The sequence below is a fragment of the Marinospirillum alkaliphilum DSM 21637 genome (assembly GCF_900119735.1).
GTDB lineage: Bacteria > Pseudomonadota > Gammaproteobacteria > Pseudomonadales > Halomonadaceae > Marinospirillum > Marinospirillum alkaliphilum.
Genome location: NZ_FPJW01000006.1, coordinates 1 through 54,880 on the forward strand (window position 1 = coordinate 1; position 54,880 = coordinate 54,880).

At 54.4% G+C, this 54,880-nt stretch carries 61 protein-coding genes (1 of these 61 cut by a window edge); 42 read left to right on the forward strand and 19 right to left on the reverse strand.

Annotated elements, in window-relative coordinates; genetic code table 11:
- From BT114_RS08790 to BT114_RS08810, 5 genes are all read left to right on the forward strand, one after another.
- Positions 1-277, forward strand: a 277-nt coding sequence (locus tag BT114_RS08790; RefSeq protein WP_177247068.1) for an ATP-binding protein, incomplete at its 5' end; no start/stop codon positions are given.
- A gap of 182 nt (positions 278-459) precedes the next feature.
- Entirely contained in the window at positions 460-825 is a 366-nt protein-coding gene (locus tag BT114_RS08795) for a nuclear transport factor 2 family protein (protein ID WP_143142803.1), read from the forward strand.
- Complete coding sequence (locus BT114_RS08800; protein ID WP_072326043.1) at positions 809-1,108, forward strand: HigA family addiction module antitoxin; 300 nt, start codon at positions 809-811, stop codon at positions 1,106-1,108. The genes BT114_RS08795 and BT114_RS08800 overlap by 17 nt, the downstream gene beginning before the upstream one ends.
- Positions 1,109-1,184: 76 nt before the next feature.
- Complete coding sequence (locus BT114_RS08805) at positions 1,185-1,454, forward strand: type II toxin-antitoxin system Phd/YefM family antitoxin (protein WP_072326045.1); 270 nt, start codon at positions 1,185-1,187, stop codon at positions 1,452-1,454.
- Positions 1,455-1,754, forward strand: coding sequence for a type II toxin-antitoxin system RelE/ParE family toxin (locus BT114_RS08810; protein ID WP_072326047.1), 300 nt, complete (start codon positions 1,455-1,457; stop codon positions 1,752-1,754).
- A gap of 66 nt (positions 1,755-1,820) precedes the next feature.
- Here the strand turns inward: BT114_RS08810 and BT114_RS08815 are convergent, their stop codons facing one another.
- The gene (locus tag BT114_RS08815; RefSeq protein WP_072326049.1) at positions 1,821-2,138 is read right to left on the reverse strand and encodes a CcdB family protein; all 318 of its coding nucleotides are present in this window, start codon (positions 2,136-2,138) and stop codon (positions 1,821-1,823) included.
- A complete protein-coding gene (locus BT114_RS08820) occupies positions 2,138-2,383 on the reverse strand; it encodes a type II toxin-antitoxin system CcdA family antitoxin (RefSeq protein ID WP_072326285.1) in 246 nt (81 codons plus the stop codon). Before BT114_RS08820 ends, BT114_RS08815 begins: the two co-directional genes overlap by 1 nt.
- A 199-nt stretch (positions 2,384-2,582) precedes the next feature.
- Between BT114_RS08820 and BT114_RS08825 the strand changes: the two genes are divergently transcribed.
- Positions 2,583-3,182, forward strand: a complete 600-nt coding sequence (locus BT114_RS08825; RefSeq protein WP_072326051.1) for a GNAT family N-acetyltransferase — start codon at positions 2,583-2,585, stop codon at positions 3,180-3,182.
- Between the two features lie 181 nt (positions 3,183-3,363).
- Here the strand turns inward: BT114_RS08825 and BT114_RS08830 are convergent, their stop codons facing one another.
- On the reverse strand, positions 3,364-4,518 hold the full coding sequence (locus BT114_RS08830) for an alpha/beta hydrolase (RefSeq protein ID WP_084662072.1): 1,155 nt from the start codon (positions 4,516-4,518) through the stop codon (positions 3,364-3,366).
- A gap of 81 nt (positions 4,519-4,599) precedes the next feature.
- A complete protein-coding gene (locus BT114_RS08835; protein ID WP_084662074.1) occupies positions 4,600-5,031 on the reverse strand; it encodes a MarR family winged helix-turn-helix transcriptional regulator in 432 nt (143 codons plus the stop codon).
- Between the two features lie 177 nt (positions 5,032-5,208).
- Here BT114_RS08835 and BT114_RS08840 point away from each other — a divergent pair, with 177 nt between their 5' ends.
- Together BT114_RS08840 and BT114_RS08845 are read left to right on the forward strand one after the other, a co-directional pair.
- A complete protein-coding gene (locus tag BT114_RS08840) occupies positions 5,209-6,327 on the forward strand; it encodes an efflux RND transporter periplasmic adaptor subunit (RefSeq protein ID WP_072326287.1) in 1,119 nt (372 codons plus the stop codon).
- A 10-nt stretch (positions 6,328-6,337) separates the two neighbouring features.
- Positions 6,338-9,376 carry an efflux RND transporter permease subunit gene (locus BT114_RS08845; RefSeq protein WP_072326055.1) on the forward strand — a complete coding sequence of 1,013 codons (3,039 nt, stop codon included), beginning with the start codon at positions 6,338-6,340 and terminating at the stop codon, positions 9,374-9,376.
- A 71-nt stretch (positions 9,377-9,447) separates the two neighbouring features.
- Here the strand turns inward: BT114_RS08845 and BT114_RS08850 are convergent, their stop codons facing one another.
- Entirely contained in the window at positions 9,448-10,110 is a 663-nt protein-coding gene (locus BT114_RS08850) for a DUF938 domain-containing protein (RefSeq protein ID WP_342715790.1), read from the reverse strand.
- 147 nt (positions 10,111-10,257) lie between these two features.
- Here BT114_RS08850 and BT114_RS08855 point away from each other — a divergent pair, with 147 nt between their 5' ends.
- Both BT114_RS08855 and BT114_RS08860 read left to right on the forward strand, forming a co-directional pair.
- On the forward strand, positions 10,258-10,848 hold the full coding sequence (locus BT114_RS08855; RefSeq protein WP_072326058.1) for a PAS domain-containing protein: 591 nt from the start codon (positions 10,258-10,260) through the stop codon (positions 10,846-10,848).
- Complete coding sequence (locus BT114_RS08860) at positions 10,838-13,390, forward strand: chemotaxis protein CheB (protein ID WP_218163486.1); 2,553 nt, start codon at positions 10,838-10,840, stop codon at positions 13,388-13,390. The genes BT114_RS08855 and BT114_RS08860 overlap by 11 nt, the downstream gene beginning before the upstream one ends.
- A gap of 97 nt (positions 13,391-13,487) precedes the next feature.
- On the opposite strand, the gene BT114_RS08865 is transcribed toward BT114_RS08860, so the two are convergent.
- Together BT114_RS08865 and BT114_RS08870 are read right to left on the reverse strand one after the other, a co-directional pair.
- Positions 13,488-14,195, reverse strand: a complete 708-nt coding sequence (locus BT114_RS08865; protein ID WP_218163487.1) for a Crp/Fnr family transcriptional regulator — start codon at positions 14,193-14,195, stop codon at positions 13,488-13,490.
- 148 nt (positions 14,196-14,343) lie between these two features.
- Positions 14,344-15,117 carry a Crp/Fnr family transcriptional regulator gene (locus tag BT114_RS08870; protein WP_072326060.1) on the reverse strand — a complete coding sequence of 258 codons (774 nt, stop codon included), beginning with the start codon at positions 15,115-15,117 and terminating at the stop codon, positions 14,344-14,346.
- A gap of 216 nt (positions 15,118-15,333) precedes the next feature.
- Here BT114_RS08870 and BT114_RS08875 point away from each other — a divergent pair, with 216 nt between their 5' ends.
- The 5 genes from BT114_RS08875 (at position 15,334) to BT114_RS08890 (ending at position 18,089) form a co-directional block, all read left to right on the forward strand.
- Positions 15,334-15,534 carry a DUF3185 family protein gene (locus BT114_RS08875; RefSeq protein WP_072326062.1) on the forward strand — a complete coding sequence of 67 codons (201 nt, stop codon included), beginning with the start codon at positions 15,334-15,336 and terminating at the stop codon, positions 15,532-15,534.
- Positions 15,535-15,589: 55 nt separating this feature from the next.
- Positions 15,590-15,736 (forward strand): lmo0937 family membrane protein, encoded by a 147-nt coding sequence (locus tag BT114_RS14895; RefSeq protein WP_143142804.1) that lies wholly within the window; start codon positions 15,590-15,592, stop codon positions 15,734-15,736.
- Positions 15,737-15,855: 119 nt separating this feature from the next.
- On the forward strand, positions 15,856-16,257 hold the full coding sequence (locus BT114_RS08880; protein ID WP_084662080.1) for a DUF4398 domain-containing protein: 402 nt from the start codon (positions 15,856-15,858) through the stop codon (positions 16,255-16,257).
- The gene (locus BT114_RS08885) at positions 16,254-17,072 is read left to right on the forward strand and encodes an OmpA family protein (RefSeq protein ID WP_218163488.1); all 819 of its coding nucleotides are present in this window, start codon (positions 16,254-16,256) and stop codon (positions 17,070-17,072) included. The genes BT114_RS08880 and BT114_RS08885 overlap by 4 nt, the downstream gene beginning before the upstream one ends.
- Before the next feature lie 57 nt (positions 17,073-17,129).
- Positions 17,130-18,089, forward strand: coding sequence for a sensor domain-containing diguanylate cyclase (locus BT114_RS08890; protein WP_072326064.1), 960 nt, complete (start codon positions 17,130-17,132; stop codon positions 18,087-18,089).
- Between the two features lie 15 nt (positions 18,090-18,104).
- On the opposite strand, the gene BT114_RS08895 is transcribed toward BT114_RS08890, so the two are convergent.
- On the reverse strand, positions 18,105-18,488 hold the full coding sequence (locus BT114_RS08895) for a YchJ family protein (protein ID WP_072326066.1): 384 nt from the start codon (positions 18,486-18,488) through the stop codon (positions 18,105-18,107).
- 96 nt (positions 18,489-18,584) lie between these two features.
- On the opposite strand from BT114_RS08895, the gene BT114_RS08900 reads away from it, so the two are divergent.
- The gene (locus BT114_RS08900) at positions 18,585-18,956 is read left to right on the forward strand and encodes a diacylglycerol kinase (RefSeq protein ID WP_072326292.1); all 372 of its coding nucleotides are present in this window, start codon (positions 18,585-18,587) and stop codon (positions 18,954-18,956) included.
- Between the two features lie 98 nt (positions 18,957-19,054).
- Positions 19,055-20,269, forward strand: coding sequence for an HD-GYP domain-containing protein (locus BT114_RS08905; RefSeq protein WP_072326068.1), 1,215 nt, complete (start codon positions 19,055-19,057; stop codon positions 20,267-20,269).
- A gap of 19 nt (positions 20,270-20,288) precedes the next feature.
- Here the strand turns inward: BT114_RS08905 and BT114_RS08910 are convergent, their stop codons facing one another.
- The 4 genes from BT114_RS08910 to BT114_RS08925 form a co-directional block, all read right to left on the reverse strand.
- Entirely contained in the window at positions 20,289-20,756 is a 468-nt protein-coding gene (locus BT114_RS08910; RefSeq protein ID WP_072326070.1) for a flavodoxin family protein, read from the reverse strand.
- Positions 20,746-21,585 (reverse strand): bifunctional nuclease domain-containing protein, encoded by an 840-nt coding sequence (locus BT114_RS08915; protein ID WP_177247069.1) that lies wholly within the window; start codon positions 21,583-21,585, stop codon positions 20,746-20,748. Before BT114_RS08915 ends, BT114_RS08910 begins: the two co-directional genes overlap by 11 nt.
- 94 nt (positions 21,586-21,679) lie before the next feature.
- Complete coding sequence (locus BT114_RS08920; RefSeq protein WP_072326074.1) at positions 21,680-23,209, reverse strand: diguanylate cyclase domain-containing protein; 1,530 nt, start codon at positions 23,207-23,209, stop codon at positions 21,680-21,682.
- Between the two features lie 120 nt (positions 23,210-23,329).
- Positions 23,330-24,253 (reverse strand): DMT family transporter, encoded by a 924-nt coding sequence (locus tag BT114_RS08925; RefSeq protein WP_245770415.1) that lies wholly within the window; start codon positions 24,251-24,253, stop codon positions 23,330-23,332.
- Between the two features lie 143 nt (positions 24,254-24,396).
- Between BT114_RS08925 and BT114_RS08930 the strand changes: the two genes are divergently transcribed.
- From BT114_RS08930 to BT114_RS08955, 6 genes are read left to right on the forward strand one after another with little or no spacing between them, the layout of a single operon-like run.
- Positions 24,397-25,161 (forward strand): outer membrane lipoprotein-sorting protein, encoded by a 765-nt coding sequence (locus BT114_RS08930; RefSeq protein WP_072326077.1) that lies wholly within the window; start codon positions 24,397-24,399, stop codon positions 25,159-25,161.
- Position 25,162: 1 nt separating this feature from the next.
- A complete protein-coding gene (locus BT114_RS08935; protein WP_072326079.1) occupies positions 25,163-26,389 on the forward strand; it encodes an ABC transporter permease in 1,227 nt (408 codons plus the stop codon).
- Positions 26,390-26,392: 3 nt separating this feature from the next.
- Complete coding sequence (locus tag BT114_RS08940) at positions 26,393-27,613, forward strand: ABC transporter permease (protein ID WP_072326081.1); 1,221 nt, start codon at positions 26,393-26,395, stop codon at positions 27,611-27,613.
- 11 nt (positions 27,614-27,624) lie between these two features.
- Complete coding sequence (locus BT114_RS08945) at positions 27,625-28,329, forward strand: ABC transporter ATP-binding protein (protein WP_072326082.1); 705 nt, start codon at positions 27,625-27,627, stop codon at positions 28,327-28,329.
- Positions 28,326-29,477 carry a hypothetical protein gene (locus tag BT114_RS08950; protein WP_072326084.1) on the forward strand — a complete coding sequence of 384 codons (1,152 nt, stop codon included), beginning with the start codon at positions 28,326-28,328 and terminating at the stop codon, positions 29,475-29,477. Before BT114_RS08945 ends, BT114_RS08950 begins: the two co-directional genes overlap by 4 nt.
- 16 nt (positions 29,478-29,493) lie before the next feature.
- A complete protein-coding gene (locus BT114_RS08955) occupies positions 29,494-30,036 on the forward strand; it encodes a YaeQ family protein (RefSeq protein WP_072326086.1) in 543 nt (180 codons plus the stop codon).
- Here BT114_RS08955 and BT114_RS08960 read toward each other — a convergent pair whose 3' ends face one another.
- From BT114_RS08960 to BT114_RS08970, 3 genes are read right to left on the reverse strand one after another with little or no spacing between them, the layout of a single operon-like run.
- Positions 30,037-30,411, reverse strand: coding sequence for a DUF2237 family protein (locus tag BT114_RS08960; RefSeq protein WP_177247070.1), 375 nt, complete (start codon positions 30,409-30,411; stop codon positions 30,037-30,039).
- Positions 30,412-30,422: 11 nt separating this feature from the next.
- Positions 30,423-30,791, reverse strand: coding sequence for a DUF1801 domain-containing protein (locus tag BT114_RS08965; protein ID WP_072326088.1), 369 nt, complete (start codon positions 30,789-30,791; stop codon positions 30,423-30,425).
- Entirely contained in the window at positions 30,784-31,323 is a 540-nt protein-coding gene (locus BT114_RS08970; RefSeq protein ID WP_072326090.1) for a DNA-deoxyinosine glycosylase, read from the reverse strand. The genes BT114_RS08965 and BT114_RS08970 overlap by 8 nt, the downstream gene beginning before the upstream one ends.
- 183 nt (positions 31,324-31,506) lie before the next feature.
- On the opposite strand from BT114_RS08970, the gene BT114_RS08975 reads away from it, so the two are divergent.
- The 3 genes from BT114_RS08975 (at position 31,507) to BT114_RS08985 (ending at position 33,161) form a co-directional block, all read left to right on the forward strand.
- Positions 31,507-31,974 (forward strand): YaiI/YqxD family protein, encoded by a 468-nt coding sequence (locus tag BT114_RS08975; RefSeq protein ID WP_072326092.1) that lies wholly within the window; start codon positions 31,507-31,509, stop codon positions 31,972-31,974.
- A gap of 163 nt (positions 31,975-32,137) precedes the next feature.
- Positions 32,138-32,734, forward strand: a complete 597-nt coding sequence (locus BT114_RS08980; protein ID WP_072326094.1) for a DUF6198 family protein — start codon at positions 32,138-32,140, stop codon at positions 32,732-32,734.
- A gap of 223 nt (positions 32,735-32,957) precedes the next feature.
- Positions 32,958-33,161: a cold-shock protein gene (locus tag BT114_RS08985; protein ID WP_072326096.1), complete on the forward strand. Its 204-nt coding sequence runs from the start codon at positions 32,958-32,960 to the stop codon at positions 33,159-33,161.
- Between the two features lie 81 nt (positions 33,162-33,242).
- On the opposite strand, the gene BT114_RS08990 is transcribed toward BT114_RS08985, so the two are convergent.
- Together BT114_RS08990 and metG are read right to left on the reverse strand one after the other, a co-directional pair.
- On the reverse strand, positions 33,243-34,619 hold the full coding sequence (locus BT114_RS08990) for a class II fumarate hydratase (protein WP_072326098.1): 1,377 nt from the start codon (positions 34,617-34,619) through the stop codon (positions 33,243-33,245).
- Between the two features lie 83 nt (positions 34,620-34,702).
- Entirely contained in the window at positions 34,703-36,751 is a 2,049-nt protein-coding gene (gene metG, locus BT114_RS08995) for a methionine--tRNA ligase (RefSeq protein WP_425434786.1), read from the reverse strand.
- Between the two features lie 263 nt (positions 36,752-37,014).
- Here metG and BT114_RS09000 point away from each other — a divergent pair, with 263 nt between their 5' ends.
- The 5 genes from BT114_RS09000 (at position 37,015) to BT114_RS09020 (ending at position 42,198) form a co-directional block, all read left to right on the forward strand.
- On the forward strand, positions 37,015-38,220 hold the full coding sequence (locus tag BT114_RS09000) for a thiamine pyrophosphate-dependent dehydrogenase E1 component subunit alpha (RefSeq protein WP_072326102.1): 1,206 nt from the start codon (positions 37,015-37,017) through the stop codon (positions 38,218-38,220).
- On the forward strand, positions 38,217-39,194 hold the full coding sequence (locus BT114_RS09005) for an alpha-ketoacid dehydrogenase subunit beta (protein WP_072326104.1): 978 nt from the start codon (positions 38,217-38,219) through the stop codon (positions 39,192-39,194). The genes BT114_RS09000 and BT114_RS09005 overlap by 4 nt, the downstream gene beginning before the upstream one ends.
- A 10-nt stretch (positions 39,195-39,204) precedes the next feature.
- A complete protein-coding gene (locus BT114_RS09010; RefSeq protein ID WP_072326106.1) occupies positions 39,205-40,443 on the forward strand; it encodes a 2-oxo acid dehydrogenase subunit E2 in 1,239 nt (412 codons plus the stop codon).
- Between the two features lie 209 nt (positions 40,444-40,652).
- On the forward strand, positions 40,653-41,474 hold the full coding sequence (locus BT114_RS09015) for a glutaminyl-peptide cyclotransferase (RefSeq protein ID WP_072326108.1): 822 nt from the start codon (positions 40,653-40,655) through the stop codon (positions 41,472-41,474).
- A 25-nt stretch (positions 41,475-41,499) separates the two neighbouring features.
- Entirely contained in the window at positions 41,500-42,198 is a 699-nt protein-coding gene (locus BT114_RS09020) for an aspartate/glutamate racemase family protein (protein WP_072326110.1), read from the forward strand.
- Positions 42,199-42,244: 46 nt separating this feature from the next.
- Here BT114_RS09020 and BT114_RS09025 read toward each other — a convergent pair whose 3' ends face one another.
- Positions 42,245-43,219, reverse strand: a complete 975-nt coding sequence (locus BT114_RS09025; protein WP_072326112.1) for an NAD(P)H-binding protein — start codon at positions 43,217-43,219, stop codon at positions 42,245-42,247.
- A gap of 91 nt (positions 43,220-43,310) precedes the next feature.
- On the opposite strand from BT114_RS09025, the gene BT114_RS09030 reads away from it, so the two are divergent.
- The 5 genes from BT114_RS09030 (at position 43,311) to BT114_RS09050 (ending at position 49,127) form a co-directional block, all read left to right on the forward strand.
- The gene (locus BT114_RS09030; protein WP_072326113.1) at positions 43,311-44,204 is read left to right on the forward strand and encodes a LysR family transcriptional regulator; all 894 of its coding nucleotides are present in this window, start codon (positions 43,311-43,313) and stop codon (positions 44,202-44,204) included.
- Between the two features lie 58 nt (positions 44,205-44,262).
- The gene (gene bla / locus BT114_RS09035) at positions 44,263-45,120 is read left to right on the forward strand and encodes a class A beta-lactamase (RefSeq protein ID WP_245770427.1); all 858 of its coding nucleotides are present in this window, start codon (positions 44,263-44,265) and stop codon (positions 45,118-45,120) included.
- A gap of 85 nt (positions 45,121-45,205) precedes the next feature.
- Positions 45,206-47,923: an aconitate hydratase AcnA gene (gene acnA, locus BT114_RS09040; RefSeq protein ID WP_072326117.1), complete on the forward strand. Its 2,718-nt coding sequence runs from the start codon at positions 45,206-45,208 to the stop codon at positions 47,921-47,923.
- 47 nt (positions 47,924-47,970) lie between these two features.
- On the forward strand, positions 47,971-48,630 hold the full coding sequence (locus BT114_RS09045) for a DsbA family oxidoreductase (protein WP_072326119.1): 660 nt from the start codon (positions 47,971-47,973) through the stop codon (positions 48,628-48,630).
- Positions 48,627-49,127: a HugZ family pyridoxamine 5'-phosphate oxidase gene (locus tag BT114_RS09050; protein WP_072326121.1), complete on the forward strand. Its 501-nt coding sequence runs from the start codon at positions 48,627-48,629 to the stop codon at positions 49,125-49,127. The genes BT114_RS09045 and BT114_RS09050 overlap by 4 nt, the downstream gene beginning before the upstream one ends.
- An 18-nt stretch (positions 49,128-49,145) precedes the next feature.
- Here the strand turns inward: BT114_RS09050 and BT114_RS09055 are convergent, their stop codons facing one another.
- Positions 49,146-50,330, reverse strand: coding sequence for a sugar transporter (locus BT114_RS09055; RefSeq protein WP_072326123.1), 1,185 nt, complete (start codon positions 50,328-50,330; stop codon positions 49,146-49,148).
- A gap of 102 nt (positions 50,331-50,432) precedes the next feature.
- Between BT114_RS09055 and BT114_RS09060 the strand changes: the two genes are divergently transcribed.
- From BT114_RS09060 to BT114_RS09085, 6 genes are all read left to right on the forward strand, one after another.
- Positions 50,433-51,182, forward strand: a complete 750-nt coding sequence (locus BT114_RS09060; RefSeq protein WP_072326124.1) for a class I SAM-dependent methyltransferase — start codon at positions 50,433-50,435, stop codon at positions 51,180-51,182.
- Between the two features lie 13 nt (positions 51,183-51,195).
- Positions 51,196-51,507 (forward strand): 4a-hydroxytetrahydrobiopterin dehydratase, encoded by a 312-nt coding sequence (locus BT114_RS09065; protein WP_072326126.1) that lies wholly within the window; start codon positions 51,196-51,198, stop codon positions 51,505-51,507.
- A 129-nt stretch (positions 51,508-51,636) separates the two neighbouring features.
- Positions 51,637-51,918, forward strand: a complete 282-nt coding sequence (locus BT114_RS09070) for a hypothetical protein (protein WP_072326128.1) — start codon at positions 51,637-51,639, stop codon at positions 51,916-51,918.
- A 39-nt stretch (positions 51,919-51,957) separates the two neighbouring features.
- Positions 51,958-52,965, forward strand: coding sequence for a serine hydrolase domain-containing protein (locus BT114_RS09075; protein WP_072326130.1), 1,008 nt, complete (start codon positions 51,958-51,960; stop codon positions 52,963-52,965).
- A gap of 80 nt (positions 52,966-53,045) precedes the next feature.
- Positions 53,046-54,503 carry a 23S rRNA (uracil(1939)-C(5))-methyltransferase RlmD gene (gene rlmD / locus BT114_RS09080; protein WP_084662090.1) on the forward strand — a complete coding sequence of 486 codons (1,458 nt, stop codon included), beginning with the start codon at positions 53,046-53,048 and terminating at the stop codon, positions 54,501-54,503.
- A 122-nt stretch (positions 54,504-54,625) separates the two neighbouring features.
- Positions 54,626-54,880, forward strand: partial view of a bacteriohemerythrin gene (locus BT114_RS09085; protein ID WP_072326132.1) — the 5' portion only. Its footprint extends 111 nt past the window's final position; the window shows 255 of its 366 coding nt (coding positions 1-255); it begins with the start codon at positions 54,626-54,628; its stop codon lies beyond the right edge, outside the window.

The following is a 54,880-nucleotide window of genomic DNA, read 5'->3' on the forward strand; positions in this document are numbered from 1 at the left end:
GATCAGCCTACTGGCCAAAAATGACCTGCTGATCATTGATGAGCTGGGCTACCTGCCCATGAGCCGCCAGTCTCGCTACAACCTCTTCCAGTTGGTGAACAGCCTGTATGAATACCGCTCCATCATCCTGACCACCAACAAGGACTTTACCGACTGGGGAGAGTTCTTCCACAACGACAATGTGGCCATCCCGATTGTGGACCGGATCATCCATCATTCACACATCTTCATGCTGGGAGGAGAAAGCTATCGACTGAAAGAAAAGTTAACCAACTAACGCATCAGGTGGGTCAATTTTATTGGCCAAAGGTGGGTCAAAATAAATGGCCATTGACAAAACTCAAGCAGAAAATTGCTAGATCTCGCGGTGTTGCTGAGTCGGAAGCCTATTTCGCTCAAAATTTACTCGCTGACGCTCCTAAATTTCCGCAGAGCGCGGCGTTAGGCCTGGAGACTCCGATGATCAAAGTAACGAAATCCGGTTCCTGCGGTAACTCACCGAAGGCTGCGCTCGTGGAAGATTTAGCAATCGCACTGGAGACGAGAGACACTGATGCGTTATGCAGCGTGATCGACGAGGCCACCGAGTGGATCACCACTACACGTGAAATTGTGAAGGGGAAGGAAATTACTGATTACCTTGGCAAGCTTAAGAAACCCTCTGCTCTGCAGATAGATGCTGTCGTAACACACGGCAAGTTCGGCAGCGTTTCGGGAACGTCTCACTTTGGCGGCACAGAGCATGGGTTCAACCACACCTTCGAGTTTACAAAAACCACTTTTCGCACATTCAAGCGCGTGCATTCCTATGCTTCAGGAAGCTGAAGTCGCGCCTAACTACGCATTTCAGTTTTTGCATCCGATGCAGATTACGCAGCGCGAGCTGGCGGATGCTATTCATGTTCCTTACCAAAGGGTGAATGAGCAGGTTAATCAGAAGCGTGGTATCACGCCCAGTACTGCACTTCGTTTGGGCTTGTTCTTTGGTGTTTCAGCCGACTTCTGGCTTAACCTGCAAATCAGATGGAATCTTTACAAGACACAACAAGCAGAGCAGGACGATTTAGCCGAGATTCAAGATGTTACTCATTGGCGGCAGATGGCTTAACAAAATGTTATGTTTCTTGACGGAACCTGTTAACCGGTGCTATTGGTAGGACCAAGTCGTTAGCTGGGTAATCAATATGCAAGTGAAATTTTCCGAGGATGTCATTCCTCTATCAGACCTGAAGATCAATCCCGGCAAGGTGGTTGGTCGAGCGCAGGATACGCATCGCCCGATCCTGCTTACCAGTCGTGGCCGTGGTGTAGCTGTTGTGCAGGGGCTCGAGGATTATGAGAGAACTGCCGAGGAATTACGGTTTGTAAAGGCGGTGGCGCTGGGGCTTATGGATGTTCGCGAGGGCAACACCGTATCGTTGGAGGACGCCAGGAAATCGTTGGGTATCAAGTAAATGGAATTACGCATCGCACAGTCTGCTCTTGAGGACTTACAGGCTATTCAGGGCTATTACAAAGAGCAGGATGTACCACACATCGGTGATGATTTCGTGACTGCTATCCTGGAGCACTGTGAATTGCTTCAAATTCACCCTGATGCTGGCCGAGTTGTTCCTGAGTTCAACATGGATCATATTCGCGAATTGATTCACGCGCCGTTTCGAGTTGTCTATCTCAGGCAAGCTAAAGAGGTTGTGCTCATACGAATCTGGCGTAGTGAGAGGCAGCTCGAATTACCAGCAAACGAAACATAACCAAACCATGCACCGGATGCCAAATCCTCCGCTTCGCTGAGGTTTTGTCACCGGTGATGGCGGGCGTTAAATGCCGGTGATCGCCAGGTCCAGAGCCGCAACAATCTGGTCTCTGAAATGAGAGAGGGAACCGATGGGGCTCTTGAGGTGTTTTTCGGGCACGGAGGAAATTTGCGGAGTTAATAGCAACAACTCCTGATCGGCAAAGCTGATTTCAGGAGTGAGTCCTTGCATGGCTTCGCCGCCAAAGGCAGAGCGTTTGCCCAAGGGAATAACGATTCGAGTTGCCAGATCGTTCAGGAGGCTGCTCTGAATATCGACAAGATAAGGGTAGTGCGCTTTGCTGGTTTTACTTGGGTTGGGGTACACATCGAACTGTGCCATCAGAACTCCCTGAATTCGTCGCCGAAGCATCCATGTTGTTCGACGAAGTCGTTGTAGCTTCTTATCGCAGCGCAATTTTCTTCAACCCACTGGGCGGCTTCGCGTTTTGAGAGCTCTTCTTTCAGAGCTCGTTCCAGGGTGGCAGACAAGTTAATTTTCAGTTCCCTGGTTTTACGCAGAAGATCGCTATTGATTGAGAGATTTGCTGCTTTTTTGGGGGCGGCTGAGTTATACAGTTGGGCCATGAGGGCCTCCCAGAAGATATAGAATACAAAGTCTGATTTTATGCGCATAGTTATGCGCATGCAAATATTTAACCGATAGCTGGTGATGTGATGGAGGGTACAGGTGGAATTCGTAAACTTCGTTAGGGTAGGGGGAGCAAGGGAAAAAGTGGTGGTGTGCGAGTGTAGTGGTTCAATGAAACTCGATGAGTAATGAACGATGACTTTTATCCAACCGGTTACGCTGGCTGACAGGGGCATCAGATTGGTCCCGCTTGATCTGGAGCACGAGGCGGGGCTTGGTGCTGCTGCGGCAGATGGTGAGCTGTGGAGGCTGCGTGTCACTTCGGTGCCTGAACCGGATGAAACGCGTGCTTATATCGAGGCGGCCTTGAAGGGGCGTGATGAAGGCCATCGGTTTGCTTTTGCTGTTCTGGATGATGCCAGTGGCAAGGTGCTGGGTTCAACCAGTTACCATGATGTGTTGCCTGCCGTTAAACGTGTGGAAATCGGTTACACCTGGTACGCCCGTTCTGTGCAGCGAACGCATGTCAACACCACTTGCAAGCTGTTGCTTCTGGAGCATGCCTTTGATGTGCTGGGGTGTCATGTGGTCGGTTGGCGCACGGATAATTTCAACTTTGCAAGTCAGCGTGCAATTGAGCGATTGGGTGCCAGAAAGGATGGTGTGATCCGTGGTCATGCCCTGCGTCGGGATGGCACAATTCGCGATACGGTGATGTACAGTCTGCATCGGGGTGAGTGGCCGGAGGTGCAGGCCCACCTCCGGTATCTGCTGAGTTGTTATCCTCAAGGCTGACGCCGGTCACTTAATCTTCCATTATCAGGCCGCTGTGGTAATACCAGCGGCCTTTTTGTTTGATGAAGCCGGATTTTTCTTCCAGGCAGCGTGGGCCCTTGGGTGCCAGATGCTCAGGTTTGGTAGGGGTTGCCTTGTGCTCCGTAATCATCGGACTTCTGCAGCAGTTGTTTGGTATCTCTCAATCGCTGACACTTTCCAGTACTTCCTGAATGACCTGTGATTGCCAGTCGAAATAGGGGTTAAAGGTGAGGCGTGCATGAATTTTTCCTCGCTCACGATAGTCCCAGTCGGAGTACCAGACCGGCTCACCCGCTTGGCAGCGGGCGGTATCCTCGTCCGTTTGTCCATTGAAGCAGATGCGTTCACTGCCATTCCGCCCATACAGCGGATTCTGAGGTGAAAACAGGATGCCCATGTGTGAAAACTGGCTGATGCGTTCCTGAGGCAATGCATCGGTACGCACCAGCACGCGTTCCGAGGAGGCTGATCTGGGCAGAGGGTTTCCATACCAGATCAAGCGGCTGGAGGCATGGGTGAAATGACGCTCAAAGATGTGCCGAACATAACGCACATCAACGACTGAATCATGCTGGGCCAGCACAATGACGGCTGGGCGATCGAAGGTCCGACTTTTCAGGTTTTTGCGCACCGCCACGCTGCTGCGGTAGAACTGAGCCAGGCCATTGGTGGGTACGATGTGGTAACGAAGCGGTGATTGTAACGGGTTTCGCTCGGGAGAAAGCAGCCAGGGCCTGATATGTGTGAGCCAGGGTGTTGCCCAGTCAAACAGCTCGTTCGAACGCAATGCCGGGGAGAATAATACCAGGCCATGAATCCGAGGGTCGTCCAGGGCGTATTCGAGCACCAGGTTGGCACCGGTTGAAAAGCCACCCAGCCAGACATCCGGGAATTCCTGTTGTAACAAGCTGATCTGTTCGTGTACCAGTTGCTGCCAGTCTTCCAGCCGAATGCCAATCAGGTCGGCGGGCTGGGTGCCGTGTCCCGGCAGCAGCAGTGTTCGCACCACATAGCCTTGCTCAGCAAGACTATTCGCGACATCGGTGAATGACCAGGGTGAATCGCCCAGGCCATGCACCAGCAGGATGGCCTTGGTGGTTGGCGCGGGTGGCTGGAGCTCAAAGGGAGCATTCCACTTGATTTCATGGAGCGGATTTTCAGTCTGAAAACTGCGCTGTGCTTCAAGTAATTGCCGTGTTGTTTCTGTATAAGCCTGAAAGGCCGAAACATCCACTTGTGCAGAGTGCCCCGTTACCGGCAGCCCAATGACTGCAAAGATGAACATGGCAACAAGGCGGCGGATCGGCTGACTCATGTACTTGATCTCCATGGTGACACCGTGTCTTGAATGAGCGTGGCAAATGAGAGCGCTCTGTGAGTAATGCCTGATCTTCCATCAGCCTTTGCGGTTTTCTAACATGCGTACAAGTAACTGCTGAAGCTGGTGCTGATCCTGTGTGTTGAGCCCCGCGATGAGCGGTGCCAGTGCCTGTTGGCCTTGAGCACGCACCTGCCTGACAAGTTCGATGCCGTTGCTTGTCAAAAACACATCTGTTGCTCTCTTGTCTTCTTTATTCGGCGCACGTGCCACTAACCCCCGCTTTTCTGCTCGCGCAATCAGCCCCGACATCGTCTGTTTCTCCAGACCAAGGTAGGCGGCAAGCTCAGTCATGCGTGGGCGCCGATCCCACAGTATCCCCAGGACACGAATCAGAGAGAGGGATAGGTCTTTTTCGGCACCGATCTTGTTAATGACGGCCATCGTGACAAAGGCGCTTACTACAAGAGCATCGGCCAGCTCCTCGCTGGATGGAGGGGCTTGCTTCATGGATTTCTCCTTACTCATTACGGTTGATATTGACATGGTTCGTATTACGAATCAATAATAGGTTCGTAATGCGAACTATATGGTCGTGTGTCCATTGAAGGAGAAGCCTGTGAATGCTGCAGAGAGCTGCGAATGTATCCCTGTCATGCCAGTTTCATCGATCAATGGGCATTGGTCATGAGGTGGCGCCTTGTCTTTATCTTTACTGTTGTCCTTTTCATTGCCTGTGCTGCCCTGTTCATCACTCTGCGCAGCAGCATTCCTTCTGCTCCTCTGCCCACCACAACCACACCGGTGCTGACGGTCCGGCACACTTTTGCCAGCATACAGCAGTGGCCAGAAATATTGCATGCCGTTGGCAGCATTGCTGCCTGGCAGGAGGTCATCATTGGTGCTGAAATCGGCGGAAAGCGGTTGTCACGTCTGCTGGTCAATGTTGGTGATCGAGTGGAAAAGGGGCAACTGCTGGCACAACTCAGCACCGGTACACTTGAAGCAGATTTGATGGCTAGTCGTGCAGTGCTTCAGGAAGCCGAAGTTGATGCTGCTCAGGCAAGGCGTGCCGCTGATCGTGCTCGCATGTTGCAGGGCACTGAGGCACTCTCGGAGCAATCCCTTGATCAGGCCCTGGCGGTGGCTGATACGGCACATGCACGTCTGGTTGCGGCTCGCGCACGGGTACAGGCGGACTTGCTGCGTCTGACATATACCGAAGTGCGTGCTCCTGACGAAGGACTGATCAGCTCCATTTCTGCTGTTGAAGGCGCGCTGCTGCAAACCGGAGAGGAACTCATGCGGCTGCAACGCCAGAGTCGTTTGGAGTGGCGTGCTGAGTTGCCCGGGTCGGAGCTGGTGCAGGTGGTGCCCGGTCAGGTCGTTCACCTTGCTCTTGGTGATTCGCAGATTGTTGAAGGTCGTGTGCGCAGGGTCTCGCCGCAGGTTGATCCGCATACTCGCACCGGTATTGTTTATGTGGATCTTGAGTCTTCAGCACAGGTGCGTGCGGGGCTGTTTGCACGCGGTGAATTGCTGCTGGCAGAACACAGGGTGCTGACCTTGCCAGAAACTGCCGTTCTGCTGCGTGATGGATTCAGCTATGTCTTCGTTCTGGATGGCAACCAGGTGCGGCAGCAGAAGGTGAGGGTTGGTGCAAGGCGCGGTGATCGTGTGGAGATCCGTGAAGGGATCGAAAACGAGACACCGGTGGTTGAGTCCGGTGTGGGTTTTCTGTCGGATGGCGTAACGATACGTCTTGCGGCTGTAGATCAGAAAACCCTCTCCCAAACCTCGCACTGAAGGAGCGATCATGAATTTTTCTGCCTGGTCGATCCGCAACCCGGTTCCAGTCATCCTGCTGTTCACCATACTCACGGTGGCAGGTCTCTTTGCATTCCATGGTGCCAGAGTCCAGAACTTCCCGGATGTAGATCTGCCGATGGTGACCGTTGTGGCCAGTTTACCTGGTGCAGCCCCGGCACAGATGGAAACCGAGGTGGCACGCAAGCTGGAAAATGCGATGGCCACCATGAATGGGCTGCGACACCTGCACACCGTAGTGCAGGATGGTGTGGCCACGGTATCGGCTGAATTTCGCCTGGAGAAACCACCTCAGGAAGCTCTGGATGATACTCGTGCTGCAGTGGCTCGGGTACGAGCCGATCTGCCTGCTGCCCTGCGTGATCCCATCATCAGACGGATTGAATTCAAAAATGAGGCGATTCTGACCTACACGGTGGCATCAGCGCGCATGGACGAAGAGGCCTTGTCATGGTTCGTGGAAGACCAGATCACTCGGCGTCTGCTTGCTGTGCCAGGTGTTGGTTCAATCATCCGTGTGGGTGGCGCGAGCCGGGAAGTGCGCGTGGAACTGATCCCGGACAGGTTGTTGGCACTGCGCCTGAATGCCGCCGATATCTCGCGCCGACTCGCTCAGGTGCAGCGCGAGGCTCCAGGCGGCCATGTCCGGTTGGGGGGTGGCGAGCAGGCCGTGCGTACTGTTGGCACGGTGCATTCGGCTGAAGCACTGGCAGCGATGGATATCCCTCTGCCCAATGGCCGTAGCGTGCGCCTGGATCAGGTGGCCACGGTGACTGATACGCTGGCCGAGCGCCGCAGTGGCGCTTTTCTTGACGGCAAGCCAGTGGTCGGTTTTGAGGTCTTTCGTGCCACAGGTGCCAGTGATCTGGATGTGGCCCGGGGTGTGCGCCAGGCTCTTGCCGAGTTGCAGAGGGAGCGCCCTGACCTTGAGCTCACCGAGGCCGTCAATGCTATTGATCAGGTTGTAGAGAACTTTCGAGGCAGTTTGTTCCTGCTTATTGAGGGTATTCTGCTCGCTGTACTGGTGGTGGGGCTCTTTCTGCGTGACCTGCGTGCCACTCTCATCTGTGCAGTGGCTTTTCCGTTGTCTATCATTCCTACTTTCCTGTTCATGCAATGGATGGGGTTCACGCTGAATATCATCACCCTGCTGGCTCTATCGCTGGTGATCGGGCTTCTGGTGGATGATGCCATCGTAGAAATTGAGAACATCATGCGCCATATGGGGCAAGGCAAGGAACCTATTGTGGCGGCACACGAAGCGTCCGACGAGATTGGACTGGCAGTAATCGCCACGACTGTTACCTTGATAGCCGTTTTCCTGCCAACTGCTTTCATGCAAGGACTGGCCGGTAAGTTTTTTGTGCAGTTTGGCTGGACGGCCTCCATCGCCGTGCTTATCGCGCTGGCTGTGGCACGCTTGCTCACACCGATGATGGCGGCCTACCTGTTGAAAAAACCATCTCGGCCCCAGGCTGAGCCTTTCTGGATGGCCTCGTACCTGAAGGTTGCCCGCTGGACCTTCACACACAAGGGAGTCACGCTGGCAATCACGCTGGCCTTCTGTCTTGCCAGTGGCATTCCCTTGCTCATGGGTACGATCAAGGGTGATTTTATTCCGCCGGGTGACCTGAGTCAGACCCGAATCAGTATCGAGTTGCCGCCAGGCAGCACCTACGTACAAACACTAATGATCGCTGATGAGGCTCGCACCATCGTGGCAGCACATCCGCATGTGAAGCAGGTTTATACCGCCATCGGCGACGGCAGTGGAGGAGACAACGCCATGGGTGGAGTTGCCGAGTCCCGCACGGCCCAACTTACACTGAACCTGACACCACGCAAGGAGCGTCAGGGCATAAGTCAGCAGGACATCGAACGCGAGCTGCGCATGCGCTTGCAAGCCGTGGCCGGTGCGCGCATCAAGGTGGCTGCCAGTGAAAACTATGTCCTGGTGCTTTCCGGCGAAGACAGTAAACTGCTCGCCCAGCATGCCTCCCAGGTGGAGCGGGAGTTACGCGGACTGGCAGGAATCGGTCAGGTAACCAGCAGTGCAGGCCTGCAGCGGCCTGAGCTGATTGTGCGACCGAATGCTGCGCGTGCAGCAGACCTTGGTGTAAGCACTGACGCCATCGCAGAAACCGTGCGGGTGGCCACACAAGGTGACTATGAGCAGTTCCTGCCCAGGCTGAACCTTGACCAGCGCCAGGTACCGATCCTTGTGCGATTGCCTGATGAGGCCATTCAGGATCTTCAGCTGTTGCGCCAGCTCATGGTACCGGGTACACGGGGGCCAGTGCCGTTGCGTGACGTGGCAGAGATCGAAATCACCAGCGGCCTGTCGCAGATCAACCGGCTGAATCGTGTACGTAATGTGAATTTTGAGATTGAGCTTGACGGTCAGGCGCTGGGTGATGTTCAGCAGCGTGCCAGCGTCTTGCCCAGCTTGTCCCAACTGCCGCCAGGCTTGGCAAAGCACGACATCGGCCAGGCAGAAACATCCAATGAGCTGGGTCAGAGTTTTCTGCTGGCAATGGGTACGGGTGTGGCCTTTATCTACATCGTGCTGGTGTTGCTGTTCCGTACCTGGATGCAGCCGGTGACCATCTTCGGGGCACTGTTGTTATCTCTTCCGGGTATGATTCTGGCGCTGTTCCTGACTGGTACTCACCTGAGTATGCCCGCCATGATCGGGATGATCATGTTGATGGGCATCGCAACCAAAAATTCCATCCTGCTGGTGGAGTATGCCATTGTGGCGCAGCGTGATCACGGCTTATCCAGACTCGATGCATTGCTCGACGCCTGTCGCAAGCGCGCACGCCCCATTTTGATGACTTCGCTGGCCATGGGTGCCGGAATGCTGCCCATTGCTCTGGGCCTCGGCGTCGATCCAGGTTTTCGTGCACCGATGGCCATTGTTGTGATTGGTGGCCTCATCACTTCCACTTTCCTGAGCCTGCTGGTAATCCCCGTACTCTACGAAGTGGTGGACGACTTCGTTCTGCGTTTTGTGCCGAGACGATAGTTGGTAAGCTGAAGACAGCGACTTGCCTGGTGCATCTTGCATGGCCGAATGAGAGAAACTTTTACATCAACTCACTTCTTCTGCCAGATAAGCAGTCGGTTGTTGGCGGGTAGGGGGTGATCTGCCGTTAGTTTGAAACCGGCGGCCTTGGCAAGGGGCTCAAGGATGTCCAGGTCTCTAATGCCCATGCCTGGGTCTTGTTGGCGCAGGTGGCGATCAAAACTTTCATTGCTTTCACTGGTGTGCTGGCCAGAGTAGCAAAAGGGGCCGTAGAGGCAGAAGTATCCCTGCGCTGGAAGGCGTTGACCCAGTCCATGGAACATGGCTTCAACGGCGGGCCAATGCATGATATGAGCTGTATTGGCAGAATAGGCTGCTTCCATTTCAAGTTCTGGCCACTTGGGCTGTAGTACATCCAGAACCTTGGGTAGCTGCAAGTTATTAGCTCCGGCTGCTCGGGCTTCTTCTATCCAGAGTCGGCATCCAGGTAGGTAATGGGCTTGATCTGTTGGCTGCCAGTTTAGCCAGGGTAGGCGGGGTGCAAAGTAAGCAGCATGCTGACCGGTGCCAGAGCCTATTTCCAAGACCTGGGCATTGGGGTGTGAGGCCTCTTGCAGTACCTCTTGCAGGACTGCCAATATGGGAGCCTTGTTGTTTTCACAGGCTTGGGAAAAGGGTTTTGAGATTTGCATACCAGGGATTGTAGCAGTCTTTGGGTGGCATGATGCAGCCATGACAGTACTAACTACTGATGGTAAGGAGCCAATGGCTGAGCGGTGAAAGATTTGGTGATTCGGTTGCTGGAAACCAACAAACTATTTCCGTGGCGATAAGCTACTATGCTATGGCAACCATTTTCAGGGAATACACACGAGGTCTTTATGTCTGTTAGCGCTGATGAGTCCAATATCCTGACCGAGCTGCGAAACAAAGCAGAGCAACAGTTGCAGACAGGCACCACCCGGGCTGGTCAGCAGTGGTCGCTGGGGGTTGATGCCCTGCAGATGTTATATCGCATGTCCAGTGATCCCGGCAGAGCGGAAGACGCGTTAAAACTGCTCCATGAATTGCAGGTTCACCAGGTTGAGCTTGACCTGCAAAGTGAAGAAATGGCGACCAATGAGCGCGATCTGGCCGAGGATTTATCCCTTTATCGGGAACTGTATGATTCCGCCCCGATCAGCTTTTTTGTTGTTGATCTCACGGGTAAGGCCATACAGGGAAATGCTGCTGCTGCCGAGCTGCTTGGTATTGGGTTTAATGAGTTACCCGGGCAGGATTTTGGCACTTTTCTGATCCCTCAAAACCGACCCCTGCTGCTCGATTTGTTAAAACGGGTGGCACAGAGTGGTAACAAAGACTTTTGCATCGTAGAGCAGGCTAAGGACAAAAAAGGGTCTCGTGGCCTGCGGCTTATGGCATCAACCTGTTCAAGACATGAACACCTGTTGTTAGCCTGCTGTGAGTGCTGAATCCACGCGTATTGTAGGGCTTGGCGCATCTGCTGGTGGTCTGGCTCCGCTGGAAGCCTTTCTTGCCGGAATCCCGCCTGAAAGTAATATGGCCTATGTGGTGGTGCAGCATCTTGATCCCAACCATAAAGCGTTGCTGACAGAACTGCTGCAGCGTGTCACCCATATGCCCGTGCGTGAAGCAACTCAGGGCATGTCCATCAAGCCCAACTGCGTGTATGTGATTCCACCGAATACCGAGCTGAGTGTGGTTGATGGTTCACTGCACCTGGCCAGGCCGGTGGAGCCCAGAGGTTTGCGTTTACCCATTAATGTGCTGTTTTCATCCCTGGCCAGTGCTCTGGGGGAGCGTGCCATCGGGGTTGTTTTGTCTGGCATGGGATCTGACGGCACACTGGGTCTGCAGGCAATCAAGAGTGTTGGTGGTTTAACGGCTGTGCAGCAGCCCGATACGGCACAGTACGATGCCATGCCACAAAGTGCCATCGCTGCTGACTGTGTTGATATCCTTGCCCCTCCCGGTGATTTGCCTGCCCGCATCCTGTCCTGCCTTGCCCAGGAGCCGGATCAAAACACCCCGGACGTGCATTCGGTGGAGCCTGATGCAAGGTCAACACCCTTGCAGCGGATTTTGCGCTTGTTGCAAGAGCGAACCCGTCATGATTTTTCGCTCTACAAACCCAGCACACTGCACCGTCGCATTGAGCGGCGCATGGGAATCCACGAAATTGCCACTTTATCCCACTACGCGGATTTTCTGGAGCATAATCCCCAGGAGATCGACCTGCTGTTTAAAGAGGTGCTGATTGGGGTAACCCGTTTTTTCCGTGATACTGCGGTCTGGCAGCATCTGGCGGAAACCACTCTGGCAGAACTGCTGGCGCGAGATTCTGGAGCGTCTCATCTGCGTGCCTGGGTGGTGGGTTGTTCAACGGGTGAAGAGGCTTATTCCCTTGCCATGATTTTTACTGAGGTGCTGGAGAAACTGCCACAGCCGCATGGTTTTACCCTGCAGATTTTTGCCTCTGACCTGAGCCCGGATGCCATCGCCACTGCCCGGCGCGGTTATTACCCTGCAGAAATCAGCAGCAGTGTTTCGGCGGAGCGCCTGGCGCGTTTTTTCAGCCCCCGCAACAAGGGCTACCAGATTAACAGCGATATCCGCGAGCTGGTGTTATTCGCTCAGCAGGATGTGGTGCTTGATCCACCCTTTACCCGCCTGGATCTGATCTCCTGTCGTAATCTGCTGATCTATTTTGATCCCAGCTTGCAGCGCAAACTCATTCCACTGTTTCATTACAGCCTGCGTGATGGAGGAGTGCTGCTACTGGGGAGTTCAGAAACGATTGGGCGTTATACTCAGTTGTTTAGCCCGATTGAATCAAAGCTGCGACTTTATCGACGCCAGAACAAGGTTCAGAGTGATACTGCCCGGTTACCGGTCAAATCTTTTCCACCCTTGTCCTGGATATCCAAGGAGCTTCCTGTGCCCCCAAGTTATTCCCCTCCTACAACAACGGATAATCTGCAAACGGCAGCTGACCAGGTATTGTTGCAGGTGTATGCACCCGCCGCCGTGGTGGTTAATGACGAGGGCGATATTGTTTATATCAGCGGGCGCACAGGAAAATACCTGGAACCTGCTGCTGGCAAAGCCAACTGGAATTTTCATGCCATGGTGCGGGAAGGTCTGCGAACGCCCATCGGCAGCGCCCTGCGTCAGATCGGGAATCAAAGTGAACCGTTACAACTGCAAACCCTGCAGGTGCAATTGCCCGGTGGGGGCACACAGAGTATAGATGTCACGGTACAAGCGCTGCGAGAGCCAGCCGCGCTGCGCGGCATGAAGATGATTGTCTTCCGCGACATTGCACCGCCTCAGGCCGACCCGAAAAACAAGAACCAATCAAAAACAACCACGCAGCAGATTCATACCGCCGAGCTGCAACAGTGTCAGGATGAAATCCAGGCTTTGCGAGAGGAAAACCGCGCCTCCCGAGAGGAGCTGCAATCAGCCAACGAGGAGCTGCAATCAACCAATGAAGAGTTGCAGTCAACCAACGAAGAGCTGACCACTTCCAAGGAAGAAATGCAGTCGATGAACGAGGAGCTGCAAACCATCAATTCGGAAATGCAGACCAAGCTGGACGATCTTGCCCTTGCTCAAAGTGATATGAGAAACCTGCTTAACAGCATCGACATTGCCATTCTGTTTCTCGATCAGAGCTTGAATCTGCGGCGCTTCACCGACCGGGCTTCAAAGATTATCAGCATCCGAGAGGGTGATATCGGTCGGCCTTTGAGCGACCTCACCACCACCCTGCAGTATCCTGAACTGAACGATGATGCTCGCAATACCCTGAATACTTTGGCGTTTTCTGAGAAGCAGATCGCCACCACTGACAATCGCTGGTTTACCGTGCGAATCATGCCTTATTGCCGGTTGGATAACGTCATTGATGGGGTGGTAATTACCTTGCTGGATATTACCGAAACCAAGAAGCTGGAGCGGTCTTTACGAGAGGATTTGCAACAAGAGTGATGGTAAATGTTTGCACTATTTATCAATATCTACTCTTTCGGTTGCTGGCCACCTGTTCGCAAGCCTCATTCAGGGTGCCTGGAGCTTGCAACACCAGTCAGTGCTCCTGGTGTACCTGACCAGGTATGTAGCACTCGCAAGCTTTTGCTTCCAGTCCGGTCTGGTTCACAATGCTGATATTTCCCCTTGTGTACTTTATGAGGCCAGCCTGTTTCAGTGTTCCTGAGGCAAGGGTTACTGCACTGCGGCGTACACCAAGTATTTCGGCAAGTTGCAGGTGTGTCAGATAAAAGTGGCCCTTTTGTCCACGGTCGTTTGCCATGAGAAGCCAGCGTGCCAGGCGGGCTTCAACCTGGTGTATGCGACTGCAGACGGTATTTTGTCCCAGCTGTACCATGAGCTGATAGCAGTATCGTTGCAGGCAACGTACGAGTGTCGGGTTGTTTGAGAGCAGTTGATGAAGTGCATCCCTGTGGATTCGGAGTGCACTGCCTGGCCCTGTCACAATGGCATCATGGGGTGCCTGTTCAGTGGCCAGCAGCAGTGTGGCACCGAGCATGCCTTCATGACCGATCATGCCGATTTCCATGGCAGGGTGTTTCGCCACGGAAGCAGTCACCGAGATGCAGGCAGTCACAGGAAACCAGGCATGACTATAGCGTTCATGCTGCGTACAAAGTTTTTCACCATCAACCAGATCAACCAGATCAACCAGCTCGCAGTGCTTCATCAGGCTTTTGTATACTGTATCCGGCAGGTCAGCAATCAACTGGTTCGCTGCTGGCAGTCTGGGTATGGGTATCAAGGTTTATGTTCCCGCAAATGTTTTAATCAGGGGGGCTGTCTGACAAGTTGGTATTGTGGTGCCGGTACGCTGGGGTGCTGCAATTGAATAGGCAGCGCAAGGTAGTCAGCGGATGTGCATTCAGTAATAATCTGATGATTGTCGGTTTTCAGCGATAGGGGCGTTGCTGGCGGGGTGGATAGCTGAATTCTTCGAACAGCCGATCAGACTCCTTTTTCACCACTGCATAACACTCGCAGCAGCGGTGCTCCAGCTCAGGGCGATCGAGCACCCTGATGTGCCCCCGGTGATATTGAATGATACCGGCGCTTTGTAGTTTACTGGCTGCTTCAGTGACACCTTCGCGTCGTACACCCAGCATATTGGCAATCAGTTCCTGAGTCATGTCAAGCTTGTTCCCCTTGAGCCGGTCCATGGACAGCAGTAGCCAGCGGCAGAGTTGCTGGTCTATTGTGTGATGTCGATTGCAGGCTGCAGTTTGAGCCATCTGGGTGATCAGTGCCTGGGTGTAGCGCAACAGCAGGTGATGCATTTCACCATGCCGGTCAAACTCGGCTTTCAATTGTTTGCTGTCGAGACGATAGGCATGTCCTGCGCTTTGTACTATTGCCCGGCTTGGTGTGCTCAGACCACCCATGAACAGAGCAATACCAACGATCCCTTCATTTCCTACCACTGAAATTTCTGCTGAGCGACCGTCCTCCATTACATACAGCAAGGAAACGATGCTGTTGGTCGGAAAGTAGACGTTTTCCATCACGTCACCAGACTCATAGAGCACCATACCAAGTGGCAGTTCAGTCAGTTTGAGATACGGATAAATGCGACCACGGATCTCTGCAGAAATAGCCTTGAGTAGCCGGTTGTCCTGTTGGCAGGGTATTTCCGGATCATCTGTGGTTTGTTGGATTGTTCTGGACATCAGGGTGGTCCTTTTGGCTGTGCGATGCTTATTGTGAGCTTGAGCCGGGCGTCTGTATGTACGAAACCGCACACAAGACTTGCAGGTTAGTCTACTGATTTGGTTGTTCGCTATCGCACAGACGGGTTCGAGTCCCTCCGGTTTTACTTGGCCCTGATGACCTGAGCGTGTCATCCCGATACGTAGGGTCACAGTCAACAATCGGAGTCCATCACCATGAGCCTTCACCATATTATCGGTATTCTTTTGCTGATTGCCGGCGGAGCTTTGCTTTATTTCGGTTATCAGGCATCCCGGAGAGTGGGAGAGCAGATTTACCAGAGTTTTGCTGGACGTTTCACGGATTCGACGACCTGGTATCTGATCGGTGGTGTAACAGCACTGATTAGTGGTTTGGTTCTGCTCATCAGCCGATAGTTGCTACCTTACTTCACAATAAAAAAGACGGATCAACCGGGAAGGGGGAAAGGTCATGCTTGAAATAGTGATTTTTGTACTTCTGGCGTTGTGGATTCTGGGGTTTCTCAGCTCGCATACCCTGGGTGGTTTCATTTATGTACTTATGATCATTGCAGCATTATTGATCATGGTTCGACTGGTTCAGGGTCGAATCCTGTAGCAACTGCCATGGTTGACAAAGTGTTCGACACCGTACAGACGCTGTTTGTTGCCGAGATTAGATTCCGCGGGTAGCCGATCAATCCTGTGAGTCGGTTTCACTGTTGAAGGAGTTGGATTATGAAATGCTTGTCTGAAGAACGTACGAAGCGGATGACTCTTTTGCCCTTGTCGCTGCTTTTGAGTCTGTTGTTGCTGAGTGCCTGTGCTTCGACTCCGGATGCACCGAATGCATCCATGTCTGATGCTCGTGATGCCATTGCCCAGGCTGAGCAAGCTGACAGTCGACAGTATGCCGGTGGTGAGTTGAATGAGGCACGAAGAAAACTGGAAATGGCGGAGCGTGCCATTCACCAGGAGGACATGGTTGAAGCTGGGTATCTGGCCAGGGAAGCCGAGGTTTTGGCGTTGTTGGCAGCGGCAAAAACTGAAGCCGCAAAAGCCGCTGAAATCAATCAGGAAATGGAGCGTGCTGCCAAGGCACTGACTGAAGAAATGGGTCGTTCAGGAGATAAAAAATGAAACACACTGCATGCAACAAGCTGATGGGTGGCAGCACAACAGCAATGGCTCTGGTCATATCGCTGCTTCTGCTTGTCGGCTGTGGGTCTGCTCCCGTGAGTTCTGATGGTGCAGTGAAGGCCCGCAGCGATCTGACGGCCCTGCAGAAGGATCCAAACCTGGGGGAGCGGGTACGTCGTGAAATGTCGGAAGCAGAGCAGGCGGTAAAGTTGGCCGAGGAGCCACTGCCAAAAGACAGCGCACGGCTGAATGAGCACCGGGTATATATGGCGAATCAGAAAATCGGGATAGCACGGGCTCGAGCCATGGCCAGTTATGACGAAGATCAACGTAGGCATCTGGGACAGGCAAGGGATGATGCGCGCTTGCAGTCCCGTACCGCAGAAGTGGACCGTGCACAGCGGCGAGAAGCGGATCTGCAGCGTCAGTTGACGGCTTTGCAGGCGGAAACCACCGACCGGGGTATTGTGCTGACGCTGGGTGATGTTCTGTTTGCTTCCGGTAGTGCGGAGCTGCAGCCTGCCGCTGATGGCAATCTTGACCGCCTGGCAAACTTTCTGAGGCAGCACCCGGAGCGTCAGGTATTGATTGAAGGGCATACCGACAGTACCGGTAATAAGGCATCTAATCAGCAGTTGTCACAGCGGCGGGCAGACTCGGTGAGTCGCTACCTGGTTCGGCGCGGCATTGCTGCTGACCGCTTGTCCACTCGCGGGGTTGGAGAAGAGCGGCCGGTTGCCAGTAATGCATCAGCATTGGGGCGTCAGCAGAATCGGCGGGTTGAGGTGATTATTGAAAACTCGAGAGGAAGCTAGTTAAACCAGGCCGGTCGCAAGACCGGTTTTTTTTGCATCACACCAGGAGGGGTTCAAGTGTCATTAAATGCAGAGAAGATTCGCAGCCTCGAAATACTGGATTGTGTCGGTGATGCGGTGTTGACCACCAATCTTGAACTTGAGGTCACCTACATTAACCGCATGGCGGAGATTTTGACTGGTATCTGCAGGGAAAAGGCTGTTGGCTTTCCCCTGCAGCAAGTGCTCCAGGTCATCAATGCAGATACACGTCAGTCGCGGATAGAGGCTCTCGCCAGAAAAGCCATGCGTGCAGATGCCTTTATTCCACTGGAGAATAATGGCTTGCTGATCAATCCTGTCAAGGGCGAGATTAATATCGAAGATTCTGCCATCCCCCTGCATGACCCGGATGGCAAGGTGATTGGTGTCGCGATAGTGTTTCACGACAGCCGTTATTCCTCCGAGCTGACGGCCAGAATGGCTGATCTCGCACTGCAGGACTCTTTAACAGGTTTGTTGAACCGTCATGCCTTTGATGAACGTTTTCATCAGTCGCTGGCATTGGCACGCAGACATAAGAAACGAATGGGTTTGTTGTTTATTGATCTGGATAATTTCAAGGTCATTAATGACACTCTGGGGCATGGTGGTGGAGATGAAATTCTGAAAGCCTTGGCAAAGGCGTTGCAGACTTGCCTGCGAACTGCCGATGTTGTCTGCCGTTACGGTGGGGATGAGTTTGTGGTGCTGTTAAGTGAAATTGAGCAACCGGCTCACGCTTATTTGGTTGCCGGGAAAACACAAGTGCTGGCTTCCAGTCTGTTGTTGCCGGGCGGCGAGGTGGTTACGGTTAATCTAAGCATTGGCATCAGCATTTATCCAGACGATGGTCATACACAGGAGGCATTGTTGAAGCTGGCAGATGCTGCCATGTATCGAAGCAAGGTGCAGGGCAAGAAAGAGGAGGCAAGGGTGCGGTACAAGTCGGTTCAGGCAAGCACAGCCCGGTGGTTATCCGAAAAGGGCTGCCTATGACAGAGAAACATTTGTTCATGGTTCAAGGATCAGGCCGCTGTGGTAATACCAGCGGCCTTTTTGTTTGATGAAGCCGGATTTTTCTTCCAGGCAGCGTAGGCCTTTGGGGGTGGTGTACCAGGCTTTGAAGTGGACTTGCCCCCGGGTGCCTTGTTGCCCGGATGAGAGCACTTCGAGCTTTTGCCAGTCGGGGTTGTCGATGAAGTTCATGCCTTTGGGGCGGGTTTCCGGGTGCCAGGTGTCCAGCAGATAGTCGGCCAGTTGCAGTACGTAGGCTGAGTAGCGTGAGCGCATGAGTTGTTCGGGGGTGCGGGCGGCTTCGCCCTGGTGCAGGGGTTGGCAGCAGTTTGCCAGGTTTTTGCCGCTGCCACAGGGGCAGGGTATGGGCTGGTGGTTCATGCGGTGGCTCCGGGTTGATTGCCGCAGATTGTAGCACCCTTTAACATGGCGGCCGCCAGTGAGGTGTTGCTGGTCCATTCGTTGAGTGAGTTGCTGATGAAAAAACAAACGGGGTTGCGTCATCTGGCCTGTGCTGCAGGTTATTCCCTGAAGGGGTTGCGGGCGGCCTGGTGTCATGAGTCGGCCTTTCGTCAGGAGTTGTTGCTTCTGGTGCTGCTGACGCCGGTAGCCTTGTGGCTGGGGCGCACACCGGTGGAAATTGCATTGCTGCTGGGCTCTCTGGTGTTGGTGTTGCTGGTGGAGCTGCTGAACTCTGCGATTGAAGCGGTGGTGGATCGTGTTGGTGAAGAACCGCACGAATTATCTGGCCGCGCCAAGGATCTGGGTTCGGCGGCAGTGATGCTGAGTCTGTTGCTGGCAGCGCTGATCTGGGGTGCGGTGGTCTGGAGTGTGTGGCAAGCCGGTTAATGGAATATTCTATTATTGTCGGGTACATAAATTAGTCATTCCGGATTGCTGGTTTCCCTGCGACAATAGGCCCAATGTCAGGACAATTGGACTGTTCCATGCTTAAAGTGATTCCGGTCGATCAGATTCAGGTGGGGATGTTCATTTCCGAGCAGAATGCGGAGTGGATTCCCGAACAAAACCGTACCAAGTCCGGTTTGATCATGAAACCTGAGACGATCACCAAAATTCGTCAGCGTGGCATCGAGTTTGTCACCATTGACACTGACCGGGGCATAGACTCGGAAGACCGACCAATGGAGCCTTCCATTCGCAATCGCGAGGCTGCAGGACAGCGTAATCTGTTGCAGCAGGAACAGTCGGGTGTCGCCTCTCCCTCCGTTTCCCTTGAAGACGAACGTACCAAAGCCCAACGCATTCACACCGAGGCGTTGCAGCTGCTGGATAACGTGATGGACCGGGTGCGCGGTGGTGTCAGCATTGACGTTGCCGAAGTGGAGTCAGTCGCGGAAAACCTGGTGGATTCGGTATTTCGCAACGAAAATGCACTGGCTTGCCTGTCTCGCATTCGTAACAAGGATGCCTACCTGATGGAGCACTCCCTGAATGTGGGGGTGTTACTGAGTATTCTTGCCAAATCCATGGGCTTTGATATTGGCACCATCCGCAAGCTGGCGGTTGGCGGTATGCTGCATGATGTGGGTAAGGTGCAGGTGCCGGATGAAGTGTTGCACAAACCCGGCAAGCTCGAAGCCGAAGAATGGGAAGAGATGAAGCGCCATGTCATGTATGGTGAGGCTTATCTGGAACAGATCGCCGTTGACAGCACCGTGCGTGCCATATGTGCCCAGCATCATGAGCGGTTGGATAGCAGCGGTTATCCGCGTGGTCTGGCTGCTGATGCCATCAGTCTGTTTGGGCGCATGTCGGCGGTGTGTGATGTGTATGACGCCATAACCGCTGATCGTTGTTATCACCAGGGGATGGCACCGTCAGTTGCCATGAAGCGCCTGGTGGAGTGGAGTGATGACCACCTGGATCGCAAGCTGGTGTATCAGTTCATTCGGGCGATGAGTATTTATCCGGTGGGTACACTGGTGGAGCTGAATAATGGCCACCTGGGTATAGTGGTGGAGCCCAACCGAGTGCAGCAGGCCAAGCCCAGGGTGCGGGTGATTTATCACTTGAAACACCGCAGCTTTTTACCCGTTGAAGATATTGACCTTGCACATGCCGGTGAAGATTATGCGATTGTGCGTGCTCTGGAGCCTTCACGTCTGGATGTGCAAATCAAGATCATGGACTTCATGTGATCGGTAGCGGCTGACTGGGTCAGTAGATCCCTGCTTCCAGTCCGGCGGCCACGGAAAGGCCCAGTTCTTCCACCTGTTTCAGAAACTCGTCCTGCCATTTGCCCCGCAAAGTCAGGGGTTCTTGTATCCACTTCCAGCGTAACCCGGTCACGATGCTTTCCACCGCGCGACGGGTGCCGGTGCCATCCAGCCCTGCCCGAATAAACAATGCGCAGGGCAGCCCCTGCTTTTTTTCTAATACCGGGTAATAACACCGGTCAAAAAAATCCTTGAGTGCGCCACTCATGTAGCCCAGGTTTTCAGTGGTGCCAAGAATGATGGCATCGGCAGTCAGTACGTCTTCGGGTTGGGTTCGCAGTGGCGGAAGCCAGCGGGTATGCACCTGTTCAATATCCGGGTGGCTGGCACCCTGCAGCAGGGCATCCACCAGTTTCTGGGTGTTGGGTGAGGGTGCATGGGCGACCAGTAACAACTGCTTAGATGTCATGAGCTGATCCTGAAGCGCTTCGGTCTGGCAGGGCAGGACGTTCCCTTTCCAGTCGTGGCAGTGTCAGTTGCCTTTCCCGATTGTTCTGCCAGTAGGTGATGCGTGTTTGTTCATCTCGTTCATGGCGGCGAATCAGCCTTAAAAACTCCATCGGGGTGGCAGCAGGCTGATCGTTGATGCGGGTCAGCAGGTCGCCTGCTTTAAGACCACTGGATTGCAGGCTGCCACGTACATCCGTCACCAATACCCCGGCCTGATCCGGCAGGCCCAGTGCTGCACGTAGATCGCTGGTGGCAAGGCCAACACTGATGCTGCGGGCAGAAACACCGAGGTCATCCAGGTCTTCCGGATTTACCTGTACGGCGCTGGCCAGCACTTCCGGTGCAACTAAAATGCGCGCACCGGAGCGCAGACCTAAAGCCAGGGCATCACTCGGGCGGCTATCCACATAATGGTTGATGCCATCCTGCTGCAGGTGCAGAAACCCCATGTAAGAGCCATTCACCAGATCATCAATGATGATGCGTTCCAGCTGACCTTTTAACAGGGGGATCAGTTCGCTGGCCAGGTCGTGTGTCATTGGGCGGGGGGTGATTTCATCCTGCAGGGCGGCATGAATGGCGCGGGCCTCGCTATGGCCAATGAAGATGGGAACCATCTGCTGGCTGCCGGGTGGGGCCAGCAGCACCACAGGAGTGCCATGGTGGGCCAGTAAAATACCGGAGACTTCCACTGGCACCAGTTGCTGCTCATCCAGTCGCAGCTCACGGGCCTGCAAGGGGGTTGCCAGCCAGGTCAGCAGCAGGACGAGCAGAAGCAGCAGTTTCATAAGACAGTTCATCCGAATGATCATGTCTTACAGACTAGCCGGATTTGCACTGGCTGACTAGTTGTGTGCGGATCTCACCGGTTGTGTACGGACCTTACAGGGTGCGAGCGCAGTTGCGTCCGGCACACTTGGCTTCATACAGGGCGCGGTCTGCCCGGTCGATCACACTGGCTGGTTCAGTGTCTGCCGGTGTGATGCTGGTCAGGCCAATGCTGACGGTGATCTGCAGGGTTTTACCTTCATGATGGATGGTGTGGCTTTGCAGCAGTTTGCAGATGGTTTCACCCCGCTCCAGGCCTTCACGCAGGGTTAATCCGGGTGATAACAGGGCAAACTCTTCGCCACCTAAGCGACCCATTTGTTCACCAGGTAAGAGGTTGTGCTGTAATAATTCAGCAAAATCCATCAGCACCCGGTCGCCGCACAGGTGGCCGTGTTCATCATTGATGGATTTAAAGTGATCCAGATCCATCATCATCATCACACCCTTGTGTTTTTCACGCGTTTCCAGGGTGGCGCTCAGGTGCTCCATAAACGTACGGCGGTTGGGCAAGCCGGTCAGGCTATCGCGTGAGGCGCGTTCTTCGAGTTCCAGTTGCGCTTGTTTGCGGTCAGAGATGTCGTGTTTCACCGCAATGTAATTGGCAGTGCGGCCCGATTTATCCAGTACCGGTGTGATGGTCATCTGCTCATAATAAAGGTGCCCTTTGCGGTGGCGGTTGATCAGTTCGCCGGTCCAGTGTTCACCTCGGTTCAGTCGTCGCCACATTTGCTGGTAAAACGCGCTGGACTGCTTGCCCGAGCGGGTGGTTTCAGACGGTGTTTTGCCTTTGATGTCTTTCAGTGCATAACCCGTCAGGCGTTCATAAGCAGAATTTGACCAGATGATGCGGGTATTCCGGTCGGTGATGATAATGGCTTCGGCACAGGCCTCCAGTGCGGTGGCCATGAGTTTGTTGGAGTGGAAGGCTCGTGAGTCAACCCTGAGGATGCTCCATACCAGGCCGCTGATCATCACCAGCAGAAAGGTGAGGGTGGCAGCATAACCCCAGGCTTCACGGCGGAAGATGGTCTGGATGTCATCCAGATAGATGCCGCTGCCAATCACCCAGCCCCAGGGTTCGTAGAGTTCGATGTAAGAAAGTTTTTCGACCGGCTCTATGCCGCCGGGTTTGGGCCAGTGGTAGTGCACATAACCCGCGCCGGATTCCCGTGCGATTTGTACAAAGATCTGAAAGATGGGCTGGCCGTGGCTATCGCGGTATTCAAGCTGCAGTTCACCTTCAAGGCCGGGAAAAATGGGATGTACCAGAATGCGGGTTTCCAGATCGTTGATCCAGAAATACCCTGATTTTTCGTATCTCAGGCTGCGGATGGCATTTTTTGCGTTGGTGCGGGCTTTTTCTTCACTGATCTGGCCAGTGACTGCCAGTTGGTGGAAGTGTTCCAACAGGGTCAGGTTGTTTTCCACCAGATGGCGAACATGGTCGCGTCGATCATCCAGCAGGCTGCGATGCAAGGTGTAGAGGGCGTGTGAAACCAGCAGCAGGCTGGCAACCACCACTGAGAGGTAGATCAACAACAGCTTGTAGTTGAAGCCCAGCTGAAAGCGATGCCCTTGCACTGGAGACTCCTTTCAATTTTGTTGCCATCAATAAAGCCGCATGGCAAGTATGGCTTATGAGCTTACAGAATTAAAACGAATTAACGTAGCGATACATTAGTCTTGGTTGTTGGAAGTCACTCAAGCATGAGGTGCTGGAGGCAGGGGCGTTTCGGCACCACGAAGACGCTGCTGATACTGGCTGATGCCAATGCCGGTGAAGATCACCAGCACTGCCAGCCACTGCTGCAGGTTGATGTTGTCTTTTAATACCACCAGAGCAAATACCAGGGCAAAGACAGGAATCAGATTGATGTAGGCACCGGTGATGGTGGCAGGCAGGCGACTGAGGGCGATGTTGTACAGACCATAGGCACCCAGGCTAACCACTGCGCCCATGTAGATGATGCCCCAGATCACCTGAGGCTCTACATGAGTCGGTAGTGGTTGACTGAGCGCCAGTGGCAGGAAGAACACTGCGCCGACAAAGGTCTGAAAGGCGGTCAGAAACACCGGGTTGTAGCGACTGGTCAGCTTTTTAACCAGCAGGGTGTAACCCACTGCAGAAACCATTGCCAGCACCTCCAGAAAATTGCCGAGCAGGGGGTTGGGGGCACTGCTGGATACTTCACTGTGTGCTGACATCCAGACCACCCCGGCAACGGCCAGGGTAAAACCGAACCACTGGCGTTTTTTGATCTGTTCCTTCAGGAACAACCAGGCCCCGGCAGCAATCATCAGGGGCAGAATGCTGGTGATCAGTCCGGCCTGGCTGGCACTGGTGTATTTCAGGGCCAGGCCTTCAAACAGGAAATACAGGCAAGGTTCAAACGCTGCCATCGCCAGCAGCCATTTCCAGTCACCCTTCTGGTATTTCACACCGCGCAGCCACCAGCGGACAAACAGCAGTAACACCACACTGCCGACCAGCATGCGGAAGAACATCACCTGCATGGCAGGCATCACATCAATGGTGATTTTCAGCAGTGTGAAGGAGCTGCCCCAGATGAGCATGGCCAGCAACAGGGCAAGGTGGGCTTGCAGATTGGAAATACGCAGGTTCAAGATAAAATACTCATCGATCAGGCTGCGGCGGATTATAGCCTGTTCATTTGACCATTCGGTGAAATTTTATGGCAGACAGCAACTTGCCATGGTTGGGTGTCTGCATTAGGGTAAAAACCCTCATACGGATAAGCGAGGCCGTCATGGTATTCAAATTGCTCCTGCAAGGACTGGTCGGTGTTCTACTGTGGACTGGTTTAACGCAGATTCAGGCGAGTCAGCCGAACCCACGTGAGTTGCTGCGTCAGATGGAGGCAGTGATGCGCGGTGACGCCAGTTATTTTGAAATGACCATGACACTGCAGCGCCCGCGTTACACCCGTGAATATGCGCTGAAAGGCTGGGAAATGGGGCAGGACTATTCGCTGATCCTGATCACCGCACCGGCCCGTGATGCCGGAACGGTGTTTCTAAAGCGTCAGCGCGATATCTGGAATTATGTACCCACCATTGATCGCACCATCAAAATGCCACCTTCGATGATGTCCCAGGCCTGGATGGGCTCGGATTTCAGCAATGATGACCTGGTGCGGGATGCCTCGGTGATTGATGATTATCACCATCGTTTGTTGAGGGAAGAACCGGTGGATGGACGCATTGCCTGGGTGGTGGAGTTGATTCCAAAGCCGGATACGGCGATTGTCTGGGGCCGGGTGCTGATGTGGATTGATCAGCAAACCCATGTTCAGCTGCGCATTGAAAACCATGATCAGGATGGTCAGCTGGCCAGTACCCTGGTGTTTTCAGATATCGGTGAGCTGGGCGGGCGGCTGCTGCCTCGTCGCATGCAGATGACGCCGGCGGATCGACCGGATCAGCACACCTTGCTGGAATATCAGGCGGCGGACTTCAATCCTGAGCTGGATGAGCGTTTTTTCACGCGCCAGAACATGCAGCGGGTGCGCTGAGATGCTGTATCTGTCACTGGCCTGGCGCAACCTCTGGCGTAATGCCCGGCGTACCTTGATCACTCTGGCATCCATTGCGTTTGCGGTGGTGCTGGCGCTCTGGGTCAGTTCCATGAACCGGGGGTCCCATCAACTGATGGTGGACAACCTGTCGCGCTTTCACACCGGGTTTATCCAGCTGCAGGAACCGGCCTGGCTGGATGAGCCTTCACTGGATCATACCCTGACTTATGACCCTGCCCTGCAACAGCAGTTGCTGGCTGATACCCGGCTGGACTATCTGGTGCCTCGGCTGGAAACCTTCATGCTGGCCGGGGGTGCCGAGCAGGTGCGTGGTGCAATGGTGCTGGGCGTGGATGCGGCTGCTGAGCAGCAGTTGAATGGTTTGCAGGAACGGCTGATTGCCGGTGAGTTTTTTCAGCCCGGTGATGGGCGGGCCGTGCTGACAGAAGGCCTGGCGCGACGCCTGCAACTGACGGTGGGGGATGAACTGGTGTTGCTGGGGCAGGGACGCTTTGCCAGTTCTGCTGCCGGTTTGTTTGAAGTGGCCGGGGTAGTGCGCCATCCGCTGCGGGAGCTGGATAACCAACTGGTGTACCTGTCCCTGCCGGATGCCCAATGGTTATTGTCTGCAGAGCAGCAGGTGTCCACCCTGTTGCTGACCCCCCACCAGTTGCAGCAGACCGATGCACTGGTGAGCAGTCTGCGGCAGTCACTGGATGCACAACGCCATCGGGTGGTGCCCTGGCAGGAGTTGATGCCGGAAGTGCTGGGTGCCATACAGTTTGATCTGGCCCAGCAGAATTTTGTACTGGGCACCCTGTATATGGTGATTGGTTTTGGTCTGTTCGGCACCATTCTGATGATGACACTGGAGCGCACCCGTGAGTTTGGTGTGCTGATTTCACTGGGCATGCAGCGTTACCGGCTGAGTCTGGTGCTGCTGCTGGAAACCCTGATGCTCACGCTGCTGGGTGTGCTGGCCGGTTGCCTGCCCGGCTGGCTGCTGCTGCGGCATTTTCATCATAACCCCATCCAGTTGGGGGGTGACATGGCACAGGTCTTCGAGGACATGGGCATGGGGCTGGAGCCCATACTGCCGTTTGCACTGGATGCCGACCTGTTCATCACTCAGGGGTTGGTGTTGTTTGTGCTGTCTTTTCTGATCTGCCTTTATCCCGTGTTGCGGGTGCTGCGGCTGGATCTGATGACGGCGGCAAGGAGTTAAGGCATGACAACCTTGATGCTGCTGGCCTGGCGTAATGTCTGGCGTAACCCCGCCCGAAGTGCAGTGCTGCTGCTGGCCATTGCGCTGGGTCTGTGGGCTGGATTGCTGATGGTGGCGGTCAGTCAGGGCATGCTGGTGCAGCGTTTTGAGCGCCTGATCGAACAGGAGTTCTCACACCTGCAGGTGCATCACCCGCAGTTTCTGACCGAGCGGGAGGTGCAGGATCATCTGCCGGACGTTGCAGCCTTGCAACACTGGTTGCAACAACAGCCCGAGCTGCGTGAACACACCCTGCGGGTGCTGGTGGATGGCATGATTCAATCACCGGCACTGACGGCCGGGGTGGAAATCCGGGGGGTGGATCCGCAGCGGGAGCGGCGTGTTTCGCAGCTGGATACCACCTTGAATCAGGGGAAGTATCTGGATGCAGCGCTGCGCAATCCGATATTGATGGGCGCAAGGCTGGCGGAAAAACTGCGTGTCCGGCCCGGTCAGCGAGTGGTGCTGACGTTTCAGGATACGCGTCAGGAGCTGGTTTCGGCCTCCTTCACCTTGAGTGGCACTTTCACCAGCCTGTCGCGGGCTGAAGAGGAAAGTCGGGTGTATGTGCCGGCGGAGGTGTTGTCCGCTTACCTGGCTGATCAGGCAATCTGGCATCAACTGGCGGTGTTGTTGCAACATCCTGATCAGGGCAGTGCCGTGGCAGCCCGCCTGCAGCAGGCTTTTCCGCAGGTGCAGGCATTGGCCTGGCTGGAATTGTCGCCAGAACTGCGTTTTCTGACGGAAATGGGTGATCTGCTGACCTGGATATTGATCGGTGTGATTCTGCTGGCGCTGGCGTTTGGATTGCTCAACACCCTGCTGATGGCCACATTTGAGCGTACCCATGAACTGGGCATGCTGCTGGCCATCGGCATGAACAAGCGACGGGTGTTTGGTCTGATCACTCTTGAGTCCTTGTTGATCACCGCCAGCGGTGCCTTGCTGGGTGTGCTGCTGGCGCTATTGAACATCAACTGGCTGGCACGTGAAGGCCTGGATCTGAGTCGTTTTGGCGGTGCTGCGCTGGCAGAGTTTGGTTATGACACACTGATTGTTCCAGTGCTGGGCAGTGATGAGCTGCTGGCTGTGGCACTGTTGGTGGTGCTGACGGCGCTGCTGGCAGCCCTTTATCCGGCTTGGAAGGCACTGCAACTGAATCCGGCACAAGCCGTACGCAACTGACAGGACAAATCATGGCCATCATCACCACCCACGGATTGAGCAAGGTGTATCAGGCTGGCAAGGTGCCGGTGCATGCCTTGCGGGATGTTGATCTGAGTATTGAGGAAGGGGAATTCACCAGCATTGTCGGGCCTTCCGGTTCGGGCAAAACCACGCTGCTGAACCAGTTGGGTGGGCTGGATCGGCCCAGCAGTGGTGAGGTCTGGGTGGATGGATGCAACATCAGCGCGCTGAAAGACAGCCAGTTGATTGACTACCGCCTGCGCCACATCGGTTTTATCTTTCAGTCCTATAACCTGCTGCCGGTGTTCACGGCGGCTGAAAATGTGGCGTTCATTCTGCTGTTGCAGGGTGAGAAGAAAGACCGGATTCGCCAGCGGGTCAGTGAACTGCTGACGGAAGTGGGGCTGGGTGATCGCATGGATGCCCGCCCCCGAGAGCTGTCCGGTGGTCAGCAGCAACGGGTTGCCGTGGCCAGGGCACTGGCATCACGCCCACGTTTCATTCTGGCGGATGAGCCCACCGCCAATCTCGACAGCCAATCGGCGATGAAGCTTTTGGACATCATGGAAAAGATGAATCGGGAGCATCGCATGACCTTCATTTTTTCCACTCATGACCAGCGGGTGATTGAGCGGGCCAGACGGGTCATTCGTATGGTGGATGGTGCCATTGAAAGTGATCAGGTCCAGCAGCCGGAGCCACACCAGGCATGAAACTGCGGCTTTGTCTGGCTGTGCTGCTGTTGTGCTGGCAGAGTGCCTTGATTCAGGCCGACAACCTGGAGATCAGCGGTTACTGGCAAGTGATGCCGGTGTATCTGGAGCTGGACGATCCGCAGACCGGTGAACAGCAGGGCTGGTGGGATTACCGGGCACAGAACCGCCTGAACCTGCGCTGGTTTGCCAGTGACAGCGTGAATGTCACCTGGCAGATGCGAACCCGTTATTTTGCCGGTGACCTGGTGCAGGAACTGCCCGGTTATAAGCAGTCAGTGGCGCAGGACGCCGGTTATTTTAATCTGTCCGCCACGCTGGTGGACGACCGGCAGCAATTGCTGCATTACAACACCGACCGCTTGTTTGTGGAGTGGCAGCAACCCGACTGGAACCTGCGGGCCGGGCGGCAACGCATCAACTGGGGCGTTAATCTGCTCACCAACCCCAGTGACCTGTTTAATATCGATTCCCTTTATGCTTTTGATTATCCCGAGCGTCCCGGTGCTGATGCTTTGCGCCTACAGCACTCTCTGGGCATGGCCGGGCACTGGGAGCTGGCTGCCAGTCGTGGTGCCTCCGCCGAGGATTCAGTGGTGGCGGGCTTGTTGGCGTTCAACTGGCAGATGGTGGATCTGCAAGGGGTTGCCGGCCGTTATCGTGAGCGTTTTGCCCTGGGCGCTGGCTGGGCCAGTAATCTGGGGGAGGCCGGTTTTAAGGGTGAAGTCATGTGGTTCCGGGATCGGGCAGCCGATGCCGAGGGTGAATATCCCCATTCAGGCGTGGTGGCAATATCGCTGGATTACATGTTCAGTAACGGGCTGTTTGCCGTGCTGGAAGCACTCTGGAATGAGCAGGGTGGCCAGCAGCAGCCCTTAGTGTTTCAGCCGACAGCAGACAATCCCTCGCTCACGCGTCGGCAATTGGCCAGCCAGTTGACTTATACCGTTAACCCCTTGCTGGATCTGAGCCTGACCGGACTGCTGTATCTGGATGAAGAGGCCGTGTTTCTGGCACCGGCTGTGCGTTTTTCACTGCTGCCGGACCTGGACTGGCACAGTCAGGCGCAGTTTCATCTGGCTGGCGGTGATTCCGCCTTGCGGCAGGCAGGCAGTTTGCTGGCAACTTCGTTACAATGGAATTTTTGATTCAGGAAAACCCCGAATGGCTCTACGTTCCAGCGTGGTGAAAGCCCAGCTGCAGATTGCCGACATGGATCGGCATTATTACCAGGATCACAACCTGACCCTGGCACAACACCCTTCTGAAACCGATCTGCGCCTGATGGTGCGCCTGCTGGCGTTTGCGCTGAATGCTTCTGAGCAGCTGCAGTTTTCCAGCAACCTGAGTGATGAAGGTGAGCCGGAACTGAGTGAGAAGAACCTGCATGGGGATATTGAGCTGTGGGTGGCCTTCGGACAACCGGATGAAAAATGGCTGCGTAAAGCCTGCCAGCGGTCAGCACGGGTTCGGCTGTATGCCTATGGCGGTCGGGCTGTACCCATCTGGTTACAGCAGAATGCCAAGGAATTAAAGCGGTTTGACAACCTGGAACTCTGGGAAGTCCCGGAGCAGGATGCCCAGGCGCTGGCTGGCTTATATGGCCGCTCCATGCAACTCCAGTGCACCATCAACGAAGGCCAGGTGTGGCTGTCGGATGGTGACACCAGTGTGCAGGTGGAGTTGAAGCGACTCGGCTTTGATTAATTAGCTTGTTAACGCATGAGCCTGCAGGTGTTGCAGCGGAATGACATCCAGGGTGCGTTCATGGGTGCTCTGCAACACCACCGGCGGTGCCATTCCGGCTCGCCGGGCTTCTTCCCAGCGCAGGGCACACAGGCACCAGCGATCCCCGGCCTTTAACCCCGGAAAACCCCACTCCGGGCGCGGTGTGCTCAGATCATTGCCCTGTTTTTTACTGAACACCAGAAACTCATCGGTGACCTGTGCACAGACGGTGTGCAGGCCAACATCTTCCTGACAGGTATGACAGTGACCATCCCGAAAAAAACCAGTCATGGTGTCAAAACTGCAGGGTTGCAGCAGGGTTCCCAGTACATTGCGTGTCAGCTCGGCTTTCATGGTGTTTATCTCTATTGATTGACCAGTAACCAGGCTGCCTGAAGGGTTTCGGTCAGATGACTGGTCTGGATGTCAGCAAGGCTGTTGAGTTTGATATGACGCCGGTATTTGCCCTTGCCCTGCAATTGCTGATGAGGGTTCGGCAGCTCGGCACCGCGCCCGAACTCCACGGAGCAGTGGCTGGTATAGACAAAAATGCCACAGAAGCCTTCATCCTTGCCATTTGGGTGGCTGAACAGCAGGCCACCGTACTTCACCTGTTCACTGGCTTCCGGTGCAATGGCATGCACACTTTCCCTGATGGCTACAGCCAGCGCATGCAATTCAGGACTGGTTTGTTGCCAATCCTGAAGCAGCGCCTGGATACATGGGTCAGTCATGTTCAGTTCCCTGATTCTGATTCAGCAGTGATGTCATGACTTTATACCACTCCAGTTGTTTTTGCTGCAGTGTTCGGCTGGCGTGGGCCGGGCTGGTGGATGGCAGTTGGTGCAGCGGCAACTGTTGGAAGTGTTCATCCAGCAGGGGTAATACATGACGTCGATAACTCTGAAAGGCCTTGCCGCCATTGCAGAAGATGGCCTGGGTGTGTGGGTGGCGTCTGAACCACGCAGGAAAATCATTGGGAAGAATGCTGGTTTCTTCTATATCGCTGTCCAGGCTGGAGGGGCGGATGCAGGATTGCATCACATCCCAGAGACCAATCCCGGCCTGTTGTAATGCCTGAGTGCGTTGCGGGTAGTCTGCTTCAGCATCAAAACCCAGCAGTTCGGCCATGATCGGCCAGAATGCATTGCGCGGATGAGCGTAATACTGCTGAGCTGCCAGTGATGCCTTGCCGGGCATCGATCCGAGAATCAGCAGGCGGCAGTGAGTTGGTTCAATCGGCGGGAAGCTGTAGACAGGCTGCATCCGGGTTACAATCCTTTTTTTAGAATTAAAGAGAGATGAGGAACCCCGGATGTATGTTACGAGTGCAGGCCAGACCAGGCGAAATTGGCCGATAAAACGGAGTTTACACGCAGTAAATGAGTATTTGGAGGCAAATTTCAACGCCGTAGGGTCAAACGCAGTAGTTCATCGGGGGCTTCCAGAATGAAGATCTGGGTCGATGCCGACGCCTGTCCCGTCGTCCTGCGGGAGATTCTTTTTAAAGCGGCCGAGCGGGTCAAGGTGCCGTTGATTCTGGTGGCCAATCAGCCGATTCGTGTACCGAAATCCGAGTGGATCAGTGCCATTCAGGTGTTGTCCGGCTTTGATGTGGCAGACAATGAAATTGTGCAGCGGGTGGAAGCGGGTGATCTGGTGATCACCAGTGACATTCCGCTGGCTTCCGAGGTGATCGATAAGGGTGGGCTGGCGCTGAACGCACGGGGTGAGTTGTATACCGTGGATACCGTGAAGGCGCGGCTGAACATACGAGATTTCATGGAAACCATGCGCTCCAGCGGTGTGCATACCGGTGGCCCGTCGGCATTGAACCAGCAGGATCGACGCGAGTTTTCCAATCAACTGGATCGGATTTTAACGCGTTATCTGCGTCAGCAGCGTGCAGGTCAATGAATCTTGCGTGATGTCAGTGCAGAAATAGCCTGCCTGATGGCTATTTTGCAGTAAATAAGCTGGTATACTTGTTGCATTGAAGATGATTGTCCGGCCTTCAAAAGAGGTGGCGGACAAATGCTTTGCTGTTCACCACAAGTTAACATTGCAAGAAGTGAAACCGATGAATACAACACATCGCTGGCTTTCCATCGTGGAAGGCTGCCTGCTGGTTGCCCTGGGCATCCATCTGTTGCAGACCTCCCAGCTTTTGATCAGCGGCACGGCCGGGCTGGGTCTGGTACTGATTCAGGTCACTGACCTGTCTTTCGGGCAGGTGTTTTTTCTGCTGAATCTGCCGTTTTATATTCTGGCCTGGCGCAGTCTGGGTCGGGATTTCACCCTGCGCACCTTTTTCAGTATTTCACTCTTGTCGCTGCTTTCAGAGCTGATGGCACGTTTTGTGGAACTGAGCATTCATCCTTTGCTGGCGGCTCCTCTGGGGGGCTTGCTGGTGGGTTTCGGATTGATTCTGCTGTTCCGACACAATGCTTCGCTGGGTGGTCTGAATATTCTGGCTGTGTATCTGGAACGGCGTTTTGACTGGCATGCCAGTCTGACCCTGCTGATCGGTGATCTGGCTATTCTGCTGCTGGCTTTGCTGTTGCTGGACCCGGCTCAGGTGATCTGGTCACTGCTGGCATTTCTGGCGCTCAGCTCGGTGGTCAAACGTTATCATCGTCCACCGGCCTGGGCCACACCCAAGCCTGCAGGTGCGTGAAAATAAAAAAATAATTGTTTGACTTGTCCTGAAAACAGGCGCATTGTGTGCTTCGTAGGTTGCAAGGTAGTAAAAAGTGTTGTGACGGTACTGTGATCGAAGTTGGCTTTAACCTTTCGGTAACATCAGTTCTTCATTGTATCTATCTTGATTCCCGCACCAATGAGCTTGGGAAATCATTTCTGAAAGTTCTGATATTTAATACATTGAAAGGTAATGCAAAATGGCTAACGGCACAGTAAAATGGTTCAACGACACCAAAGGTTTCGGTTTCATCACTCCTGATAACGGTGGTGAAGACCTGTTTGCTCACTTCTCTGAAATTCAATCCTCGGGCTTCAAGTCCCTGGCTGAAAACCAGAAAGTTTCCTTTGAAGTGACCACTGGTCCCAAAGGCAAGCAAGCTTCCAAGATTCAAGTTCTGTAATCTGAAGCTGGCTTGAAGAAAAACCCACCGTAAGGTGGGTTTTTTTATGCTTTCTTTTCAGCTTTTGCTTTTTCTCCAGCGTCAGAGCCCACCGCGTGTCAGCTTTTCCGGGTTGAGTAACTGCTCCAGTTCGGTACGGGAAAGATCCGTCTGTTCTGCTGCCACATCCAGAATCGGGCGTCCCTCCTTGTAAGCCTGCTTGGCAATTTCTGCTGCTTTGGCATAACCGATCAGCGGATTCAAGGCTGTCACCAGTATCGGGTTACGGTCCAGTGCTTTTTGCAGATTGCTTTCCTTCACCTTGAAGGTGGTTATGGCTCGATCCGCCAGCAAGTGGCTGGCATTGCTCAGCAATTGCAGGCTCTCCAGCAGATTGGCGGCCACCAGTGGCAACATCACGTTTAATTCAAAGTTACCGGACTGCCCGGCAACAGTGATTGCAGCATCCTTGCCAATCACCTGTGCTGCAACCATGGCCACTGCCTCCGGAATCACCGGATTGACCTTGCCAGGCATGATGGATGAGCCGGGTTGCAATGCTTCCAGCTCAATTTCTGCCAATCCGGCCAGCGGGCCGGAGTTCATCCAGCGCAGGTCATTGGCAATTTTCATCAGGCTGACGGCAGTGGTTTTTAACTGGCCAGATAACGCCACAGCCGTATCCTGGGAACCGATCAGTGCAAAGAAATGATCCGCCGGGCGAAAGTCCAGCCCGGTCTGTTCACTCAGCAGCTGACAGAAGCGGGTCGTAAATGCCGGATGGGCATTGATGCCGGTACCCACGGCGGTGCCTCCTTGCGCCAGTTGCTGCAATTGGGGTTGCAGGGTTTCCAGGCGTTGAATGTTGTGGTTGATTTGAGTTGCCCAGCCTTCCAGCATCTGGCCAAAGGTGACAGGCATGGCGTCCATCAGATGAGTCCGACCGGTTTTCACCAGATGACCCACTTGATCTGCTTTGTTCAGGCAGGCCTGTTGCAGATGCCGGAGTGCAGGCAGCAGGTTGCCCTGTAATGCCAGTACTGCGCTGACGTGAATGCAGGTGGGAATCACGTCATTACTGCTCTGGCTGCAGTTGATGTGATCATTGGCGCTGACGGGTTGGCCAAGGATGCGGCTGGCCAGGGTGGCCAGCACTTCGTTGGCGTTCATGTTGCTGCTGGTACCGGAGCCGGTCTGGAAGACGTCTACCGGGAAGTGTTGCATGAATGAGTTGTTGCCCAGCAGCTCATCGGCAGCAGCTTCAATGGCATCAGCCATTTCCTGTGACAGCAGGCCCAGCTCGGCATTGGTGTGTGCTGCAGTGATTTTTATCAGCAACAGTGAGCGGATGAAAGCTTCCGGCAGTGGCTGGCCACTGATCGGAAAGTTGTTGATGGCGCGTTGAGTCTGGGCTGAGTAGAGGGCATCAGCAGGGACTTGCAGTTCACCGAGACTGTCTTTTTCAATGCGGATGTTCATGGTTGCTGCGCTCCTTGTTGGCTGATTTCAGCTTAACAAAAAGCGCAGCAGGGGCCTGAATCAATTCTGGCTATCTGCCTGATTTAAACCACGCGCATGCCGGGCTGGGCACCTGAGTGGGGTTCCAGCAGGTAAATGCCTTCACCATCACCGGCAGCCAGTACCATGCCTTCGGACAGGCCAAACTTCATCTGGCGCGGTGCCAGGTTGGCCACCATCACTGTCAGTTTGCCTTCCAGGTCTTCCGGCTGGTAGGCACTTTTGATACCGGAGAACACAGTACGGGTTTCACCGCCCAGATCCAGGGTCAGTTTCAGCAGCTTGTTGGCCTTGGGTACAGCTTCACACTTCACAATACGGGCGATGCGCAGATCCACCTTGATGAAATCATCAAAGGAGATTTCTGCGGCAAGCGGCTCTTTTTGCAGCGGGCCATCAGCAACCGGTGCCACAGCACCTTGTTTTAAGGCCATTTCCTTTTCAGCATCTTCGCGGCTGGCTTCCAGCAGGGCTTCAATCTGGCTGCTTTCTACGCGGGTCATCATCGGCTTGAAGGCTTCAATCGCATGGTTTTCCAGCGGCTGGCTACGGCTGTTCCAGTCCAGTGTGGCAATTTTCAGGAATTCAGCGGTTTGTCCGGCCATACCTGGCAACACCGGGGCCAGGTAAACCATCAGCACACGGAACAGGTTGATGCCGGTGGAGCAGACAGCCTGCACTTCAGCGTCCTTACCTTCCTGTTTGGCCAGCACCCAGGGGGCCTGATCGTTGATCCAGGTGTTGGCTTCATCCGCCAGCTCCATGATCTGACGCAGGGCGCGACCGAACTCGCGGCGGTCATAGTCGGCAGCAATGGCATCACCGGCATCAACAAACCGCTGATAAAGCGCTGCATCACTCATGGGTGCCAGTACACCACCGCCTTTTTTGACAAAACCGGCACAGCGGCTGGCGATGTTGACCAGCTTGCCGACCAGATCGGAGTTCACCCGGAACACAAAGTCTTCCAGATTTAAATCCAGATCATCCACGCGGCTGGTCAGTTTGGCGGCAAAGTAATAACGCAGGTATTCCGGGTTCAGGTGATCCAGGTAGGTGCGCGCTTTGATGAAGGTGCCGCGAGACTTGGACATCTTGGCACCGTTGACGGTGACAAAGCCGTGGCAGTTGATGCTGTTGGGGGTGCGGAAACCGGCACCTTCCAGCATGGCAGGCCAGAACAGGGCATGGAAATAAACAATGTCCTTGCCGATGAAGTGATACACCTCGGCATCCGAGCCCGGTGCCCAGTAGTCATCAAAGTTCAGGTCTTCGCGCTGGTCACAGAGGTTCTTGAAGCTGGCCAGGTAACCGATGGGGGCATCCAGCCAGACATAAAAATACTTGCCGGGTGCATCAGGGATTTCAAAACCGAAATAGGGTGCATCACGGGAGATATCCCATTCTTGCAGGCCGGATTCAAACCATTCCTTCAGCTTGTTGGCAATCTGCTCCTGCAAACGGCCATCCTGCGTCCAGCTTTGCAGAAAATCAGCAAAATCCGGCAACTTGAAGAAGAAATGCTGAGAGCTTTTCATCACCGGGGTGGCACCGGAAATGGCTGAACGGGGATTGATCAGCTCGGCAGGTGTGTAGGTGGCTGAGCATTTTTCGCAGTTATCACCGTACTGGTCTTCAGCACCACACTTGGGGCAGGTGCCCTTGATGAAACGATCCGCCAGAAACAGGCCTTTCTCGGGGTCATACATCTGCTCAATTTCGCGCGTGGCAATGTGGCCCTTGTCGCGCAGGCGGGTGTAGATCAGTTCGGAGAAATAGCGGTTTTCATCCGAATGGGTGGAGTGGTAGTTGTCAAAATGGATCTGGAAGCCTTTGAAGTCTTCATGATGCTCCACCCGAACCCGGTCAATCAGTTGCTGGGCAGTGATGCCTTCCTGCTCGGCGCGCAGCATGATGGCGGTGCCGTGGGCATCATCGGCGCAGACGTAGGTGCACTGGTTGCCGATGCTGTTCTGGAAACGGGTCCAGATGTCGGTCTGAATGTATTCCAGCAGGTGGCCAAGGTGAATCGGACCGTTGGCATAGGGCAGGGCGCTGGTGACCAGAATTTTGCGTTGAGTGGGCATGGAGATCCTGAATCTTGAAACGGTGAATGCAAGAAAATAATGAATCCCGCTATCTTAGCGATTTTCAGGCTGCAGTGCATCTGCTCAAGGGCGTTGCTTCATCTCAGTCTTGCCTTGCCACAAAACCTGCTGCTAATCTGAGAGACAGCAACAGGTTACAGGTGCGTGGCAGGAATGATCTTTCTGCCCGCCCGTAAACATCCCGGCTGACACAATCGGCCAGGGACAAGTGGCAATAACAACTATAAGTAACTCAGAAGGTACTAGCCATGAGCGACCTGCGTAATCTGGACGTGGAGCTGGTTCATCAGCCTGCGTTTCTGGATCCCGTGACTTCGGTGATTCCCACCTTCCGTCTGCTGCAACAGGACGGCACGCTTTACCCCGGTGCCCAGGCACCTGACATGAGTCAGGAACTGGCACTCAAAATCCACGATACCTTTCTGTTCATCCGTGCCCTGGACGAACGCATGCTGGCTTCCCAGCGGCAGGGGCGGATCAGCTTTTACATGACCCAGACCGGTGAAGAGGCCTCGGATACCTGCAGTGCTGCGGCACTGGATGCCGGGGATGTGATTTTTGCCCAGTATCGTGAACAGGGCGCACTGGCTTTTCGTGGTTTCAGTGTGGATCAGTTCATGAACCAGATCTTTTCCAATCACAAGGATCTCGGTAAAGGGCGTCAGATGCCGATTCATTACGGCTCCCGTGAATTGAATTACGTCACCATCTCCTCACCGCTGGGCACCCAGATTCCTCAGGCCACAGGTTATGCCTTTGGCTTCAGACAGTCGCAGCAGAAGCAGTGTGTGATTTGTTATTTCGGTGAGGGTGCAGCCTCGGAAGGTGATTTTCATGCCGGCCTGAACATGGCCGGTGTGCTGAAAGTGCCGGTGATCTTTTTCTGCCGCAACAATGGTTATGCCATTTCCACACCGGTGCATGAGCAACTGGCCGGTGATGGTGTGGCCGGGCGCGGTCCCGGTTATGGCCTGAAAACCCTGCGGGTGGATGGCAATGATGCACTGGCGGTTTATGAAGCCACTCGCCTGGCACGTCAGATGGCGGTGGAAGAACACCAGCCGGTGTTGATTGAATCCATGACCTATCGCCTGGGCGCTCATTCCAGCTCGGATGACCCCAGTGGTTACCGCAGCCGCAAGGAAGAAGACCAATGGCGTGATAAAGACCCGGTGGCGCGTTTCCGCAACTGGCTGATCAAGCAAGGCTGGTGGACTGATGCGCAGGATCAGGCGCGACAGGCTGAACATCGCAAGGCGGTGGCGGATGCCATGAAACGGGCAGAAAAACTCGACAGCCCGCCGTTGGAAGACCTGTTCAGTGATGTGTATGACCTGCTGCCCTGGCACCTGCAACAGCAGCAGCAGCAGGCCAGAGAACACATCCTGCGGCATCCGCAGGCTTATCCGGCCACTGCGCCGCGCCTGAAAGCCGCTGGGGAGGGCAAAGCATGAGCCAGATGAATCTGCTGCAAGCCATCAATTCAGCGCTGGATACGGCCATGAAGCAGGATGAGCGGGTGTTGTGTTTTGGTGAGGACGTGGGAGCATTCGGGGGCGTATTCCGTGCGACCAGTCATCTGCAGGAAAAATACGGTAAACACCGCTGTTTTAATACACCGCTGACGGAACAGGGCATCATCGGTTTTGCCAATGGTCTGGCGACCCAGGGGCAGGTGCCGGTGGCCGAGATCCAGTTTGCGGATTACATCTTCCCGGCTTTTGACCAGATCGTGAACGAAACGGCCAAATACCGGTATCGCTCCGGCAATGAATTTAATGTGGGTAGCCTCACCATTCGTACGCCCTACGGTGGCGGCATTCATGGCGGTTTGTATCACTCCCAGTCACCGGAAGCCTATTTCACCCATACCCCCGGCCTGAAAGTGGTGGTGCCTCGTAATCCTGAGCAGGCCAAGGGACTGCTGCTGGCATCCATCCGTGATGACAACCCGGTGTTGTTTTTTGAGCCGAAAAAACTCTATCGCGCGGCTGTGGGTGAGGTACCGGATGAAGACTACACCCTGCCGCTGGGGCAGGCCGAAGTGCTGCGTGAAGGCACCGATGTGACTCTGGTGGCCTGGGGGGCACAGGTGCAGGCCATCGAAAAGGCCGCTGAGCTGGCGGCAGAGGCGGGTATTTCCTGCGAGGTGATTGACCTGCGCACGCTGCTGCCCTGGGATCATGACACCCTGGCAACTTCACTGAAAAAAACCGGGCGACTGATCATCAATCACGAAGCCCCGCGCACCAGTGGTTTTGGTGCCGAATTGGCAGCCAGTCTGCAGGAAAGCTGTTTCCTGTACCTGGAATCTCCCATCCTGCGGGTCACCGGCTGGGATACCCCCTTCCCGCTGGCGCTGGAGAAGGAATACTTCCCCAACGAATTACGTACCCTGGATGCCATCAAGGCCAGTGTCGGTTACTGAGGAGATTGCCATGAAAATTGACTTTATCCTGCCCGACATCGGGGAAGGCATTGTGGAATGTGAGCTGGTCGAATGGCACATTCAGGAAGGTGAAGCGGTCGCAGAAGACCAGCCTGTGGCGGATGTGATGACCGACAAGGCGCTGGTGGAAATCACCGCCATGCACACTGGCACCATCACCCGGCACTATTGGAACAAGGGTGATGTGGCCAAGGTCGGCAAACCCTTGTTCCAGATCGAAGTCAGTGCTGAAGAAGCCGCCAGACACCCGGAAGTCACTCAGGTGGCTGAGGATGCCGCACCGGCAGCAGCAACCGAAGCAGTGACTGCGCCGACCTGCTCTGATCAACCCCGGACTCGCCCCGGCAAGGCACTGGCCAGCCCGGCCGTGCGGCGCATGGCGCGTGAGCTGGAACTGGACCTGAGCCAGGTGCAGGGCAGTGGCAGGGATGGCCGGGTGTTAAAAGAAGATCTGCTGGCACTGCAAGGGGATGAATCCCGCCCCGCAGTTGCATCAGACGATTCGGTCAGCAGGCCTGCAGCGGTGAATCGCACTGTATCCATCAAGGGCGTGCAGGCGGCGATGGCCCGGCAGATGCAGGATGCCTATTCCAGCATTCCGCATTTCACCTATGCCGAAGAGCTGGATGTCACCGAGCTGGAAGCCCTGCGTTTGCAATTGCGGCCGGAATTCGAGAAGGACGGGCTGCGTCTGAGCCTGATGCCTTTCATGATGAAAGCCATTGCGCTGGCCGTGCAGCAATACCCACTGCTGAACAGTCGCGTGAATGCAGAATGCACCGAAATCACTTATCTGGCAGATGTGAACATCGGCATGGCTGCGGATACCCCGATGGGCTTGCTGGTGCCCAATGTCAAACAGGTGCAGCACAAGTCACTGAAAGAGCTGGCAGCGGAAATCAACCGCCTCACCGATGCCGCCCGTCAGGGCAAACTGCCACCGGACAGCATGAAAGGTGGCAGCATCAGCATTTCCAACATCGGTGTGATCGGTGGCACCGTGGCGACTCCCATCATCAACAAACCGGAAGTGGCGATTGTGGCGCTGGGACGCATCCAGCAGCTACCACGCTTTAACAGCAAGGGAGAGGTGGAAGCCCGCCAGATCCTGAACGTCAGCTGGTCCGGTGACCACCGGGTGATTGATGGAGCCACCATGGCCCGCTTCTGCAACCTCTGGAAAAGCTACCTCGAACAACCCGCCAGAATGCTGGTGGATTTGAGGTGATTAACGGGGGTTAGAGGAGAACCTGAAAACTATCAGGGTGTGGCTGAGCAACTCAGCACACCCTGTCTGGCACTAAATCTAATCAGGTGCAGACTGCCCTGAACTCCCTTGCAAGTCCATTTGTGATAGGATCAATCAGATTCTGGTGCAAAACGCCCCTGTACACGCCCTTGTCATTATTGAGACGTCATCAGTGATCTTGAATCATCATGCATCGATCTGAAACCGGCTGGATCTGGCGTCTTTTTCTTCTCTTGCTTCTTGGCCTTTCCCTGCTGGCCTGCCGCCAGCCCGATGCTGATACTTATCAAGCCCCTGATACCACGCCTGTTGCCAGTTACCGGGTCATACAACACTATCCTCATGATGCTGAAGCCTTCACCCAGGGTTTGTTGTTTCATCAGGGTTACCTTTATGAAAGCACCGGCTTGTATGGTCAGTCCACGCTGCGCCGGGTGAAGCTGAAAACGGGTGAGGTGAAGCAGTCGGTACCCCTGGATGCAGCCTTGTTCGGTGAAGGGCTGGCGCTGTGGCAGGATCGTCTGATTCAGCTCACCTGGTTGGCCGGTGTGGCACTGGTTTATGACCTGCACAGTCTGGCATTGCTGGATGCTTTCCGTTACGAGGGCCAGGGCTGGGGGTTAACACATGATGATCAATGGCTGATTCTCAGTGATGGCACGGCAACCCTGCGTTTTCTGAACCCGGAAACCTTCGAGGAAATCCGCCGTGTGCAAGTGCTGGATGGTGGTGTTCCAGTCACTCAGCTGAATGAGCTGGAATACGTGAATGGTGAAATCCTTGCCAATGTCTGGCATACCGATCAAATCGCCCGGATTGATCCGCAATCCGGTCAGGTGCTCGGTTGGATTGATCTCACCGGCCTGCTGCCGGAACACCTCAAGCCGGAAGACCGTGAAGGGGTGTTGAATGGCATCGCCTGGGATGCAGAAAGCCAGCGACTGTTTGTTACCGGTAAGTTATGGCCAAAAATCTTTGAAATTGAATTACAGTCAACGGATAAAAAGTGACTTGTTGATCAAAAGGAGCTTCAGGATGAAAACAATTGGTCTGCTCGGTGGTATGAGCTGGGAAAGCACCCGGGATTATTACACCTCCATCAACCAGGGCGTCAAAGAACGCCTTGGAGGTCTGCATTCGGCTCAACTGGTGCTCTACAGTGTTGATTTTGATCCCATTGAAAAACTGCAGCATCAGGGTGACTGGGCTGGCACAGCGGCGATTCTTTGTCAGGCAGCGCGTAATATTGAAGCGGCAGGTGCTGATTTTCTGTTGATTTGTACCAACACCATGCACAAGGTCGCACCGGAAATAGAGGCAGCAATTCAGATTCCATTGGTGCATCTGGCCGATGCCACTGCTGAAAGCCTGCTGGCATCTGGTATCAAGAAGGTCGGTTTACTGGGTACAGCATTCACCATGGAGCAGGATTTTTACAAAGGTCGCCTGCAGCAGAAGTTTGGCCTGGATGTACTGGTTCCTGATGCTGATGACCGAGCATTGGTGCATCAGGTGATTTATCAGGAGCTGTGTCTGGGACAGCTTCACGAAACATCCCGTAAAGAGTATCTGCGCATCATCAGTCAGTTGGCACAGCAGGGTGCGGAGGCGGTGATTCTGGGGTGTACAGAAATTGCCATGCTGGTTCATCAGAAGGATACTGATGTTCCCCTGTTTGATACAACAGCCATTCATGCAAGAAAGGCTGTAGCGCTGGCGCTGGATGTTGTTTGAAATCGATCTTTCCATCATGACGCAAAGCTTTTAAGGGCGTTACTGATCAGGGGTCAGTCAGGCATCCCAGGCTTTTCAGGGTTTTTTCCAGCGCCTGATCCAGCGGGGTGTGAGGCTCCTGTCCAAGCAATGAAATCAATCTTGTGTTATCCAGCTGCAGTGTCTGTTGCCAGAGATAACGCATTTCCAGAAGTTCAGCAAAGGTTTCGTTGAAGGGTGAGGCCAGTTGCACCAGCCACCAGGGAAAGCGCCAGACCTTCGGAACTTTACCCCTGTGTGCCGTAACAACCCGCTGCAAGGCTGCAACCATCTGTCGGCCATCCTCATCCCAATGCCCTCGGAAGTGAAAGTGGCTGAAGCCAGGCAGTTGTTCACGTCGCTCCAGCAGTTTGATCAGGGTTGCTGCCACGTCTGGCAGGTAAGCCCATTGGTGGCCTGCCCCGGGGGTATTGGGATCAACAATGAAACGGGTCGCTTTCCCCGGCTGGATCATGCCTTGAGCCAGCCAGTTGTTGGCCGCACCTGGACCAAAAAAATCTCCGCTACGCAACAGAATCACCTGTCCACCCTGATCTGCGTGATTCTGCAGGCGCTGCTCCAGTTCAACCCGAATTCTGCCTTTACGGGTCAAAGGTTGCTGAGGTGCATCTTCTGTGATCAGAGGAAAAACATCCGGTCCATAGTTGTAGACAGTACCCGGCATGAGAATGCAGGCATGGTGGTTGCGAGCGGCAGTCAAGGTGCTTTCCAGCATCGGCAGCACCAGACCACTCCAGTTACGGTAACCGGGTGGGTTCACCGCATGCAGCAAGACACTGCAGCCGGCAGCTGCCACATCGGTGTCAGCCGGGTTCATGGCGTCACCCCTGATCCAGGTGATGCCGTCCTGCTGTACCTCCTGATGTTTCAAATCGCGCTTCATGGCTTTGACCTGCCAGCCTGCATCACGCAGCTGACGTGTTGTTTCACCACCTATGCCACCAGTGGCACCCAGTACCAGAATGGAAGGTTGTTGATTCATGTTTTTGCTCCTGTGTGATCAGTTGGGAGCTTACAGGCATTTATTGATAAACAATATTGACTTGATTTGTATATTGGCCATACATTTATGAATGACTAAAAATCTTGACTGGCAACTCTATCGTTCTTTTCTGGTTGTGATGCAGCAGGGCTCCCTGTCAGCTGCAGCGCGATGGCTGGGTATTGCCCAACCTACAGTGGGAAGGCATATTGCTGCTCTGGAGCAGGCACTGGGTGTGAAGCTTTTCACCCGATCCACCGATGGCCTCTTGCCAACTCGCCTGGCACTGGATTTGCTGCCCCATGCCGAGCAAATGGCCAATATGGCCGCTGTACTGGAGCGCATGGCGAGCCAGCAGTTTGAGCGTGTCAGTGGCAGGGTGCGCATTACTGCCAGTGAAGTCATGGCAGTGGAAGTACTGCCTGCGATCCTGGCATCCATGCATCAGCAATACCCTGGTTTGAAGCTGGAGATTCTGCCATCAAACCAGGCTCAGGATTTGTTGCATCGTGAAGCTGATCTGGCGGTGCGAATGTTTCGTCCAGGTCAGCAACAGCTGGTCATCAGGCGGGTCGGGGTGATTGAGCTGGGGTTGTATGCCAACCGGAATTACCTGCAGCGCCAGGGGCGACCATCAACAACGGCAGATCTTGCACAGCATGCCCTGATTGGCTTTGATCAGCCGAATGAATTTATTCGGCAGGCATTAAAAAAGCTTCCTTTCAGCTTTGAGCGGAGTGAATTTGCTTTCAGTACGGACAGTGATCTGACGCAACTGGCCCTGCTGCGAAGCGGCGCTGGAATTGGTTTTTGTCAGGTGCCTCTGGCGGTGGCCGATGAGCGACTGGATCGTCTGTTTCCTGATCACTTTTCGCTGGGTATGGATACCTATGTGACTTTTCATGAGGATCTGCGCGACAATACTGTCTGCAAACTCGTGGCTGATGCCCTGGTCGATGGTCTGAAGCAATACCTGCAGGCCTGAGGCTTTTCCTGAGTGTTGAAGGAGTTCTCTTGTGAAGCAGAGTCGTGGAGTGATTTTTTTGAGCGGCCTTCTCTATGCGTATGTGCTGTTCGTTTCGGTTCCGGTCCTTGCACAGGGTGATGCACTGGTGACTGAGCTTCAGCGCATCGAAAGCGACCTGAAGGCGCGTATTGGTTTTTCTGCACATGACCTGGAGACAGGTTTACGCTGGGAGCACCATGCGGATCAGCGTTTTGCCATGTCCAGTACATTCAAAACCCTGGCGTGTGCAGCACTGCTCCAGCAGGTTGATGAGAATGAAGTGCAGATTGAAAGAAAAATCAGTTTTTCAGAAGCTGACCTGGTTACCTATTCACCGGTTACTGAACAACATGCCGGCCAACGGGAAATGTCGCTGTTTGAGTTATGTGAAGCGACGATGACAACCAGTGATAACACGGCAGCAAATCTCATTTTACAGGCCATTGGTGGACCCGAGGCGGTGACTGAATTTGTCAGGGGCATCGGTGATGATGTTACACGGCTGGATCGCTGGGAGACAGAATTGAACCAGGCAACTCCTGACGATGAGCGGGACACCACAACACCCAATGCCATGGTTGCCAACCTTGAAGCATTGCTGTTGGGGAATGTCTTGTCACCGAGCTCCAGAGGTCAACTGCGAGAGTGGCTGGTTGGAAATAAAGTGGCTGATGGCTTATTCAGATCAAGCATGCCTGCCGACTGGGTTATCGCTGATCGAACCGGGGCGGGCGGTTTCGGATCAAGGTCAATTACAGCAGTCATCTGGCCCCCCGAGCGTTTGCCTGTAGTTGTTGCATTCTACATTACCGAAACAACGGCTTCTTTTGACGATAGAAATGCAGCCATTGCCGCGCTGGGACGTGTCATCAAAGACATGCTTGAAGCAAAGTAACGCCTGGAAACCGGCTGCAAGTCATGAAGTACAGATGCTCCGCTATACTGATACGGTCGGCCAACTTTGCAACAAGGGAGGCAATATGTCATCAGTTTACGCAAAACCCGCCACGCTGCAGCATCAGGGGCGCTCATACCAGTATTACCCATTTAATGCCTTGGCTGAAAAATTCAGTCTGGAACGCCTGCCTTACAGTTTAAAAATCCTGCTGGAAAACATGCTTCGCCATGCTGATCAGGACTTTGTCAGTGACAAGGACATCGAAGCCTTGGTGAACTGGCAGCCAGAAGCGGAGCCAGACAAGGAAATTGCCTTTGTGCCTGCGCGTGTATTGTTGCAAGACTTTACCGGGGTTCCGGTGATTGTGGATCTTGCTGTCATGCGTGATGCCATGCAACAGCTTGGTAAACCGGCGGACAAGATTAACCCGCTGACTCCAGTGGAACTGGTGATTGACCACTCGGTGATGGTGGATGAATACGGTGCGGCCGATTCCTTCAGCAAAAATACCGACATGGAGATGCAGCGCAACAAGGAGCGTTATCAGTTCCTGCGCTGGGGTCAGCAGGCCTTTGATAACTTCAAGGTAGTGCCACCAGGCACCGGCATCGTTCATCAGGTCAATCTGGAATACCTGGCTCGGGTGACCTTCGAACGTGACGGTGTGCTGTATCCTGATACGCTGGTGGGTACGGATTCCCATACCACCATGATCAATGGTCTCGGTATTCTCGGCTGGGGAGTCGGTGGTATCGAAGCTGAAGCAGCCATGTTGGGCCAGCCCATCAGCATGCTGATTCCACAGGTAGTCGGTGTGAAACTCAGTGGCTCAATGCCTGAGGGAATCACCGCGACGGATCTGGTGCTGACCGTTACCGAACAACTGCGCAAGCTGGGTGTGGTGGGCAAGTTTGTGGAGTTCTTCGGCCCGAGCCTGAGTCAGCTCAGTCTGGCTGACCGTGCCACCATCGCCAATATGGCACCGGAATACGGCGCCACCTGCGGTATTTTCCCGGTTGATGCAGAAACCTTGAATTATATGCGTCTGACAGGCCGCAGCGATGCACAGGTCGAGCTGGTACGCTGCTATATGCAAAAGATGGGTTTGTGGCACGATGACAACACCCCCGAGGCTGACTATTCCGACCTGCTGGAGCTGGATTTGTCAGCACTGGTGCCTTCCATCGCTGGGCCAAAACGCCCGCAGGACCGCATCAGTTTGACCGATAGCAAAGCCGAGTTTGTCAAACTTGTCACTGAACATCAGGAAGCACAGCAGCAACTGATTGCCCGGTTTGAGGGTGAGGGTGGCAGTACCGCCATAGGTCATGACGATGTTGGCGAGATGGATAAGGTCGAGGTGAGTTATCGGGGTGAAACCTTCTCCCTGACCCATGGAGATGTAGTCATTGCGGCTATCACCAGTTGCACCAATACTTCCAACCCAGCGGTGCTGATGGCTGCTGGTCTACTGGCACAAAATGCCCGTAAACTGGGACTGAAAACCAAACCCTGGGTGAAGACCAGCCTGGCTCCCGGTTCACAGGTTGTTACTGGTTATCTCAAGCAGGCTGGCCTGATGGCGGACCTTGAAGCACTGGGCTTTTATCTGGTGGGTTATGGTTGTACCACCTGTATCGGTAATGCGGGCCCGTTGCCCGAACCCATCAGTGCCGCAATCAAACAGGCCAACCTGCTGGTTTCTTCGGTACTGTCCGGAAATCGCAACTTTGAAGGGCGCATTCATCAGGATGTACGCACCAACTATCTGGCCTCACCACCCCTAGTGGTTGCCTATGCTCTGGCTGGCAGCATGAATATCGATTTATACAAGGATCCGCTGGGACAGGATACCCAGGGCAAGGATGTGTACCTTAAAGACATCTGGCCCAGCAGCAAAGCCATCCAGCAGAGTATTCACGCCCATGTACATGCCAGGGACTTTACCGAGCGTTATGCTGATGTGTTCAAAGGTGATGCCAATTGGCGCAACCTGGATGTAGACGACTCAGACCGTTACCAATGGCCGGATTCCAGTTATGTTCGCAAACCGCCTTTTTTTGACGGGCTTAAGGCCGAACCTGACAAGTTATCCGAGATAAAAGATGCCCGCTGCCTGGTCAAGGTAGGTGACAGTATTACCACCGACCATATTTCGCCAGCAGGGGCGATCAAACCCGACAGCCCGGCGGGTGAGTACCTGCAACAGCAGGGAGTGGCGCCGAAAGACTTTAATTCCTATGGCTCCAGGCGTGGTAATCATGAGGTGATGATGCGTGGCACCTTTGCCAATGTCAGACTGAAAAACCTGCTGGCACCGGGAACCGAAGGTAGCGCCACCCATTACTTCCCGGATGACAAGCCCATGTCGATCTACGCAGCGGCGATGAAGTACAGGGCGCAGGGCACGCCCCTGATTGTACTGGCGGGTAGGGAGTATGGTACTGGTTCCTCCAGGGACTGGGCCGCCAAAGGTCCGGCCTTGCTGGGTGTAAAACTGGTGATTGCACAAAGCTATGAGCGCATTCACCGCTCCAATCTGGTGGGCATGGGCATTCTGCCGCTGGAGTTTGTTGATGGGCAAAGTGCCGATTCCTTAGGTCTTGATGGCCGTGAATATTTCTCTGTGCCTGCTGTGGGGCAGGACACCCGGCGAGTGACGGTCACAGCCAGAAGACACAGCGGCGAAATATTGAGTTTTGAGGCTCGGGTACGTATCGATACACCCAATGAGTTCCAGTACTATCAGCACGGCGGCATACTGCACTTTGTACTGCGCAAGCTGGCTCGGCAGGCGTAAGGTTGTGAGGAGTCTGAAGCAGCATTGTTCCAATCACGAGAATCCATATGCAAACTGTAAAAATCGACATTGTTTCTGATATTGCCTGCCCTTGGTGTGCCATAGGTTATGCACGGCTGGAGCAAGCCATGCAACAACTGAAGGATGAAATGAGCTTTGATGTGCAATGGCACGCCTTTGAGTTGAATCCTGATCCGAACGGGGATGGTGAACCCATCCTGCAGGCATTAAGTCGCAAGTACGGTCGCAGTGCCGAAGAGATGGAACAGATCCAGAGCCAGATGCAGGCCATTGCCCAAAGCTTGGGACTAAATTTCTCAGCACTGCAGCAGCGCCATACTCGTAATACTTTTGATGGGCATCGGTTGGTGAAATGGGCAGCTGAACAGGGTAAACAAACTGCCATGAAAAAAGCGCTGTTTGAGGCCTATTTCGGCGAAGATGCCATCATCACCGACCCCAACGTACTGGTACGCCTGGTAGAGAGCATCGGGCTGGATGGTGAGGCCGCACGGCAGTTACTGGTATCGGATCAATACGTGCAGATGGTGCGTGATGATGAAGCCCACTGGCAACAGGCAGGCATCTCTTCTGTACCGGCTTTTATCATCAATGATCGTTACCTGATCTCCGGTGCGCAGGAGCCAGCAACACTGATTCAGGCATTCCAAGATATCTGTGATGCAGGTCAGGTGCAGCCATCATGAAGGCTGAATCCGTGGATCTGAATGCCGCGGCAGCGGATTTTTCTGTTTTTGTGGCATCGTTTAATAGCGTGATTCTGTCCACTGTTAATGCCGATGGCCTGCCGGAAGCCAGTTATGCCCCCTGCATCCAGCAGGATGGATGTTTTTATGTCTACGTCTCGGAGCTGGCCAGCCATACCCGCAACCTGCTGGATCGCCCACAGGCCAGCCTGCTGTTTATCGAACCTGAAACAGAAGCCCGTAACCTCTTTGCCCGCAAACGCGCCACGCTGGAGATCAGTGCTCGCAACATCGAGCGGGAGTCTCAGCAGTGGCTGGTTGTGTTGTCAGCGATGGAAACAAAACTGGGCAATACCGTGAGTGTGATCCGGGGGTTAAAAGACTTTCATCTGCTGGAACTCAAACCTCGCAAAGCCACCTTTGTGACCGGCTTTGGTAAAGCCTTTGAACTGCATGGTGCGCAGTTAAAGGAAATCAGCCACATCAGCCGCAGGTAATTCGCTGTAGCTATAACATCAAGCTTGGGTGTGTTTGCGTAGGTGTGCAAAGCAGAAGAACACCAGCCAAGCCAGTGCTGCCAGTCCGATTAAGCCACCAATATAGCCAGTTTGATCCAACCCACGGCTGAGAATTATTTGGCTGCCGACCAGTGCACCGCCGCCAATACCAACGTTATAAATACCCGAAAAAATGGCTGTTGCCACATCGGTAGCATCGGCGGCCAGCTCCAGTACCAACACCTGTGCGGCCAGTGTCATTAATGTAATGCCCATACCCCAGCAGGCGGCGATCAGCATCAGATGAGTGCTGGTGGTGGTTAATGGCACCAGTACCAGCATCGACAATACAATCAGGCCGACCGCCAGCAACAGCACTCCTGCCTTTAGATGCCGGTAAAGACGACTGAACAACAGCGCCGCTGTAAAACCGGCCAGCCCATACACCAGCAACACCAGTGTGGTCAGGCTGCCACTGAACCCCAGCACCTGCTGCACCAGAGGTTCGATGTAGGAATAAACCGTAAAATGAGCAGTAACAATCAACAGTACCAGCCCATACAATCCGATTAATGCCGGTCGTCTTAACAACAGCGGCAAGCTGCGGATGGAACCGGCATTACGGCTCGGCAGGGTGGGCATTACCCGCAAAATCACCAGCAATACCAAAGCTGCACAACCACCAATCAGCAAAAACGTGATGCGCCAGTTAAACCATTCACTCACCAGCCGACCCACCGGCAAACCCAGAATACTCGCCAGTGTGGCACCGGTAATCAACAGACTTACGGCCTGAGTCTTTTTGCCCTCCGGCGCAATTCGCATGGCAATTGCCGCTGTAATCGCCCAGAACACCGCATGAGCCAGTGCAATGCCAATACGGGACACCATCAACACGGCAAAACTCCAGGCCACAGCCGACAACAGATGACTGACAATAAACAAAGCAAACACCACAATCAGCAAGCGCCGCCGCTCAACATCACTCAGCAGAATAATGGCCGGTAAAGATGTCAGCGCCACCACCCAGGCGTAATAGGTCATCATCAGCCCGGTTTCGGCGATGTGCATGTCAAAAGAATCAGCAATACCGGACAACAACCCGATGGGCGCAAACTCCGAGGTGTTGAACACAAAAGCAGAAAAGGCAAGGCTGACCACAGCAAGCCAGGCTTGACGGTCGGAAGGTTGCTCGGTTTGCATGAAAGAAAAGATCCGGAAGGCCAGCAGGTCAGGGAGGGCATTTTATGCCTGTTGCCATCCGGAAGCGAATGAAAACAGCCAGAATGACAGTGGACCTGAACCATGAGTGACGAACAGCAGGACATGCAGGTGTTTTTTAATGTTTTTGATGCCATGCAACGCCAGGGGCCGGGCAGTGACTCCACAATTCATCGGGTGCTGCAACAGGTGAAGCGTATTCATCTGCCACAGCGCATTGTGGATATGGGTTGTGGCAAGGGTCATGCAACCTGCCTGCTGGCGCGTGAAACCCAGGCTGAAGTGCTGGCGCTGGATTTGCATCAGCCTTTTATCAAAAGCCTGCAACAGCGAGCCGCAGCTGAAGGCCTGAGCCAGCTTGCCGCTCGGGTTGGCAGTATGGACCAGCCAGAGTTGCTTCCCGGTGTTTTTGATCTGATCTGGTCCGAAGGCAGTGCCTACAACATTGGTTTTGAACGGGCACTGGCGATCTGGCGGCCTTTGCTGAGTGAAAACGGGCTGGTGTATATCAGTGATATGGTGCAACTGACGGATGAGCTGGCAGCCGAGGCCCGCATTTATCTGGAGCAGGAAGGTGTTGAGTTTCAACATGTGGATGATCGCATCCGGCAGGCTCAGGCGCTGGGTTACCAGGTGCTGGAGCACTTTATCTTGCCACAGCAGGACTGGCTGGATTTTTATGGCGATATGGAACAGCAGATCAAACGGCTGGAACCGGTCGTTGGTAAGGATCATCCGGTGCTGATCTCGCTGAAACAGGAAATTGACATCTACCGTCGTTTTGGACACCAGTTTGGTTATGCTTGTTTGCTGATGCAGAAAACCAGAGACTGAACAGGAGTTTGCCATGAGCCGAACACCACTGGCCAGCCAGCGAGAATTGCAGGACTTTCTGCACCAGTACCCACAATGGTTTGTTCAGGATGGGCGCCTGCACCGGGAATACCAGTTTTCCGGCTTTGTGCAGGCCTTTGGGTTCATGACCCGGGCGGCACTGCTGGCCGAAGCCATGAATCACCACCCGGACTGGAGCAATAGCTACAACCGCGTGAGGATCGACCTGATTACCCATGCATCCGGCGGTATCACCCGGCTGGATATGGAACTGGCAGGGAAGATGGAAGCGCTTGCCGTGTGTGGCAGTGGCGTTGACTGTTGAATTCTGAGTTCACTCAGCAGGCCCGAGTGAAAACCGGATGAAAGACTTGCAGTGGCGGCTTGCCTGTGTTCCATTCTGAGCTTTCATCGTGGTTGGTTTGCCTGGGCTAATGGATAAAGGTTGTTGATAATGAAGCAGATGTTAATCAAGATTTTCTGGCCGATTCTGAGTTTTTTTGAAACGGAAGAAGAACCGAGCAATTACAAGGAATCACACCGACTGTTCCTGAACGTGGTGGGGGTGTTGTTTCTGTTCCTGTCGATGGTATCCGCCTGGGCGGGTTACACCAGCGGTGAAGTGGGTTCGTTGATTCCGATACTGGTCTTTTTCTCGGTTGGTTTTGTGGCCTTGGTGTTGGGTACTCTGGGCTCCAATGGTGCGGTTGCAAAGATCTGGGGTTTCAAGAAATAACAGGCTTTTCTGCTGTTTATCATCAACAGGATGTGATGTGTGAATACCGATGCTGCTGTTTTGCTGATGCAGGATTTTCTGGCTCACTCTCCACGCAGTGGGCTTGATGTGCAGTTGGTGCTGCGAGATCAGCACTGGCGCTGGCGTTCCGGCACAGCGGAACAGGTGGCATCCCCGGTGTTTGAAATCGGTTCGGTGGGTAAAACGCTGACCACCAGCTTGCTGGCGCTGCTGGTTCAGCGTGGGCAGCTTGCCCTGACTGATCCGGTCAGCCGGTTTTATCCGAATTTGCCCTGGGGGCATCGGGTTACACTTGAGCAATTGGCCAGCCACACTTCCGGGCTTCCGACAAATCCTTTCAGCCGCTGGCAATTGATGCGCCGTGGGCGTCAACTGGCTGAGGCCTTTAAAGCTGAGGATCTGCTGGCTTTCCTGCAGCAGTTGCCTGCGAGATTGCAACCAGGCACTAAAGCCCATTACTCCAATGTTGGCATGGCGTTGCTGGGCAGGATTCTGGGTGAGGTGTCGGGTGGCTCCTACGCTGATGCTGTACAACAACTGATCCTGCAACCGCTGGGCATGCAAGATACCCATCTGGAACCTTCATATTATGATGCTTCCCGCTTGATGCAGGGCCATGATACTGCCGGCCGACCGGTGCCACCTTTTGTCTGGCGAGGCATGGAGGCAGCCGGTGTGTGGCGTTCAACAACGGATGACATGATGCGTTTTCTGCGAGCACAACTGGGTGAGCAAGGTGCACCCTGGGATGCGCTGGCGCGCATGACGACTCAACCGCGTGCACGGTTCAGTCGGGATACTCAGGTCGGGCTGGGATGGATGTTGAGCCCGGTCAAACCTGAAGGAATCGCGGCCTGGCATGGTGGCGGCACCTTCGGGCAACACAGCATGGTCGCCTGGTCACTGGAGCTTTCTGCTGCGGTTGTGGTGCTGACAAATCGCATGCCGCCCTGGTGGCACCATCTGTTACCCAGTCGCCAGTTGGAGTTATTACCTCAGCGGCTGATCACTGTGCTAGACCAGTAGTTGCCTCCACTTTGTTTGTTGTTGCTCCGGGCTGATGCTTCCCCTAGTATGCGACTCCTGTTTTCAGCCAGTGAAGTGCCATGAGCCGTTTGTTCACCAAACCCCGTAAAAATGCAGCCGCCAAGGCTGAAAATAAATCCCCGTCTCGCCGGGAGAAGGGCTCGCATCCGTTGGTTGCGGGTGTGGCCACAGGTATGGCTGCCGATGATGCAGATGGACTGTCGGATACCGCTCCGGATTCTCTTGAACAACATTTGCAGATTCTGCGCCTGAGTCATGAGGGGCGTGGCGTGGCACGTAATGCCGCAGGCAAGACGGTGTTTGTGGAAGGTGCCCTGCCCGGTGAACGGGTGACCTGCAAGGTGCGTTTCACGCGCAGCCGTTATGACGAAGCGGTGGTGGATCAGGTGCTGGCACCCTCACCACAACGGATAAAACCGGTGTGCCCGCACTATGAGGCTTGTGGTGGTTGTAACCTGCAGCATCTGGATATGTCCGGTCAGTTGGCGTTTAAGCAGGCACTGGTGGCCGAGCTGCTGGATTACCCGCAGCAGCAAATGCAGGCGGCCATCACGGCGGATGCCCTGGGTTATCGACGCAAGGCGCGATTGGGTGTGAAGTGGCGCAAGGATGGCCGTTTGCTGTTGGGTTTTCGGGAAAAAAGTTCTGCTTTCATCACTGATATCCAGGGCTGCCCGGTGTTGTTGCCGCAGTTGCAGCCCTTGTTGCCTGCCCTGCATGAGCTGTTGCCACAACTGGAAGGTAAAAAGCAGCTGGGTCACATTGAGCTGATCCAGGGTGAAAACCAGCCTGGGGTGCTGGTGCGCCTGTTGCGAGTGGTGCAGCGAATGAGCCATCGGGATCAGCAGCTCTGGCGTGCCTGGGCGCAGCAGCAGGGTGTGCAGTTGATCTGGCAGGATGAGCAGGGATTGCATGCTGCCACCGAGGCAAATGCCGCTGAGCCGCCTTTGTTCAGTTATGCTCTGATCGGGCAGCAGTTGCAGTTCAGTGCCGCTGATTTTGTGCAGGTGAATCCTACGGTGAATCAGCAGATGGTGGCCCAGGCGCTGGATTGGCTGGCTTTGCAGGGCCATGAGCGGGTGCTGGAGTTGTTCTGTGGTTTTGGCAACTTCACCCTGCCGCTGGCACAACAGGCTGCGGAGGTGCTGGGTGTGGAGGGGCTTGAATCCCAGGTGCAGCGTGCTCGCCTGAATGCTGCTCACAATCACTGTGACAATGTGCGTTTTGCCACAGCCGATCTGAGCCTACCCTTGCAACAGCAGCCCTGGAATCAGGGCTCGGCGCACTGGGATGTGATTCTGCTGGACCCGCCGCGTGCCGGTGCGGAAGGCATCTGTGAACAACTGGGCATGCTGGGTGCCAGTCGCATTCTGTATGTATCCTGCAATCCGGCCACCCTGGCGCGGGACAAGGCCAGTCTGGAGCGGCAGGGGTATCAACTGAAACGGCTGGGCATGATGGATATGTTCCCACAGACCGCACACGTGGAAAGCATGGCGCTTTTTGTTCGCCACTGATCCGCTGGCCTGACATCAACTCAGGCGCATTTTTTGCATCACCTCGGCTAATTTTAAAGCGGAGGTGGCATGTCAGACTCTTTTTTATCCTTTCAGCATCTGGGCCATGAAGCCATGAAGCCATGGACCAGGATCATCTGGCCTTGCATCAGCTGCTGGACGCCTTGCAGCAGGCCGATAAGGCGGCTTTCAAAAGTGGTTTTGCCGAGCTGATCGAGCTGACTGCGAGGCATTTTGCCGAAGAGGAACTGCTGATGGATCAATCAGGTTTTCCGGCCACAGCCGAACACAAGTCAGAACACGCCCGCTTATTGTCGGAAATGCGCCAGATCGGCCAGCGTGTCGCTGAAGGCAAGCAGATGCTGGGTCGGGGTTAT

Coding starts and splice junctions, on each gene's coding strand:
- BT114_RS08850 (WP_342715790.1), bottom strand. CDS start 10,110: ATGGCTGCATCATGCCACCCAAAGACTGCTACAATCCCTGGTATGCAA.
- BT114_RS08795 (WP_143142803.1), top strand. CDS start 460: ATGATCAAAGTAACGAAATCCGGTTCCTGCGGTAACTCACCGAAGGCT.
- BT114_RS09050 (WP_072326121.1), top strand. CDS start 48,627: ATGAAGGCTGAATCCGTGGATCTGAATGCCGCGGCAGCGGATTTTTCT.
- BT114_RS08880 (WP_084662080.1), top strand. CDS start 15,856: ATGAAATGCTTGTCTGAAGAACGTACGAAGCGGATGACTCTTTTGCCC.
- BT114_RS08825 (WP_072326051.1), top strand. CDS start 2,583: ATGACTTTTATCCAACCGGTTACGCTGGCTGACAGGGGCATCAGATTG.
- BT114_RS08895 (WP_072326066.1), bottom strand. CDS start 18,488: ATGAACCACCAGCCCATACCCTGCCCCTGTGGCAGCGGCAAAAACCTG.
- BT114_RS08950 (WP_072326084.1), top strand. CDS start 28,326: ATGAAACTGCGGCTTTGTCTGGCTGTGCTGCTGTTGTGCTGGCAGAGT.
- BT114_RS09060 (WP_072326124.1), top strand. CDS start 50,433: ATGAGTGACGAACAGCAGGACATGCAGGTGTTTTTTAATGTTTTTGAT.
- acnA (WP_072326117.1), top strand. CDS start 45,206: ATGTCATCAGTTTACGCAAAACCCGCCACGCTGCAGCATCAGGGGCGC.
- BT114_RS08930 (WP_072326077.1), top strand. CDS start 24,397: ATGGTATTCAAATTGCTCCTGCAAGGACTGGTCGGTGTTCTACTGTGG.
- BT114_RS08820 (WP_072326285.1), bottom strand. CDS start 2,383: ATGGCCCAACTGTATAACTCAGCCGCCCCCAAAAAAGCAGCAAATCTC.
- BT114_RS09065 (WP_072326126.1), top strand. CDS start 51,196: ATGAGCCGAACACCACTGGCCAGCCAGCGAGAATTGCAGGACTTTCTG.
- BT114_RS08960 (WP_177247070.1), bottom strand. CDS start 30,411: ATGAAAGCCGAGCTGACACGCAATGTACTGGGAACCCTGCTGCAACCC.
- BT114_RS08885 (WP_218163488.1), top strand. CDS start 16,254: ATGAAACACACTGCATGCAACAAGCTGATGGGTGGCAGCACAACAGCA.
- BT114_RS08815 (WP_072326049.1), bottom strand. CDS start 2,138: ATGGCACAGTTCGATGTGTACCCCAACCCAAGTAAAACCAGCAAAGCG.
- BT114_RS09010 (WP_072326106.1), top strand. CDS start 39,205: ATGAAAATTGACTTTATCCTGCCCGACATCGGGGAAGGCATTGTGGAA.
- BT114_RS09005 (WP_072326104.1), top strand. CDS start 38,217: ATGAGCCAGATGAATCTGCTGCAAGCCATCAATTCAGCGCTGGATACG.
- BT114_RS08905 (WP_072326068.1), top strand. CDS start 19,055: ATGCTTAAAGTGATTCCGGTCGATCAGATTCAGGTGGGGATGTTCATT.
- BT114_RS09055 (WP_072326123.1), bottom strand. CDS start 50,330: ATGCAAACCGAGCAACCTTCCGACCGTCAAGCCTGGCTTGCTGTGGTC.
- BT114_RS08915 (WP_177247069.1), bottom strand. CDS start 21,585: ATGAAACTGCTGCTTCTGCTCGTCCTGCTGCTGACCTGGCTGGCAACC.
- BT114_RS08990 (WP_072326098.1), bottom strand. CDS start 34,619: ATGAACATCCGCATTGAAAAAGACAGTCTCGGTGAACTGCAAGTCCCT.
- BT114_RS14895 (WP_143142804.1), top strand. CDS start 15,590: ATGCTTGAAATAGTGATTTTTGTACTTCTGGCGTTGTGGATTCTGGGG.
- BT114_RS08910 (WP_072326070.1), bottom strand. CDS start 20,756: ATGACATCTAAGCAGTTGTTACTGGTCGCCCATGCACCCTCACCCAAC.
- BT114_RS09030 (WP_072326113.1), top strand. CDS start 43,311: ATGACTAAAAATCTTGACTGGCAACTCTATCGTTCTTTTCTGGTTGTG.
- BT114_RS08800 (WP_072326043.1), top strand. CDS start 809: ATGCTTCAGGAAGCTGAAGTCGCGCCTAACTACGCATTTCAGTTTTTG.
- BT114_RS09025 (WP_072326112.1), bottom strand. CDS start 43,219: ATGAATCAACAACCTTCCATTCTGGTACTGGGTGCCACTGGTGGCATA.
- BT114_RS08900 (WP_072326292.1), top strand. CDS start 18,585: ATGAAAAAACAAACGGGGTTGCGTCATCTGGCCTGTGCTGCAGGTTAT.
- BT114_RS08830 (WP_084662072.1), bottom strand. CDS start 4,518: ATGAGTCAGCCGATCCGCCGCCTTGTTGCCATGTTCATCTTTGCAGTC.
- BT114_RS09045 (WP_072326119.1), top strand. CDS start 47,971: ATGCAAACTGTAAAAATCGACATTGTTTCTGATATTGCCTGCCCTTGG.
- BT114_RS08945 (WP_072326082.1), top strand. CDS start 27,625: ATGGCCATCATCACCACCCACGGATTGAGCAAGGTGTATCAGGCTGGC.
- BT114_RS08855 (WP_072326058.1), top strand. CDS start 10,258: ATGTCTGTTAGCGCTGATGAGTCCAATATCCTGACCGAGCTGCGAAAC.
- BT114_RS08955 (WP_072326086.1), top strand. CDS start 29,494: ATGGCTCTACGTTCCAGCGTGGTGAAAGCCCAGCTGCAGATTGCCGAC.
- BT114_RS09000 (WP_072326102.1), top strand. CDS start 37,015: ATGAGCGACCTGCGTAATCTGGACGTGGAGCTGGTTCATCAGCCTGCG.
- rlmD (WP_084662090.1), top strand. CDS start 53,046: ATGAGCCGTTTGTTCACCAAACCCCGTAAAAATGCAGCCGCCAAGGCT.
- BT114_RS08965 (WP_072326088.1), bottom strand. CDS start 30,791: ATGACTGACCCATGTATCCAGGCGCTGCTTCAGGATTGGCAACAAACC.
- BT114_RS08875 (WP_072326062.1), top strand. CDS start 15,334: ATGAGCCTTCACCATATTATCGGTATTCTTTTGCTGATTGCCGGCGGA.
- BT114_RS08935 (WP_072326079.1), top strand. CDS start 25,163: ATGCTGTATCTGTCACTGGCCTGGCGCAACCTCTGGCGTAATGCCCGG.
- BT114_RS08835 (WP_084662074.1), bottom strand. CDS start 5,031: ATGAAGCAAGCCCCTCCATCCAGCGAGGAGCTGGCCGATGCTCTTGTA.
- BT114_RS08810 (WP_072326047.1), top strand. CDS start 1,455: ATGGAATTACGCATCGCACAGTCTGCTCTTGAGGACTTACAGGCTATT.
- BT114_RS08975 (WP_072326092.1), top strand. CDS start 31,507: ATGAAGATCTGGGTCGATGCCGACGCCTGTCCCGTCGTCCTGCGGGAG.
- BT114_RS09070 (WP_072326128.1), top strand. CDS start 51,637: ATGAAGCAGATGTTAATCAAGATTTTCTGGCCGATTCTGAGTTTTTTT.
- BT114_RS09015 (WP_072326108.1), top strand. CDS start 40,653: ATGCATCGATCTGAAACCGGCTGGATCTGGCGTCTTTTTCTTCTCTTG.
- BT114_RS08940 (WP_072326081.1), top strand. CDS start 26,393: ATGACAACCTTGATGCTGCTGGCCTGGCGTAATGTCTGGCGTAACCCC.
- BT114_RS09020 (WP_072326110.1), top strand. CDS start 41,500: ATGAAAACAATTGGTCTGCTCGGTGGTATGAGCTGGGAAAGCACCCGG.
- BT114_RS08840 (WP_072326287.1), top strand. CDS start 5,209: ATGAGGTGGCGCCTTGTCTTTATCTTTACTGTTGTCCTTTTCATTGCC.
- BT114_RS08845 (WP_072326055.1), top strand. CDS start 6,338: ATGAATTTTTCTGCCTGGTCGATCCGCAACCCGGTTCCAGTCATCCTG.
- BT114_RS08985 (WP_072326096.1), top strand. CDS start 32,958: ATGGCTAACGGCACAGTAAAATGGTTCAACGACACCAAAGGTTTCGGT.
- BT114_RS08970 (WP_072326090.1), bottom strand. CDS start 31,323: ATGCAGCCTGTCTACAGCTTCCCGCCGATTGAACCAACTCACTGCCGC.
- BT114_RS08805 (WP_072326045.1), top strand. CDS start 1,185: ATGCAAGTGAAATTTTCCGAGGATGTCATTCCTCTATCAGACCTGAAG.
- BT114_RS08870 (WP_072326060.1), bottom strand. CDS start 15,117: ATGTCCAGAACAATCCAACAAACCACAGATGATCCGGAAATACCCTGC.
- BT114_RS08980 (WP_072326094.1), top strand. CDS start 32,138: ATGAATACAACACATCGCTGGCTTTCCATCGTGGAAGGCTGCCTGCTG.